This window comes from Lacrimispora sp. (genome assembly GCF_036758025.1).
GTDB lineage: Bacteria > Bacillota > Clostridia > Lachnospirales > Lachnospiraceae > Lacrimispora.
In genome coordinates this window covers 1-49031 of the sequence record NZ_DAIOXM010000032.1, presented here as the reverse complement: position 1 = coordinate 49031, position 49031 = coordinate 1, and the positions used below count along the sequence as shown (strand labels likewise).

Below are 49031 nucleotides of genomic sequence, written 5' to 3'. Positions count from 1 at the left end.
ACCGAAAGGAGTGATTGTATGAAAACAGAGCCGGTTATTGAGAACTTTATAGAGATTGATGGCAGGGATGTTTTGATAGACACTCTACCGGCTGAGGAACGCAAAAGAATTGGGATTCTGATTCAGGACAAAATGATGGAGTTGGCTGGATACAAGAGAAAGAACGCCTCCGGCTAAGGCCGGAACCAGCGGACAAGCTTGTGAAGTAAGGAGCACCCTATGAAGAAGTATAAAAAACTCAGATGATTTTGACGATGGCAGCCGTCCCCCGCTTGACAATAAATCGGTACAAGCTATATATGTATAAATACATTACATATGTTTGCTTAAACTTCTCATTTACCCAGGGCGGTCAATTCCGCCTCTTTTCTTTTTTAGATAATATTTTTTCTATAAACCGTCCATACTATTATCGAGGTGATAAGCATGGAAAAGAACAAGCAAAATCAGGAATCTGAAAAAGATATGGCTAAGGAAGTTAATACTTTCAACAACCACTGGGCAACGGGACAGTTCTTGGGGCCAAACACGCTTAGACATGAAAAGAGCAGAGAGATTTACGAGGAGAAGGACAGCGAGTAGCTGTCTTTTCTTTTACCAAAACGAAAGGAAGTGAGCCTGATGGCAGTCCTTCTTGCGAATAAAACATTCCATTCCGGACTACACTATGGGTGAGGTGATAATATGGATAAACATGATCTGGAGAGGCAGGAACAGAAGAAGTCAAACAAGTCATTCAACAGCATAACGGAAAAAATGAAACCAGAGAACCAGAACCAAACCCACAATTCTATTCGGGAAGGTATGGGGCCAAACACAAAGAGAAAGCCAAGTTAAGCATCCGATGGGTGCTTTTCTTTTATCTAAAAACAAACACGATCGAGGTTGGTGATTGGTGGCTGAAATAAGGGCTTGAACTTAGAATTGGCTCTTGTCTCCTATGATGAGTAGTATAAGAAAAATGCTAAAGGCAGGCCAGAAGCAGAACTGAAAGAACAGATGATTAAGATCCGGTCAGCGGACAGGCGCAGCTTAGACGATACAAGGAAATTCTCGGGTAGGACGTTCCCAAAACACTGGATTCTTTCCCGAAAATGACGTATAATAATGATAATAAGAAATGGAAGAGCGTGCAGGCATTGTACCGAAAGACCAATTCTTACAACGAGATAATCCTTAAAGAACCGGGCATTACCGCTGATCTAACAAAGATATCTAAGGACACAGGGGTAGCTATGGTGGGACTGGATCGCCGGTTAAAAGAAAAAGATTCTTTCCTGCGAAAGGTATACACAGACAGTGATCATAGCTTGGATTCGCAAATTATTAAAGATACCATTAATTCAACCAATGATGTCATCCGATATACTTATCAAAGCAGCCCTTTAACCCTGTCACAATCTTATAAGAGTGTATACAAGCAGATGAATGACAAGGGGTATAAGATAGTAAAAGTAAAAAACACCTGGCTTGACAAGCGGTCTACATATAAGGGTGTTAATTGCGTCTTTGAATCACCTGAAGGTCAGAGATTTGAAGTACAATTTCATACGCCTGAAAGTTTTAATTTGAAAAACGGAGAAATGCATAATCTGTATGAGGAAGCCAGGAAGGACACCACAAGCCCGGCAAGAAGGGCCGAGCTTAATATAAAAATGTTTGAATTGTCATCCCAGTTGGAGATACCCGCATATATAGATCAAGTGAAGTAGGAGGACTCATGGAAGACTTTTATTTTGTATACGGCTATGATAAGAGCAAGAAGAAGGCAAGAAGGCTATACCGGTTTATTGGTGGAGAGTTTGAGCGCTATGATAGGGATTCGGAAAAGTGGAAACCATCTCCGGAACAGTGCTGTATATTTATAGGCGAAGATTGGGAATATGATGAGGTGACGGCAGCGGAGGCAGAAGAAATAAAAAATATGTTAACTATTTAATGCCACTGGCTGATTTGCCGGTGGTATTTTTATACCCATTTTAGCTTGTCAATCCAGATATAAATTGTAGAAAGTATGGAGAAGTTATATAATGAGTGTATAGATAGGATTTAAAACCCGAATTGATTGAAACAATCCTTGAAGCCTTACAAAAATTCGACAGGTTTTATAATGATAGTATGCAAAGCCTTATTTACCAAGACAGACAAAAAGCCATACGACAAATTAGACAACTTATATAGTAAATTAAAAATGTGAAAGAAGGTTTAATTATGCTTGAAAGAATACCAACTACGGAAGAAATGACCGCTTTAATCGGAGAACCTTTGTATGAAGTGTGGACAAAATTGTGTGCCATCATTGATGAAAAATATGATATGGATAAATTATGGAGTAGTGGCGGAAAAGCATGGACGTATGAATATAAATATCGCAGAGGCGGTAAAACTCTTTGTGCATTATATGCGAGAGAAAACATTGTCGGTTTTATGATTATTCTTGGAAAAGATGAGAGGAATAAATTTGAAGAAAACAGGGGGAATTATTCCAAAGAAGTACAGAAAATTTATGATGACGCAAAAACTTATCATGATGGAAAATGGATAATGTTTGAACCAACTGACGATTCCCTGTTTAATGACTTCATTGAACTTTTGAGCATTAAGAGAAAACCTAACAGAAAGTAGCAATTTCAGAATAATAATTAAATACTTTGCAGCAATCATTCTGTTAACAAAAGAGACTAGATAGAAGGTGAAGAGGTAAGAAAAATGGAAGATCTTCTTGGTGTTCCAGAGTCTTAATTTGTATACTGAGTTTTAGGAGTCCGGAGGACCTGATGGAGAAATGGGAGCCTCCATGCGCTATCTTTCCCAGAGATACGCAATGCCTTATAAGGAGTGTAAGGGGCTATTGACAGATATTGGAACGGAAGAACTTGCACATCTGGAGATCGTTGCTACTATTGTCCATCAGCTCACCAGGAACTTAACACCGGAGCAGGTGGTGGAATCTGGTTTTGGTCCATATTATATTGACCATACCACCGGTATCTGGCCTCAATCAGCAGGGGGAATTCCTTTCAATGCCTGCGAATTCCAGTCAAAGGGAGATCCCATTACTGATTTAGTGGAGGATATGGCGGCAGAACAGAAGGCTAGGAGTACTTATGACAATATCCTGCGTGTCGTAACAGACCCTGACGTCTGCGATCCCATCCGCTATCTGAGAGAACGGGAAATTGTTCACTTCCAGCGGTTTGGTGAAGCATTGAGAATTACCCAGGATAATCTGGACAGCAGGAATTTTTATGCCTTTAATCCAAGTTTTGATATTAAAACAAAATGCTGAAAATGATCAACACAATTTATGGGTCATATATACGCTGAGAAAGGGTAAACTATACTCTTTGTCAAGGAAAATAAAAAAGGGGGCGGATTTAGATATTGATATCTAAATCGGCCTCCTTTTCAGTAAGGTTTATGGTCTATTGTCTTATATGTATAGAATTCATCCGGTGTCAAATGATATAATTTGAGAGCCTGTGTTGATTATATCTTTTTGGACACTTTTTGCATTATTATCTTAATTTATCGCACGATCACACATCTGCTTATCTGCAGGTACTGACCGTTTTCAACAGTCATATAAGTTATTCCTAAGAAGTTATCATTGGCTATGATATTATTAAGCCCTCCGCTGGAACTTCCGAGCACTGCACAATAACCGCTGTATTCTGAACCGCTTTGCAGCTTATACTCTCCGGCAGGAATGTGATATCCAACTTTGAACATATTTCCTTTGGTGTAGTCGATTTGTGAAACTTCACTGATGGGTGATAATGTTCCGTTGGTTAATTTCAAATACTGTCCGTTTGTTACAGTCACAATGGCATTATAGGAAAAGTTATCGTTGTCAATAATACTTTCGAAATTTCCACTGCTGTCAGAAGCGATTTCATAATATGCACCAAGATCACTAGTGGAGAATAATACATATTCGCCGGCAGCGATATCCGTACCGACTTTATATGTGCCTGAGCCAATGACCGTTGAAGGAGAAGATGTAACGGTGCTCAACTGAACAGATGTACTTGCGCCGGAGTTATTAACCCATGCCCCGTCTGCGCCAACGTAGTATCCGTCAGGCGTTGTGGTATTGGCAAGCAAATATCCAGATTCATTGAAGTAATAGGATTTGCCGTCAATTGTCTGCCAGCCTGATTTTGTATAGCCTCCATCGTCGTTCTGGTACCACCAACCGGTGGTGTCTTGCTTCCATTCTCCGGCAAGGACCGCGGTGCTCATAGCTGCAGATAGGATAGCGGTTGCAATTAATAATTTTGTCTTTCTCATTTCATTGCCTCTTTTCTTTTGTTTTTATTAAAAAGCCAATGGCTGTTTAATTTTAATTCCGATAACCCTTTGGAATGTTTTGTGTAATTTCAGAAGCATTCTTTGATGGAACCGCTTGGCATGCCAATACCGGGCAGTTTTAGAATTTTGTTAAGATGGATCTTAGTGCTGCCATAGTTTTTATAACTGACGGACGGCTGCCACGGCTGATCATTTATTCAATTCTTTTATAATAATATCAGAACTAGAAGCTGGTAAAGACAATATATATTTTCATATAAATTAATTTGCAAACTCTGTATGTTTTGCTTTCCATTTTTTCAAGGCAATACTCAACCAGAAACCATAAATACCTAAGGTTACAATGCACAGCAAAAGCCACTTAATCCAGTTTCCAAATAATTGAGAAGCTGTTCCGGTAAAGCGTAAACGGCGTCCTTCAATGACGGTGTGTTTTATCTCCCAGTTATAAATCATACAGCATGCCCAGGGAAAGCAAATTCCAAAGGTGCACATCGTAATGAGTGCCCCCAATAGGTTCCAGCCGATTAATTGGAGAAGACCTCCGTCAAAATAAGATTCTTGTGCTCCCATACTCTTTTTTCCTCTTTTCTTTTGTCTTAATTAAAAAGCCATAGGCAATTTAATCTCTTTCAATAATCCCTTCCATAAAGCCATTGTGCTTCAGCCCGCTGAAACATATAATCATTTCCACGTTCCCGTCTCAATTCTTCAAAAAAAGACATGCGTTCTTCGGTTTTGGAAGAAAGATTCGTTTGGCTTTTTTGTGATATCTCCTTTGCCTGAATTTTAGGAAAGAAGATATTTTCCAGCTCTATTTCCGGCTTTGACGGTTTTCTGGTTGTTTGGCAAATATACTGAAACCATATTTTATAATCTGCAAAGGCGTTGTTGGAAGCCCTGGCGGATAGATTGAAAGCGCTGCGGATTTGCTCGGCACTTTCGTATCCATATTTATGTATTAAGATTCTGGGAGCCAGCAGATAACTGGTGAAGTAATCTACGATATTTTCGAATTCCTGGCTCGTGGATGGGATACCCAATATATGGTGGCCTAACTCATGCATTAAAGAAAACCGAATCCGGCTTGAAAGAATTTTTTCATTATAAGCAACGATTCTGTTCCATGAAAAGGCGTCATTGGTGCATAGCTTACACATCTCATATAATTCCTGATTCTTCCCCCTTAAATCGGTATAACTATACAGCTTGAAATTGTAGTGTTCCAAAACTTTTGAACAATCGATAGGGAAGGTCTGGATGCTGCAATCTTTGTAAACTTTAAAAATACCTCTTAGTATTTTCTCCCTTATTTCAGGAGACAGATCAGTGTAACATAAAATATTGCGCAAATAAATCAGTCCTTAATTGTCGATTTCGGACAGAAGCTGTATTAAGCGCATTTTTTGTTCTACGGATAAGGCCTTTCCATTCCTGGCAACCAGTTTTTCAAAATCAGCATAAGAATGAGAGCTGCTTTTCGTAGTATCCTGGGCAGACAATTCTTCTAACTCATCCACTGTAATACCCAGTTCCCTGCACATTCTGATTACGACATCGACGCTGGCCTTACCAATACCTGTTCTATTTAATATTGTGTATAAGCTGGTATATGGTATATCGCATTTTTCTGCAAAAGCCCTCAGACTATATCCCTGTTCTTTTATAAGTTGTTGTATAATTTGCTCTCTTTCCATGTTTTCACCTCTTTCCAAGTGACTTTATTATATATGATTTTGCAAATATTGTAAATAGAAAAAGACGCAAATGCAAATAAAATCAGCGTGAAATGGTGAAATATATTCTCAAATGAAAATATTGTGCTTGACAATGGTTGCATATAAGAATATAATACAGGAAAGATATTCGCCAGTGCGAACATGAAAACAGGAGGTGATGAGGTGTATCCCAATTTACTGACAACTATGAAGGTGAAGGGAGTAACTTTTACTCAAATTGCGGATTTACTTGAATGCAGGTATCAGACGATAAGTGAAAATTTTCAGGGTATTACTGAAAAAGGCATTTACTTTGATGATGCTAAAAAAATATGGAAAGTATTTTTCCCTGAGTATGATTTCATCTGGTTGTTTAGAAGAACAAAAAGTGAACCTCAATAACAAACGTATGTTCGATAGTATTAATATACCATTATCAAATATGTGTGTCAATCAAAAAATCTATGAGGGATGTAAGGGACTGCCAGAAGAAGGAGAGTCAAAAGATTTTGCAAGAAAGGAATGGTGGTACATATAAAATCAGCAGTAAAAGAAAGGCGTGACATAGTTACAGGCCGGTCATGTAAATCCTGCCGGCACCAACCCCATTGCCCGGAACGGAGCCGAAGGTATGTCTGCAAGGATTATAAAAAGAGAGGATAATGTACTCAGAAACAAAAAAACGACTGGGATAGGGACTGGCGGACAAGTTGGGAACCGAAGCATAAAGGAGGAAATCAAGATGGAAAAGAGCCGAACTCTTGCAGTGGCAAGAGCATACTGGTCTTTTTAGATAGATATTTGAGGATTACAAAAAAATTCTTCATACATTAATGTTACGTTAAAATTCGAAAAGATTAAGGCAGGTGGTACTACCTGGGAGCTGACGGAGCCATGGTCAAGGGCCTGCAAGCAGTTGATAGCAAATGGTATTATCTGGACCAGGACGGTAAGATGGTTATGCAGCCAATAACACTCACCCCGGATCAGAATGGGGTATTGCAACATAAAGATCCTACGGAGTAAATTATGAAAACCTTCCCTAATCACGTATAATGATCCTGTAAAACATCTTATAGGAGGAAAATTAAATGATAACTTACAACAAGCTATGGGACACGATGAAAGAGAAAGGTGTAAGCCAATATCGCTTGATAAAAGACTACGGCGTCAGTGCAGGTCAGATTGGCCGGTTAAAGAAAAATGGATATGTATCCACCCACACATTGGAACGGTTATGTGAGATATTAAAATGCAATATAGAGGATATTGTACAATACATATCTGAGCAATAAAAAAGGCGGCACACATTCCGGTCCCGCCCATTACAGATATCTTCTAAGAACAGAAGAATTAGTCCGTCTGGAAATCATGGCCACTATCGTCCATCAGCTCATCAGGAACTTAATACCGGAGCAGGTGGTAGAATGCCCAGGAGTCATTTTTTATAAAACTCCTGGGCTTTTTATAATTTATAAGGAATTTCTGAAATAGTAAAATAATGCTGTTTTTTAATGCACTTCCAGAATTAGTACAGAAACAAAATAATGCTCATACCTAAAAGATAAAAAATATAACCTCGAAGTCCTAATGCCAGAGGGGAAAGCGCTGTTTAATGAAATTCATGCGAGAATACATTCAAATGCTATTTTATTATCCTCATGACGAAAGATGAAAGAAGCAAATCTGGTAATATGATTAAAAAATAAATTATTTTCGACAAATTTTGATATAAATATTATAATGCATGGTCGAAAAAAGATAAAATATATATACAAAATAAATAACAATAAACTTGAAAAATATGGAAAAATATGATAAAATATACAATGGTACAATGGGAAGAATTTTTATTTTCAAGAAAATAGGAGGTTAATGGTGTTATGGGTAATTTGAACTTATTTCTAATCATTTCCATTCTGGTTTCTGTTCTTGCGTTTGCGTTTGCGGTGTGGTTGTACCGCTGGGTATCTGCGCAGCCATCTTCGAATCAACGGGTGAAAGAGGTTGGAAGCTACATCAGACGGGGGGCAAACACATTTTTAAAGAAAGAATACATTGTTTTATCAAAGTTTTGTGCGGGAGCTTCGCTTCTGATTTTTCTGTTTCTTCCTGCGCCCCTATGGAGCGGAGGTTCGGTTTTAGGTAACCTTACCATTGTTCTGGCGTACATATGCGGAACTGTTTTTTCTGCTATTGCAGGTAAAATAGGAATACAGGTAGCTACCATAGCCAATATGAAAACTGCAGAAGCTGCGCAGTTCGGCGGCTTAAAACCTTCTTTTCTGTCAGCCTTCCGTGGCGGAGCAGTTATGGGAATGGCCGTAGTGGGGAGCTCGCTTTTAGGCGTGACTCTTGTTATGATGGTCACCGGAGACTCCGTAGCCCTGTTGGGCTTCAGTTTTGGTGCCAGCTCCCTGGCTTTATTTGCTAAAGCAGGCGGCGGTATTTTTACAAAGACTGCGGATATCAGTGCAGACCTTGTTGGAAAAGTTGAGCTTGGAATCCCTGAGGATGACCCCAGAAATCCGGCTGTAATTGCCGATAATGTAGGAGATAACGTAGGCGATGTTGCCGGAATGGGCGCGGACTTGTTTGATTCTAACGTGGCTTCCACAGTATCTGCACTGGTTATGGCGATTGCTCTGGGCAGAAAAATGGGAGTAGATTATGCAGCTATGGTATTCTGCTATGCTTCTCTGGGACTCTTATCTTCCATCATAGGAGTTATGGCCGCCCGAATGGGAAAGAATGGCGATCCTACCAGGGCTCTTAACATGAGTACCTATATTACCACGGGTATATTTGCTGTACTTACTGCTGGAGCAACAATTGTGTTTCAGTTTGACTGGCGTATTTGGGGAGCGGCAGCGATAGGCTTGTTTGTTGGTGTCATTATAGGAATTACCAGTGATTACTTTACAAACGATAATAAGAAGCCTGTACAGAATGTAGCAAAGGCTTCTGAGTCAGGGCCTGCATTCACCATTCTTTCCGGTGTTTCCTATGGTTTCTTAAGCGTGCTGCCTGCCATGGTGGGAATCGGTATTTCTGCCTTGGTTTCCTATAACCTTTGCGCTTCCATCGCTCCTGGTGACCCTACTGCAGGAATGTTTGGAATTTCTATGGCCGCAGTTGGAATGCTTTCCATCGTCGGCATGATCATTTCTAATGATGCTTATGGACCAATTGCCGATAATGCCAGAGGACTTGTTGAGATGGGAGATCTGGGAGAAGAGGCACTTGAAATCACAGATTCACTTGACAGTGCGGGAAATACGGTAAAGGCAGTGACAAAGGGATTTGCCATTGCGGCAGCAGGCTTGACCATTATCTCTCTGCTTGGTGCATTTATGAGTGAGGTAAACGACGCAGCCGGCACTACAGTGCTGACTGGGTTCGATATCATCAATCCTACGGTATTTTTCGGGATGCTGGTGGGCGCTTCTGTTCCGGCTATTTTCTCTTCTATGCTGATGCTCGGTGTAGACCGCAATGCGCAGAGAATGGTAGCGGAAATCCACCGTCAGTTCAGGGAAATTAAAGGACTTAAAGAGGGCAAGCCGGGAGTGGTTCCGGAATATGACAAATGCATTGATATTGCTACCGATGGTGCCTTAAAAGAATTGATTCCTGCCGGACTGGTCAGCATTTTTGTGACCATGGCAGTCGGGTTTATAGGCGGCGTTGAATCCGTGGGAGGATACCTTGCAGGCAACATTATCAGCGGTCTTCTGCTTGCATTGTTTATGAGCAATTCAGGAGGACTGTGGGATAATGCAAAGAAATACATTGAGGCCGGAGGAAATGGAGGAAAAGGAAGTGAAGCCCATAAGGCGGCAGTAGTAGGAGATACGGTTGGCGATCCTTTTAAGGATACGGCAGGTCCATCCATCAACACACAGATAACGGTAGTTTCTTTGGTGGCTTCTTTGATGTCTTCCTTGTTTTTGGCATTTTCCCTGTTTTGATCGATAAAGACAGGATTCAATAAGATTATGGCAGCTGTAGTACACAGGCTATAAAAACCGGTATCAGGACATAAATCCTGGCACCGGTTTTTTTATGTTATTCTTCCTTTTTATTCAATATATTCTTATATAGTATTCGTCATTTAAGGTCAAATGCAAAGGTTACCGGGAGAATAATGTTTTGTCCCCGCACTGGCAATGGCAGCCGGCGCTACGCCCTGCTCTTTATGAAGCTTTTTTATCACACTAACCAATGAAACAGCGCAAAGCTATATCATCAGCAAAAATCGCTTTTAAAAGGAAAGAGAAACTCCGGAAGACCGCTGACGTAGGGGGCAATATCATACTGCTGATAATAGATGACGATGCCTTCCGGCTTTAAATAAAATCCTTTAATATTGAAGTTTCCTCTTAAAAGAGCGGCATAATCGTCAAAATACATGGAAGGAGAAGTTTTCAGCTGCTCCTGTATCTGCTGCTCCATGCTTGTGAAAAGCATATCAATAAAATTGGGATTATCAGGAAAGAAACTGCTCAGTTCCTTCTGCTCCCCAGTATCAAAGTCCCAGGTCTGGGAATCCCGGACAGTATTGCCGTGAGCTCCTCCTAAATAACTGTACTGGTCTGTAAAAAGGCTGACAATGCAGCAATCATTGTAGGTGATTTCATAGACGGACATAAATTCATAGCCGTGAAATGGAAACTGGTTACTCTGGACATACTGTGCCTGTTCCAAAGCCTGGGGGTAAAGGACGGTGCGGCAGTATGTTTCTTTATTTTTAGCCTGAAATGCATAAAACCGGTTGATGCTCTGCACCGCAGACTGGCTGCAGGTTGAGGTGAATTCAGGATAGTGGATGGTATAGGTCAGAACAGGAATGTCCCGGTAAACCATGACATCTGACCGGGTCTTTTGGGAGATTGTCTGCATGGAAGCCTCATCAATGGAACTGTTTCCATAACATATGCAAGATGTCAGGTAAATATGAGCCGAGGGGATGCGGACAGTCATATTTGGACTATAGACAATCCGCAGAGGAGATAGACGTAAAAATTAATGAAGTAATATCATAATAAATTACAACAGAGGTTGAACTGTGATTATGTTTCCGGTATGATGAATTTATATACTGTTTCTGCTTATGAAAACTATTCTTTGCCTTGGTTTAAGGGCCGAATGAGGAGAGCATGAATGAATAAATTAATGGGTTTTTATGAGTTAAAAGCTATGGGATTGCCTGCGGTAGACTGGAAGGAGTATTCTGGTCAGGAAAGTCTGGATTCAAGTATGCTGTGGACAATCAGATGTGCCGTATATAAGGGAAATGATTTGAATTTACCCAGATTAGTTGGAGCAGAATCCCATAAGGCAATAGAGTTTGCGGACAGCCTTAAAAAGAAAATAGGTGATAATGGCATCGTTATTTTTTATCCGTATTTTATTGCTGTAAAAAGTGGGACTTTAAATGTTTTTTTGGATAAAATTGTAATAGAGGCAGTGAAAGAAGATTTGTGGAACCTTGTTACTTTTTCAAAACGGGATGTTACGATCATAATCAGAGATAAAGACAAGGAGTATTACGGCAATGCAGAATTCCTTTCTGAAGAAGAATTGCAGAAAATATTAAAACATGTTTCGGAAATAAGGAGGTGCTTTAAAGATGAATTGACCTGCGGTTCAAGTATCATGCTTGAATGGAGTTTTGCCTATAATTGTGATATTCATAGGAATAAAGCAGGAGAACAGTATCTCGTATTTTATGAGGCGAGAACAGTATAATTCGGGAAGGAGGCCGTCTATATGCCTTTTTATTCAGAAAAGTTTCCTTTACCCGATTGACGCAGGTTGACGATACTAGTAAAATAATAAGCAAATACACAAGAGAATGGGGCATTATTTATGGAGCATAGAAATAGCATTTTGATAGATACACTTCCGGAACAGGCTATTTTTGCCCTGGATATCGGAACCCGCAGCATCATTGGCATGGTGGGAATGCCGGATGGGGAAAGAATTCATATCGTTGCCATAGAAAGAGCCGAGCATACAAAACGGGCCATGATTGACGGACAGATCGAAGACATTGAGCAGGTGGCAAAGATCGCAGGGCAGGTAAAGGAAAAGCTGGAGAAAAAGCTGGGCTGCAGGCTGGACAAGGTTTGCGTGGCGGCAGCAGGAAGAGCTTTGCGCACGGAGAGTGTCACCTATGAAATGGAGCTTCCCAGGGCGCAGAAGATTGACGCGGAATCTGTAAGCCGCCTGGAAGCAGGGGCTATCAGTGAGGCAGAAAAATCATTTATGGACAGGGAAGGCAGGGAGTCGGACCGCCAGTTCTATCTGGTTGGCTATACTGTGAGCCGGTATTATCTGGATAATTATATGATTTCTAACTTGATTGACCATCACGGCAGGGTATTAAAAGCGGACATTATCGCAACCTTCCTGCCTACAGAAGTGGTGGAAAGCCTGTATGCTGCCATGAATAAGGTGGGACTTGAGGTAGCCAGCCTCACATTGGAGCCTATTGCAGCAATCAATGCGGCGATTCCCCAGAATATCCGTCTGCTGAACCTGGCTATGGTGGACATTGGGGCCGGAACCTCAGATATTGCGGTCTGCCGGGATGGAAGCGTGACCGGCTATACCATGGCAATTCTCGCGGGTGATGAGATCACGGAAACCATCATGAAGGAATATCTGGTTGATTTTGACACGGCAGAGAAAATCAAGTCAGAGATTGATGAAGGGGAAGAGCTTCATTTTACCGACATCCTTGGATTTGAGCAGGTGATTACCAGAGATGCGATTTTTGAAAGCATTCAGGATGCTTCCTCCAGGCTTTGCGAAGAGATTTCTGCAAAGATTATAGAAGTGAACGGAGGTGCGCCCTCAGCAGTATTCCTGGCGGGAGGGGGCAGCAGGCTTTCCGGCTTAAGGGAAGGGATTGTAAAGCATTTAAACATGGATCCTAAGCGGGTGGCTATTGCAGGCAATAATTTTAAGATCAATGCCTTTTCTGAGGAGTACGATCTTGAAAATCCGGAGTATGCAACTCCTCTTGGAATCGTTATTTCAGCGGGATTCAATATTGTAAATGACAGCTTCCGGGTCATTTTAAATGACAAGCCGGCCAAGCTGTTCCGCAGGGGAAGCTTTACGGTTATGGATGTACTGATGATGAACGGTTACAATTATCAGGATATGATCGGACGTTCCGGACAGAATCTGGTGGTGACTGTAAATGGGAAAAGAGTGGTGTTTTACGGAGAAAAGGCGGAGCCTTCTGTTTTGAAGAGAAACGGGGAGGATTCCCAGCTTTCTGATGCAGTAAATGGAGAGGACAGGCTGTTGTTCATTCCTGCAAAAAGCGGAAAGAATGCTTCTGCCACGGTTTCACAGGTGGTGGATTTCGGAGAGAATATCAAGGTTTTTGTAAATGATGAGGAAATTTCAGCGGATAGGATTTTAAAGACAGGGGATGTGATTGTTACAGAAGAGATCGAGGATGAGGCAGAGGAATACTCCTGGCAGTTGGAAGAAGACTTGCCGGAGGAATATTCCTGGCAGATGACGGAGGAAGCGGCAGGGCAGTTTTCCTGGCAGATGGGAGAGGAAGCACCAGAGAAAGCATCAGAGAAAGCTTCCCGGCATATGAGAGAGGAAGCACGAGAGAAAACTCCTCGCAAGACGACAGAGGGTATGCGGGGAAAAGCTTCCCGCCAAACAACAGGGGATATATGGGAAAGAACCTCCCGTCAGATAAGAGGAGAAGTGCCAGAAAACACTTCCCAATATCCGACAGGAAAATCCCCGGAGCAATCCATCACACAAACAGATTCATCTCTTCCTCCAAAAAAGGAAGAAACAAAAAAGGGCCCTGGAAGCGGAAAAATCACATTTTTTCTCAACGACAGACCATTAACCCTGCCCTTAAAATCCGATGGACAGCCCTACTACCTGATGGACATGCTGGAGTATTCCGGTCTGGATTTTAAGAATTTAACAAGCCAGGTTATGCTGGAGGTCAACGGGGAAGACGGATATTTTCAGCAGGAATTACAAGATAGGGATAGAATCATGATTTATGAAACAAAATAATGACTAAATGAAAGGCACATTGTTTGGCGAATATGCTTATTGTAAAAATGGCCCGAATGTGCTAGCCTATATATAAGCATTTAATTTGTATACAGATTTTATAGTTTGCATACAAACTTCAATGCGAACCATAAAATAGCTGACCACTAAAAATCAAGCAAAGGAGAATGAATCATGAATCAGGACTACTTATTAAACCAGTTTTCCCTGGAAGGAAAAGTTGCATTGGTTACAGGCGCTTCCTACGGCATTGGCTTTTCTATTGCAAAAGGCCTTGCAGCAGCAGGTGCGGTCATTGTTTTTAATGATATCAAACAGGAATTGGTAGACAAGGGAGTTGCCGCCTACAAGGAAGAGGGAATCGATGCCCACGGCTATGTATGCGACGTTACCGATGAAGAAGGCGTAAATGCCATGGTTGCTCAGATCGAAAAAGAAGTAGGTGTTATCGACATTCTGGTGAATAATGCAGGAATTATCAAGCGTATTCCAATGTGTGAAATGACTGCTGCTGAGTTCAGACAGGTGATTGATGTTGACTTAAATGCTCCCTTTATTGTGGCAAAGGCAGTGATTCCTTCCATGATTAAAAAAGGCCACGGAAAGATCATTAACATCTGCTCCATGATGTCTGAGCTTGGCCGTGAAACCGTTTCCGCATATGCGGCAGCAAAGGGCGGCTTAAAGATGCTGACCAAGAACATTGCTTCCGAGTACGGCGAATTCAACATCCAGTGCAACGGCATTGGACCTGGATACATTGCAACACCTCAGACAGCACCTTTAAGAGAGACTCAGCCTGACGGCTCCAAGCATCCTTTTGACCAGTTCATCCTTGCAAAGACTCCTGCAGGACGCTGGGGAGAAGCAGAAGATCTGGCAGGTCCGGCAGTGTTCCTCTCTTCTGATGCTTCTAACTTTGTCAATGGTCATATTCTGTATGTTGACGGCGGTATTTTAGCTTATATCGGCAAACAGCCTAAATAACGATTTATAGCCCGGCCTTGATGAAAAATGGTGCCATGATGTCTGCTTTCAAGGTAGAGGTCATGGCATTATTTAATTTTCACCCGGGCATATCTGGCAGGGAGAACAGTGAGGGTACGATGGAAGGAAAGAACAAGATTTATAAAAACCGCGGCGAGCTGGTATTTGAAACATTAAAACAGGAAATCCTGGACTTGGAATTAAAGCCCGGCCAGATCATAAGCGAAAATGAAATCTGTGAGAAATTTGGCGTATCCCGGACTCCGGTCAGAGAAGCGGTCAGAAGACTCCAGGAACAGGGATTCGTCAATTCTGTGCCCTATTCCGGCACACAGGTAACGCTTTTGAATCTGGATAATATTAAGCAGATGATTTATATGAGAGTTGCGGTGGAAACCATGGTCATGCGGGACTTTATGGAAATTGCAACACCCCTCTGGCTGGAGGAGGTCCACCACATGATTCGCAGCCAGGAGGCCCTGATCCAGGAAAAAGGATTTGAGCCGGAGCAGTTTTACCGCATGGATGCGGATATGCACGCAGTCTGGTTTCGGGCTACGGGAAAGAGAAAGCTATGGGACATGATCCAGGCCCAGCAGCTTCACTACACCAGGTTCCGGATGCTGGATTTTGTTACGGAAACAGATTTTACAAGAATTATAAAAGAGCATACAGAGCTCTTTGAACTGATGGAGAAAAAGGATATTAAGGGCCTGGAACAGGCATTGAAAGAACATCTCTATTACAGCACCAAGAGGATGAAATACCAGATAGAGGTGGAATATAAGGATTATTTTGAACAGGAAGAAGAGGAGAACTGAACATGGCTAACGTATCGATTACTGTAAAAAACCAGGCCGGAGAAATTAAGGCATCTGTCCGGGAAGAAAATCAGGCAATCCTGGTGATAGAAGGAGAGTACCAGGAGGGAGATTCCATTGTCTTTGGAACGGATCAGACAGAAGCTTATTACGTGGTAAGAGTGGATGACTGCATGGATGAGTCATTTGTCTATATTACAAAACCCGAGGTGGTTTATGATATTCCCTTCGGAGAGAAAAAGATTTCTTATAATCCCAAAGCATTTACCGGGGAAAGGCATTATCTGACCATCCGAAAGGCACATGACTATGAAACGGAAGTCTACCGGAATCTTGCTGGAAACGTCATGGATCAGCACGGAGACAGGGGCTGTTTCCCCCACGCCTTTGCTAATGTGGAAACAAGAGGGGAAGCTGTTTTTGCAGCCCGTAATGCCATTGACGGGGTTCTGGCAAATGAATCCCATGGAGCATGGCCCTATGAATCCTGGGGAATCAACCGTCAGGATGATGCGGAAATGACCCTGGACTTTGGACGCCCAGTGGACTTTGACAAGATCGTTCTTTATACACGTGCAGACTTTCCTCACGACAACTGGTGGGTAAAGGCTGTTTTCACCTTTTCTGACGGAACCTGTCAGGAGGTGGAAATGGAAAAAAGCGTAAAGCCCCATACCTTTACCATTGAAAAGAAAAACATCACCTGGGTGAAGCTGAGCAGATTAATAAAAGCCGATGATCCTTCTCCATTCCCTGCTCTTACCCAGATCGAAGTATACGGAAAAAATTCCTGATATAAATATGGAAATTCCTCTTTTCCTTTTTGCTATATTCAGGTAGAATATAGGAAACAAGCATAAATGCCATTATGCCCAAAACCATGGGCAAAAAGGAGGAAATCGGATGGAACTTTTGTTTTTGGAGCCGGTTTTTAAAGAAGCCATTTGGGGAGGCACCAGGCTGAAGGAGGCATTTGGATATGACATACCAAGTGACACTACCGGAGAATGCTGGGCCATCAGCGCCCATGAAAACGGAGAATGCCGGGTTGCAGGAGGCCCGTATGACGGACGCTCCCTCAGCAGCCTGTGGAAGGAAAATAAATCCCTGTTTGGCGGTTATCCGGGAGATAAGTTTCCTCTTCTGGTAAAAATTATTGACGCAAAAGAGGATTTAAGCATTCAGGTTCATCCCGACGATGCCTATGCCGGTCTCCATGAAAACGGTTCCTTTGGAAAAACAGAGTGCTGGTACATTTTAGACTGCGCTCCGGCTGCGGAAATCGTGATCGGACACCATGCAAAGGACCGGGAAGAAATGGAAGCCATGGTAAGAGATGGGCGGTGGAAGGAATTTGTCCGCACCCAGTCTATTAAAAAGGGAGACTTTTTCCAGATTGAGCCCGGATGCGTCCATGCAATTAAGGGCGGTACCCTTATTTTAGAAACTCAGCAGAGCAGCGATATCACCTATCGTCTTTATGATTATGACCGCCTGTCAGATGGAAAACCCAGACAGCTTCATACAGAGCAGAGCATTGCAGTCATAAAAGCTCCTTTTGAAGAGGATAAAACCACACCGGAGAGGACAGAGGAGGAGGGAGCGGTCCGCACTCATCTGGTAACCTGTCAGTTTTATTCGGTGGATAAATATGAGATAGAGGGCTTATTTGCGAAGAAATTTCAAAAATATTTTACCAACGTAAGCGTTATAAGCGGAAGCGGTTTGGTAAACGGCATTCCGTTAAAAGCAGGACAGCATTTTATTATACCGGCAGACAGCGGGGAGTGCAGATTTGAAGGGACGATGACGATCATCTGTTCCAATCCGGAATGAGGCAGGAGGAGAAGGATATGAGACTTGGAGCATTAGAAGCAGGCGGTACAAAAATGGTTTGCGCCATAGGAAATGAAAAAGGTGAGATTTTCGAGCGCACTTCCATACCGACGGAAACACCGGAAATCACCGTTCCAAAGCTGATTGAATATTTTGCGGACAAGAAGATCGAGGCCCTTGGAATAGGCTGTTTCGGTCCCATTGACTTAAACAGGAATTCTGATACATACGGCTATATTACCACCACGCCTAAGCTTATCTGGGCCAATTATAACATTGTAGGGGCATTCCGGGAGGCCCTTAATATTCCCGTAGGCTTTGATACAGATGTAAATGGGTCAGCGTTGGGAGAAGCCACCTGGGGCATTACAAAGGGCCTTGAAAACAGCATGTATATTACCATTGGAACCGGCGTGGGAGCGGGAATCATCACAAACGGAAAACTGCTTCACGGCATGCTCCATCCGGAGGGCGGACATCTGCTTCTGGCAAAGCATCCTTTGGATTCCTACGAGGGCCGCTGCCCTTACCATAAGACCTGTCTGGAAGGACTTGCTTCAGGTCCTGCCATAGAAGCCCGCTGGGGTAAAAAAGGCGTGGAGCTGGCTGATAAAAAGGAAGTCTGGGAGCTGGAAGCATATTATATCGGACAGGCTTTGGCAGATTATATTGTGACCCTTTCTCCTCAGCGCATTGTACTGGGCGGAGGTGTGATGCATCAGGAGCATATGATGCCTATGGTGCGGGAAGAAGTAAAGCGTCAGCTTAACGGATATTTGCAGACAAAAGAGCTGGAAGACATAGAAAATTATATCGTTCTTCCCAGCTTAAATGACAACCAGGGGATTATGGGAGCCTTAAAGCTTGCTGTGGATGAATACCAACTGGAAAACAAAGGATAGTTTCCATTTTTCTCCTAATGAAATTCCATTTCCTGTATGTTATGATATGTTTTGTAACAGAAACGTAATAATTATGTAACAATACAGGAGGATATTACCATGAAGAAGTTACCAGTATTTGTATTAGCAGCAGCAACCGCAGTAATCGCATCCGGTGTTCCCATGACCGCTCAGGCAGCAACCTGCCCGGTAAATGTAAGCAATTGCTTTTCATCCAGCTTCTGCGGACAATCCGGAAATATAAATGATATTTTAAATCGTCTTGGGTGTACGCAGGGGGCTGCATCCCAGAACAAGAACAGCAATTGTTCTAATCTTAAGGGGGCTTTCACAAACAACGGATTCCAGTGCAGAACCATTTCTAACTGCAGGAGATAAGAACCATAAAAAACAGCCATAAAGCAATATTTGCTTATGGCTGTTTTTGTGTCAGAGGAGATTAATTTCCCTTGTTTACGATTTCCTCCAGTACATTGATTAAGTCGTAAATGGTATTAATCTGAACGTTCTTTTCCAGGATCTCATTTTTTAAGTCAATGGAAAGTGTTTCAAATTTAGCCTGGACTGCAGGAGCTATATAGGACATGGTCATCACCTCAAAATTATGGTGTGCAGTCTTAAGGCTGTTTATGCGTGCAAATTTTGTTTTTTATGTAAATAATATTTTTTTAGGGCGGAAACCAGAAGGATATGGTTTCCGCCCTTTTGAGGTATTATACTTGTGATCAGGCAGTTTACAGAAGTTTTCATGAAAGCGGACGGACGAAAACGGCAGCGCAGAATGAGTTGTTTATCATTGGCAATAAAGCAAAGCGGCGGCTATGCGCTGCCTGCCCTTTATGAAGCTGCTTTTATGATCTGTTCTGTAATAGTAGTATATGTAATATTAAAATAAGTGTGAACAAGCAGGCGGTGTGTCACATTTGTCTGAATCCTCGTCCTTTAGGCTGCGCCGAACCGCAATGGCACCCAAGGCATCGCTTAATAAAACCATGTCTGCCGCCAGCAGGCCCAATTCATCGTCATTAAGGCAGCTTGCAATCTGGCAGGCCGCTGTAGCAATAAATAATATATCACAGCAATCATTCATCATATCACCCATGATAAGTATATGGTATGGCTGTGATTTTATGCCGGAGAGAGGGGGAAATGAGGAGATTTTTAAGGACTTGTGAAAAGGAGGGCGCCGGCAGAATGGGGGAACCCTGCCGGCTGGAGTATGAAAAAGTTTAGTTAAAAGGATATTACCTATAACACTTATTAATATACTAAGGGCGTGTGTAGAAAAGTTGTAGAAATTATAAACATTTTGTAAAAAGGGGAGAGAAATAGAAAAGACACCGGAAATTCCGGTGCCTTTTTCTGTTCGTGGAGACAACAGGGCTCGAACCTGCGACCCTTTACACGTCAAGCAAATGCTCTCCCAGCTGAGCTATGTCTCCATAAAGGAATTGTACCTGAAAATGGAAAAAAAGGCAAGGGGATTTTTGTTTTCGGATATAATTATTTCTTGGCTTGTGATGGAAATCTGCCAAAAAATAAAACAGATTATATGCCAGTTCAAAATATGATGGAAACACATAATAAAATCTTTGAAATAAAGAAATAAATCTTTGTCAATAACTTTTTTATGAAAAAATAAACAAAAACCAAAGATAAAAACCTTTAAAACAGAATTTAAACTTGTGAAATAGTAATGAAAATCTTTGAAAACAAAAAATAGAATTGACTAATGATGATAATTTGATTAGTATGTAGGTATAAACAAATGGTTCTGAAAGGAAAGTGAGAACCAGATGTTTTTCGGCCGAAACAATACAAAGAAATGTAACGTAGTGGAAGAAATGGAGGAAAAGCAATGAAAGCATTAGCAAGGTATGGAAAAGAATTTGGTGGCTACAGACTGATTGATGTTCCGGAACCGGAATGCGGAGAAGAAGATCTGATTGTTGAGATTAAAGCTGCAGCAATCTGCGGAGCAGACATGAAACACTTTCAAGTGGAGAATGGCTCAGATGAATTTAACTCAATCCGCGGACATGAATTTGCCGGAGACATTGTGAAAGTTGGCTCAAAGGTAAAAGACTGGAAGGTTGGACAGAGGGTTGTGTCTGATAATACAGGTCATGTATGCGGAGTCTGCCCGGCCTGTGAATCAGGTGATTTCCTTTGCTGTGAGTCAAAAGTAAATCTTGGATTAGACAATAACCGGTGGGGCGGCGGATTTACAAAATATTGTGTCATTCCAGGCGAAATTCTGAGAATCCACAGACATGCAATCTGGGAAATCCCGGAAGGCATAAAATATGAAGAAGCAGCAGTTCTTGATCCAATCTGTAACTCCTATAACGCAATGGCTCAGCAGACACATTTTCTTCCAGGACAGGACGTTGTAGTATTTGGTACAGGCCCCATCGGATTGTTTGCAGTACAGATTGCCCGGATCATGGGAGCTGTTAACATTGTTATGGTAGGTCTGGAAGAAGACACAAAGGTACGTTTTGGTGTTGCAAAAGAACTGGGCGCTACCCATTGTATCAATGGATCAAAAGAAGATGTGGTTGCCCGCTGTACGGAAATCTGCGGAAGAGACAATCTTGGACTGGTGCTTGAGTGCTCCGGTGCTAATATTGCATTAAAGCAGGCTCTTGAAATGACAAGACCAAACGCAGAGATCGTTCGTATTGGTATGGGATTCAAACCATTGGAATTTTCCATCAACGATATTACCTCATGGAATAAGAGCATTATCGGACATATGGCTTATGATTCCACTACCTGGAGAAATGCGATCCGCCTTTTAGAGTCCGGAGCCATCAAGGTACAGCCTATGATCACACACAGACTGGGACTTTCTGAGTGGGAAGAGGGATTCCAGGCTATGGCTGATAAATCTGCGATCAAAGTAATCATGACCTATGATTTTGAGGATTGAGATATGGAAAGAAAATTGATGATCGCACCGTCGGTAGGGTGCTGCGACCTGTTTCATGTAGAAGAGCAGATGAAGATTATCAATGAGAGATCCGACTATCTGCATATGGATATTAAAGATGGAGTATATGTGCCAAGCTATGGCATCGGGCCGGATTATCTGGATTATTTAAATAAGCATATGGAAAATTTAAAACCCATGGATGCCCACCTTATGGTAGCCCATCCTCAGCAATATCTGGAGACATTTGCCAAAGCTGGTGCTGCATATATTACACCTCATACCGATTGTATTGAAGGGGATGCCTTTGTGACGATCCACAAAATCAAAGATTTGGGCTGCCAAGCCGGCGTTGCTTTAAGCCCATCCGTTCCCCTTTCTACAATCGAATACTACCTTCCTTTACTGGACAAGGTAACCATCATGATCGTAGATCCAGGCATTGCAGGACAGCCGGTAGATCCCCAGATGTATGTTAAGATCAGACAACTGGCACAGATTCGAAAAGAGAGAGGATTGAACTTCCTGATCGAAGCAGACGGCTCCATGAACAAAGACCTGTATCGCCCTCTTTATGAGGCAGGGGCAGATATTGTGATCATGGGACCTCCCGCTCTTTGGAATAAAGACCCGGATTTTGAAAAAGCCTGGGCAATCATGGAAGAAGACCTTGAAACCGAATTAAAAGGTGCCGCACGAAACATTTAAAATTAGATCAAATAACATAACACTTATGGAATTGAGAGGATAAAAATGAATAAATCATCAGTAAATATTGGAGCAAGACTTGACCGGCTTCCAAATTCATCATGGCATGTTAAAATGTGGCTGGTAACAGCATTTGCACTTCTCGTCTGCTGGTCAAACGGTATCGGCGGTGCAGTACAGAATATTCTGTTAAATGAGATTCACTGGTTAGAGAAAGGAACCAAGCTTCTTGCAATGTGGGGGATTACATATACAGCCGGACAGTTATTCGGCGCATTGCTGGGAGGGCCCATCGGAGATAAGATCGGCCGTAAGAAATCTATTTTGTTATATGAAGTATTTCATATTATCGCCATGATCGGCGGAGCAGCTTCACCAAACGTAAATGTACTGTATATATTCCGATTCCTGCAGGGTCTTGGACTTGGAGCACTGTTAGTCGTACTGTTTGCAGGATTCACCGAGTATGTTCCGGGAAGAAACCGCGGTACATGGTCAAGCCGTACTTCATTTATCGGTAACTGGGCACATCCGATCTGTAACGGTATTGCACTTTTAGTAGGATCTATGGTTGCCAGCTATGCATTAAACTGGAGAATTCAGTACATGATTCCTTCTGCCCTTTCCATTATTGCAAGCATATGGGTATACATAAAGTTCCCGGAGTCACCAAGATGGCTGGAATCACAGGGAAGATTAGAAGAAGCAGACAAGATCATGACAGCGATCGAAAAAGAAATCGAACAATCCATGGGAAAACCCCTTCCTGAAGTAACAGAAGAGCCAAAGCCAGTCAAGCAGCTTCCTTACTCTGCACTGTTCAAAGGAAAACTTCTCCGCAGAACTATCGTAGGATCTTTGGTACTGATCGGTATGAATACCATTCAGTATACCTTGATGAACTGGATGCCTTCCATGCTTTCCTCTTTGGGATACAGCACAAAGGATTCACAGTTTATGACAATGTTCGGTCTCTTTGGAGCTCCCTTTGGAATCTTTATTGCCTCTCTGATCATGGATAAGATTCCGCGTAAGGTAATGGGGGTAGGACTTCTTGTCCTGATGGCAATCCTGGGAATTATCACAGGACAGCAGACAGCCATGGGCGCGCTGATTTTATGGACCTTCCTTCTTAATACGGTTATTTACATGTATGTATGCTATGCATCAGCAGTGTATGTGCCGGAGATGTGGCCCACATCAGCAAAACTTTCCGGTTCCGGATTCAGTAACGCAATGGGACGTGTAAGCAATGTATTCTTCCCATTCCTTGTAACATACGTAGCAGCAAGCAGCTTTGGAGCAGGCGGAGTGTTTGTACTGATCTCCATCGTGGCAGTTATCATTGCAGTAGGAATCTTGTTCCTTGGTATTGAAACAAGAGGAGAATCTGTAGAAGATATCGGTAATGTAGACTAATTAAAATAGGGGCCGGCATGATGGCTGAAAGGATTCAGCCGTCAGCAGCCCCTGCAATATAAGGAGGATCTGAAATGAAAAATTCAGAAGCAATATTGGTGACACCGAAGAAGTTTGAAATTCAGGAATGCCCGGTTCCGGAACCAAAGGACAATGAAATTTTAATGAAGGTTGAATATGTAGGTATGTGCGGCTCAGATATTCATGGATTTGAGTTTGGCCCCTTTATTCCGCCGAAAGATCCAAACCAGAAAATCGGACTGGGACATGAAGTTGCAGGGGAAGTAGTAAAAGTTGGTTCTAAGGTGACAAGATTCAAAGCCGGAGATAAAGTGCTGATCGAGCCAAGTGTACCGGACGGAAAAAGCGATTACTGCCGCAGCGGTCATTACAATATCTGCCCCAGCGTTGACATGCTGGCAACGCAGCCTCACTACAAAGGTGCCCTGTGTGAATACATGACCCATCCGGAAGAATGGACTTATCATATTCCGGAAGGAATGACAACCATGGAAGGTGCACTGGTAGAACCGGCAGCAGTTGGTATGCATGCAGCAATGCTGGGCGGAGCAACAGTCGGAAAGAGCATTGTAATCCTTGGTGCCGGAGCCATCGGTCTTATGGTATTACAGGCTTGCTTAAGCCTTGGCGCTACAGATATTACTGTGGTTGATGTGATGCAGAAACGTCTGGACCTTGCTTTAAAATTTGGTGCCAAGAGAGTCATCAATGGAAAAGAAGAAGATACGGTAGCTGTTCTTCGTTCACCGGAACTTTACGGCGATCATGGAGTGGAACTGGTATTTGAAGCAGCAGGTTCTCCCTTTACCGTAAATCAGGCAGTACGAATGGTAGCCCGCGGCGGAAAAATCATCATGGTTGGTACACAGTCAAAACCGGTAGAAATTGATTTCTTAAAGATTAACCGTGAAGTGACAATTCAGACTGCATTCAGATACTGCAACAATTTCCCCCAGACAATTGAAGCAGTTGCAACGGGAAAAATCAATGTAAAAGACATGGTAACAGATATTTATGATTATAAAGATGTTCAGAAAGCCTTTACAGAAGCAATTGATCCCGTGAAAAAGGCGGATATGGTCAAAGGCGTTGTCAAAGTAGCTGAATAAAAAACGTTTTTTAAGAAGAGGAGAAAATTATGATTTCAGATATCAGATATTGGGAAAAGAAAGCAAAAGACGGACATTATGCAATTCCTCATTTTAATGTATGGAATGCAGAAATGTTAATGGGAGTTATTGATGCGGCAGAAGAGCTTCGGGCTCCGATCATCATCTCCTTTGGTACAGGATTTACGGGAAATACTTCCTTTGAAGATTTCTGCTACATGATGGAATCCATGGCGAAAAAAGCGACTGTTCCGGTTATTCTTCACTGGGATCACGGACGCAACATGACAATTCTTCAAAATGCAGTAGATCATTGCATGAATTCTGTTATGCGTGATGCTTCCGCTCTCCCTTATGAAGAAAATATAGCGGAGATCAAGCGATGCGTAGATTATTTCCATGCATACAACATTCCGGTGGAAGCGGAACTGGGGCATGTGGGAAATGAAACTGTTTATGAAGAAGCACTGTCAGACTACCATTATACAGATCCAAAACAGGCAAGAGATTTTGTGGAAAGAACAGGCTGTGATTCTTTGGCAGTAGCCATCGGAAATGTACACGGAGTCTATACTTCTGAGCCAAAACTTGCCTTTGATATTTTAGAGGAAGTGGCAAATACCGTAGATGTACCTATCGTACTTCACGGAGCTTCCGGTATTGGTGATGAAGATATTAAGAAAGCGATTTCTCTTGGTATTTCCAAGATCAACATTCATACAGAGCTTTGCCAGGCTGCTATGGAAGCAATCAATGAGCATAAAGATGAACCGTTTCTGGCTGTAGAGCGTGCCGTACGTGCAGCAGTGAAAGAACGTGCCATGTGTAAGATTAAATTATTCGGAGATGATGGAAGGGCTGATGAATAAAGTGAGTAAAGAAATAGATGTAATCATTATTGGAGCGGCAATCGTAGATTTGCCACTGAGACCGGTCAGCAAAGACGTCTTTGATGTTGCATCTTATCCGGTAGACGGTATAGCCATGACCATTGGTGGAGACGCATTAAACGAGTCCACCATTATCACCAGATTAGGGCATAAAGTTGCATTGATGAGCTGTATCGGTGTTGATGTGCCGGGAGCCTTTGTTCTTGATCACTGTAAAAGAAATCATATTGATACCACTTACATAAAGCAGGATCCCAGCCTTGATACTTCTATCAACGTTGCTCTGGTGGCTGCAGACGGAGAGCGTACGTTCATAACGAACCGTCAGGGAAGTCTGTGGAAATTCAAATATGATGATCTGGATATGTCCGCATTAAAGGATGCAAAGATTCTTTCTTTTGCCAGCATTTTCAACAATCCCTTATTTGACAATAAGGCAATGGTCTCTGTTTTCAAAAAGGCAAAAGAGGAAGGCATGATGATCTGTGCAGATATGATCAATCCCCGGCTGAATGAGAAGATCGATGACATTGCAGAGGCCTTAAGTTATGTGGATTTCTTCTTCCCCAACTTTGAAGAAGCCAGTGCGCTGACAGGGGAAAACGAAGAGGCAAAGGTTGCCGACAAGCTGTATGCCTACGGCATAAAAAATGTCATTATGAAAATCGGCAGGAGAGGTTGTTATATCCGAAATTCTGAGGGTTCTATGATCGTTCCTGCCTGCAAAGGCGTGACGGCAATGGATACCATCGGAGCCGGCGATAATTTTGCTTCCGGTTTCATTACCGGTTTGCTGGAAGGTAAAGATATCCGGGAATGCGCAATCTATGCAAACTGTACAGCGGCAGTTTCGGTTCAATATGTAGGTGCAACCGGCGGCGTAACAGACAAAAAGATCGTAGATGAAATGCTGGCAAAATACCGTGAAGACTATCAATAACTTCCTTTAATTGAATGGATTAAGAAAGGAATATGGCAATATGAAAACAATGAAACTTGGTAAGACGGGAATCAATATCTCAAGAATCGGCCTGGGCACATGGTCCATCGGCGGCGGCTCTGCCTGGGGCGGGGATCACGATCTTCAGGAAGTGGTAAACACCATCCGGGAAGCCCCCAAAGCAGGTGTAAACTTAATTGACACCGCACCGGGGTATAATTTTGGCAACAGTGAAAAAATCCTTGGAAAAGCGTTGGAAGGTATGAAACGTGAGGATGTTGTCATCATCACCAAATGCGGAGTTACCTGGGATCAGGAAATGAAGGGCGATCTGTTTAATGTTGTAAATGGGATTCAGTTATACAAAAACTTAAATACAGCATCTGTGAAAAAAGAAATCCAAGAATCTTTGGAGCGCCTGGGAACCGATTATGTAGATGTATATATGACACATTGGCAGGCAATCGAAGGAACCGAGTACTTTGTGCCCATCCAAAGGACTATGGACTTATTAAATGAGTTAAAAGCACAGGGTAAGATCAAGGCAATCGGTGCTGCAAACGTAGATATTCATCATATTGAGGAGTACTTAAAATGGGGTCAGCTTGACATTGTACAGGCTAAATACTCTATTTTGGACCGGGACATTGAAAAAGAGATTATTCCCTGCTGCCGTGAAAATGGAGTTACCATTCAGGCGTATTCACCACTGGAAATGGGTCTGTTATCAGGAACTATGCCAAGAGATTATAAGCCGGTAGGTGCTCAGATTCCAAAGAAATGGTTCCAGCCGGAGAATATGCAAAAAGCTATGGATATGATGGATCAATGGAAACCTCTTTGTAAAAAGTATAACTGTACTGTTGCAAACCTGGCTCTTGGATGGATTCTCGCACAGGGAGATTTCTTAAATCTTTTAAGCGGAGCTACTACTGTAGCACAGATTGAAGAAAATGTAAAATCAGCAGAGATTGAATTGGATCCGGCTGATGTACAGTATATGCGTGAACTTGCAGAAGGGCTGGAAAAGTAAAAACCGGGATGAAAAGCTCCTCAGAATATTGGAAACATGTAAAAAATGTTGAAAAAAAAGAAAAAACTATTTAAAACAACATTTTTATGTGGTATTATAGAGGCATGTTTACAAATAAAAATGAGGAGCGAGTATGTAAATGGCAGCAAAAGATAGATTAATAGCAATAAAAGAAAAATTAAGAGCAGAGAATAAAGTTGTAGTTTCTGAATTAAGTAATCAATTTCAAGTAACGGAAGAGACCATTCGACGGGATTTGGATAAGCTGGAGAGCGAAGGTGTTCTTACAAGAACCTTTGGAGGAGCAGTCTTGAATCATGGGACTCAGGGGGAAGGGATACATTTCTATCGGCGTGCAGCAATTCATCTTGCGGAGAAAAGGAAGATGGCAAAAGCATTTGCTGATATTCTTGCCACCAAATTTACCATTGCTGCTGATGCCAGCAGTACGGTTATGGAGGCCTTGAAGTTACTTCCGGACAGCAGTGACGTTACCGTCCTGACAACATCCACAGAGATCTTTCGTGGGTTGGCCCATTCAAATATCAACGTGATTTCCACAGGAGGAATCTATAATAAGAATTCACTTTCCCTGAGAGGACAGATTGCAATGGATAATATCAGAAAATACCACGTGGATATTCTTCTGATCAGCTGCAAGGGTGTTGACCTGGAGATGGGAGTGACGGATTCCAATGAGGGAGAAGCGATTATTAAGAAGGTTATGGTAGAGAAGGCATCAGAAGTTGCATTATTTGCGGATCACTTTAAGATGAATAAGACTGCCTTTACTCATTTCCTTGATTTGAGCCAGATTGATTATTTGATTACAGACCAGAAACCGGATGAAGAATGGATTCGTTTCTGTGAGGAAAACCATATACAGCTTGTTTATTAATTCGTGTCACTGGATGAGAGCTCTTACAGGTGTTGCAAGAGCTCTTTTCTTTTTTCAATATCATAATGGGGTGACAAAAATGAAGCAAAAGTCAGGATCTTTTTTAAAGTATTTTGGGGTGGTTCTCTTTCTGGCGGTATTGATCGGCGGATGTGCAGGAAATCAAAAACCGGAGCAGGAAGGGGAAAATGGAAATGGCGGGCAGGTAACAGATGCTCCTGGGAAAAACAATCAAGACACAGTAAAAATCGGGGTATTACTTCCTATGAGCGGAGCCCAGTCGAAAGCGGGAGCAGAAGTAAGGGCGGCTATGACTATGTTTGCGGATATTATCAATGAAAGCAGAAGTGATATTGATATACCGCTGGCTGAGTCAGAAGGCCTTCCCAATCTGGGCGGAAAAAAGGTGGAGCTGGTGTTTGGCGATTTGAAAACAGTTGATACTGCATTGTCGGAAGCGGAACGTCTGATTACATCAGAAGGTGCAGTGGGAATTGTAGGATTGTTCAGCAGCGCCAATACAAAGACGGCAGCAGTGGCCACAGAAAAATATGGTGTTCCTTTGATTTCAGAAGGGACCTCTCCTACATTGACACAAAAAGGATACGAATATTTTTTCCGTCTGTTCCCTGACGATACCATATACGTGGAGGATACCTATCAGTACCTGATGGAATTAAATGAAACACAGAATGCCAATATCAAGACCGTGGCCTTTGTTTCAGAGGACACAGAATTTGGAAAAAACATAGCAAACGTGCAAAAAGAGTGTGCTGAGAAATATGGGTTTGAGATTGTGGAAAATATCACTTACAGTTCCAATGCCACCAATTTGATCAGTGAATCTTTGAAGTTAAAGAAATCAAATCCAGATGTGGTAATGATGTCCTCCTATATTTCGGATGTTATTTTATATATAAAAACTTTCAAACAGCTTAATTATATGCCGAAGATGATCATGGGACAGCGGGGAGGTTTCATGCAGAGTGAACTTTTTACTGCCTTGGGGGAAGATGCAGAAGGATTATGTTCCACCAGTGCATGGGCTTTGGATTTACAGATTCCGTTGGTGGGGCAGATCGGTGATCTGTATCGGGAAGAGTATTCCAATGGAGTGGATTTAATTCCGGATGTGTTAAAATGCGGAACTGACCTTTATATCCTGTGTCTAGCCATCAATCAGGCAGGCTCTACAGAAGCAGATGCCATTAAAGAGGCTATGTACAATCTGGATTATCCTATGGATAAGCTGTTTATTGCGGGAACGGGTTTTGAATTTAATGAGGCTGGGCAGAACATGGCATCCACTTCTTTGATCTGCCAGATTAAGGACGGGAAGTACCAGACCGTTTATCCTAGTGAAGCCAGGGCTTATGAGGGATTGTATCCGTTGCCGCCATGGGATGAAAGATAAGGAGGAAAAGGTATTATGGTAATTCAATGTATTTTTGAGGGGTTGGTCATTGGTTCTATACTGGCGCTGATCGCAATGGGGATTGCGCTGATCTGGGGTGTCATGAATGTACTTAGCTTTTCCCAGGGGGAATTTTTGATGATAGGTATGTATATTACCTTCTTTTTAAATCAAAAGTTTGGTCTGGATCCTATTTTTTCCATTCCCCTTGCAGCCATTGCCATGTTTATTGTTGGAGTGCTCATTTACAAGAGTTTGATACAAAGGGCATTAAAGGGACCTGTTCTGTCCCAGCGTCTCGTTACCTTTGCCTTAAGTATGGTGCTGGTAAACGGTATGCTTATGCTGGCTACCAGTGAATTTCGAACCATTCCAAAAGTTCTGTTTACAGGAACCATTGATTTTGGATTTTTAGTAATCAGCAAGGAAAAGCTGGTTCCCCTGATTGTTTCTGTGACTGTTACCCTGCTGCTTTTCTTTTTTATGAACTGGACGAAAACGGGAAAAGGAATCCGTGCTACTTCCATGGATAAAAATGCCGCAGAACTGGTGGGAATCAATATCGAATTTTCCTATACATTGGCCTTTGGAATTGCAAGTGCCATTGCAGGTGTAGCCGGATGCGTTCTTTCCTATTATTATTACATTACCCCTACTTCCGGTTCTTCTTTCCTGCTGTTTGGATTAATTGCGGTTGCCCTTGGGGGATTTGGCAGTATTTTTGGGGCTTACGTAGGCGGAATCCTCATGGGACTTGTGGATGTGTTTGCAGGAGTTTATTTCAACACAGCTTTTAAATATGTGGCAGTCTGTATTTTATTCATGCTGGTAGTTTCTTTCAGACCGAAAGGATTGTTTGGTAAATAGCAAAGGAGAAGGAGGAAAAATGAAGAATTTTATACATTCAAATAGTCAGTTTATGATAAGATTTTTAATCGGCTTATTGGCAGCCGCCCTGCTCCCGCTCTTTATAAAGACACCTTTTGCAGTTCATGTTATGATCCTGATTTGTATCTGGGCCATTTTGGGAATGGGCTGGAATTTTATCGGCGGATATGCAGGACAGGTTTCCAATGGACATGCCCTGTTTTATGGAATCGGAGCATACTCCTGTGCCATTGGAATGAAATCTTTTGGTGCAACTCCCTGGGTTACCATGTGGATTGGAGTTGCAATTTCCGTAGGTCTGGCATTTATTCTGGGAGCATCCCTGCTCCGGTTAAAGGGACATTACTTTGCGGTGGCTACCATGGCAATCGGAGAAAGCGGACGTATTATATTTTTGAACTGGAGTGCTGTAGGAGGCGCTACAGGCGTTGACTTCCTGGAAAAAACAAAACCTGCCTGGTACACCATGCAGTTTACCTCAAAATATCCCTATTACTACATATATTTAATCTTTGTAGCTATCATTTTGATGCTTACAAAAGTATTGGATAAGTCCAAATTCGGTTATTATTTAAGAGCCATCAAAGCAAATGAAGAGTCTGCTCAAAGTGTGGGAATCAACACCTCCCGCTATAAAATGCTGGCATTTGTGCTCAGTGCAGGAGTCGTGAGCCTGGCGGGCAGCCTGTATGCCAACTATCTGCAATATATTGATCCTCTGGTGGTGATGCCTTTGAATGTATCTCTCATGATCTGTCTGGTTGCTGTTATGGGCGGCATCGGAACGGTGATCGGGCCTATGATAGGAGCCATTGTGCTGACTGTGATTTCAGAATATACCAGGGCAGCCTTTTCTTCCATCAGAGGATTTGACCTGTTCTTGTACGGTACTTTAGTTATTTTGATCGTTATATTTTTACCAAACGGGTTGGTTTCCCTGTTTAAACGCAAAAAGCCAAAAGTTTTGACACCTCTGGAAATGGAGGGGAAAATATAATGAAAACCATATTGGAAATAAAAAAAGCCACAAAGAAATTTGGCGGTCTGGTTGCCAATGAAGATGTAAGTTTCTCTGTACAAAAGGGAGAAATTGTTGGTGTGGTAGGTCCCAATGGGGCTGGAAAGACTACTTTATTTAATTCCATCAGCGGAGCCCACTCCTTAACCTCAGGAAATATTATTTTTAACGGCACTGATATTACAAAGAAAAAGTCCTATAAAATATGCAAATTGGGAGTGGGAAGAACCTTTCAGATTCCTCAGTCCTTAAATGATATGACGGTTTTGGACAATGTACTGGTGGCCTCTCTTAACAGGTTCAAAACGGTGGAAGAAGCCAAAACCCACACGGAAAAAGTGATCGCCATGTGCGGACTGGCTGCCTTTATTTATATGAATGCGGGCGACTTAAATGTCATGCAGAAAAAAAGACTGGAGATTGCAAGGGCACTGGCCACTCAGCCCACCCTTTTGTTATTGGATGAAACCATGGCCGGCTTAAGCGGCGTGGAGCGGAAAGAAGCCATCAACCTGATTCGGCGGATTCGGACTTCAGGAATTTCTATTTTAATGATTGAGCATGTCATGGAAGTGGTTATGAGTGTTTCAGACCGGGTGATAGTTCTGACCTCAGGTAAATTGCTGGCAGAAGGAACACCGGAAGAAGTAACTGGAAATCCGGAAGTGATACGTGCCTATTTGGGCGGAAAAACCATTTAAACTATTTGCAAAGGAGGCAAACGTATGCTATCAGTGAAGAATCTGTGCGCAGGATATGATGGAACTCCCATTATCAGCAACTTGTCTTTTCAAGTAGAAGAAGGGAAGATTGTCGCCTTATTAGGCTCAAACGGAGCAGGAAAAACAACGGCTTTACGCAGTGTTGTGGGAAAATTGAAACCTTCCTCCGGAGAGATCTTGTATCAGGGGAAATCTATTTTGAATGTTCCTGCCCACAAGATGGTGGAACTGGGGATTGCCATGGTACCGGAAGGCAGACTTTTATTCGGCAAGATGTCTGTGGCAGATAATCTGCGTATGGGCGCCTACCGTATCAAAGACAAGAAAAAGATTCAGACACGGCTGGAAGAAATCTATGAGATTTTTCCCAGAGTAAAAGAACGAGAACATCAGCTTGCAGAAACTTTGTCAGGAGGAGAACAGCAGATGGTAGCCATCGCCAGAGGGCTGATGAGCCAGCCTAAGCTGCTGATTTTAGACGAACCCTCGCTGGGCCTTGCTCCTAAGCTGGTGGGAGAGATGTTTGAATTTATAAAGAAGATTAATCAAATGGGACTCACCATTATTATTGTAGAGCAAAATGCTACAGATACCCTGCAGTTTTCGGATTATGCATATCTCATTAACCACGGTGAAAATGTGCTGGAGGGAACTGGAATGGAACTGCTCCATAATGAAAAGGTGAAGGAAATTTATTTGGGAATTAATTAAAAAGATGCCGTTTCTGTCTGACACTTATGTAATGTGGGGCGGGAACGGCTTGTTTAATGGAATATCCGCAATATCTAAAGTTATATTCGGATATAAGGGACAAAAATAGATATACTTATTTTATACTATAAAGTAAGGAGCTGGTTGATATTATGATAGAGACAGATACTGTAAAGCTATTACGTGAGTGCGACGCAGGGATAAAAATGGGGATTAAATCCATTGATGAGGTGTTGGAATATGTTTCTGATAACAATTTAAAAACGTATCTGATTGATTGCAAAAATAACCATGAAGAATTAGATGAGGAAATTCATTCCCTTTTAAATGAATTTCACGACGATGGGAAGGCACCCAACCCAATGGCTAAAAGCATGGCGTGGATAAAAACAAATGTTAAGTTAGTTATGAATGACTCAGATCAAACCATTGCTGATTTGATGACGGATGGTTGTAATATGGGTATAAAATCGCTTAACAAATATTTAAACCAGTATAAAGCGGCCGACGAAAAATCTAAAGATATTACAAAGCAGCTTATTGGATTTGAGAAAAAGCTGGTTGAGAACATGTGTCAATTTTTATGAGTAAGAATTTAAACGTGTATCATCCAGAGATGCATGTTTAATTACATATTGTGCATGAAAATAAGATAAGTTGAAGGAAGATGGTGTGATTAAGCGGTGCGATTATTTTCCTGAATGGTTGAAGAACTGTTTTATATGAGAGACGGCCCAATAGCCTTCAGCTTGCTGAATAATCATTAATGATAGTAAACGTTTATATATGGTATAAATTTGAGAATAAGTTAAATACTATATAAAAAGTGTATTTGGAGCAATGATGAGAGTAAATAAAAGATTGACTAGGGCATTTAAAAATGCTGCAAACATATCAATTGATGAAAATTCTAAATTTATATTTTTCAGTGATTGCCACAGAGGAGATGATAGTGTATCTGATATGTTTATCAGAAACCAGTCCGTATTTCTGCATGCTCTGAATTATTATAATAAAGAAGGTTATGTCTATGTTGAGGTAGGCGATGGCGATGAACTATGGGAATATAAGAATTTCAGTGTTATTCGTCTTGCGCACACCGATGTATTTACTGTAATGAAAAAGTTTTATGATTCCGGAAGGTTTATTATGCTATATGGGAATCATAACATTTATCTGCGGTCAAAACATTTTGTTAAAGCCAATTATTATCAATATTACGATGAATACAATCAAAAAACTGTAGATTTGTTCAAAGGATTAGAACCAAAGGAGGCTTTGGTCCTTCATTATAAAAACAGCGGACAGAAGATATTTGTTCTTCATGGACATCAGGGAGATATTATGAATGATCAGCTATGGTTCCTGTCCATGGCGCTGCTTCGCTACTTATGGAGATATCTTCATCTTGTGGGTTTTGATAATCCCACAAGTCCTGCCCGTAATTTATATAAAAGGCATAAAATAGAACGGATATATAGTGAATGGTTAAAAAAGAAAAAGACTATGATGATTTGCGGGCATACTCACAGACCCAAATTTCCAAAAGCAAACGAACTTCCATATTTTAATACAGGGTGTTGTATTCGAACACGAGGGGTATCAGGAATTGAGATAATAAATGGTGAAATTTTAATGGTTGACTGGAGAGTGGCCGCCGATGAAAATGGAGGACTCCAGATCCTTCGTACTGTGACCAGGGGGCCAGAACCAATTGAAAAGTATGATAGATCTTGTAAAAAGTAAATATCGGATACCAGAGCAATTAATATAAAGATGATAGGTTATTTACTATCGTCTTTTTCTTTACCATATGTTCGTCACGTTGTATTTTGTCAATATAGATGATTAAACGACTAACCGTAGGATCATCAGATAGGATGATGTCATTGGGGGTGTATTCAAACGCACGACAGACTTTTTCAAGAGTGTCGAAAAGTTCTGGACCATTAGTTGACTATGTGAAGTCTGATGCTGAAACTGATTATAGGGAATTAAATCTGAGTGATGGATAGATTTTTAATGTGGTAAATAGAATGCTGATTTGTTTGGATAATTATTAAGATATATTATAAGATCACAAGAGATTTATTATTGATCATCATCAATTCAGAAACGGTGTTGAATATTAGACTTCTTTTTATTATTTAAAACCTTAAGAATTTATCAGTAAGGTCGATAATAAATATATAGTATTAAAAAAAGAAATATGGGGGTAATAAAATGAATGAAGAAAGTTTAGAATTAGGTAGTGGTATTAAAATCTGGAGTATCCTTTGTATCGTTTTTAGCGCTTTTACTCTTATTGTCAATTTTGCAATAGGATTTTATGATTTGGCAGTAATAGGAGTTGCTATCTGTGCAGCTTATATACTCTTGCTAATTAAGAAAAGAAAGATTGCGTATTATGCCATTGTAATTTGTACAATAATTATAATGGTTCTAAATGTGACAATACATGATATTAATATAATAATTTCACTTACCGGTTTATTAAATCCCATTATTACATTTGGTTTTCTAAGAAAGTACTGGAACCAGATGGAATAGGTTGACGCTCATAGACGTACTACTAGATCTGTTTAGCAGAAGTCACAATATACATGTCTAACCTGTATACAGAGTAGAGAATATTGAAGTTATTTTTTCAGAAGCAACTATCTTAAATGGTGGTTGCTTTTTTGTTACGTATTAAACAGTCTTTTATGCAAAACTATTTGAACGAGATATTTCAAGGAAGAAGGGAGAAAAAGAAGATAGTTCTGGCGAAGTGGTTGAGTATGTAAAATCTGACTCAGAGGCTGGCTACAGAGAACTGATTTTAAGTAATGAAATAATTGACATATTCAAGAAGATTAAAAAAGATAGTAAAATGTTTTCTGAATATATATTTGTAAAAGAGGATGGGAGTAGAGCAGAGAAAATGGTTTTTATACATCGGCTCGAAAAGGCAGAGTTAGCATTAGGCTGGGACATACAACAACAGTTACAACACTAAAATATATCTTCAACCTATTCAGGGAAAGTGAAACAACCAAAAAGGTCAAAAATCTTTCTATTTTGCACACGAATAAGAGTTGCCTTCAGAATAAGAGTTGCCTTCAAGTATCTTCAAATGACGATGTAATCTTGAAATTAAAAAAGGGCTAAAACCCTTATTTTATAAGGATTCTTGCCCTAATGCAGAATCGGAGTAACAGGATTTGAACCTGCGACCTCTCGGCCCCCAGCCGAGCGCGCTACCAAGCTACGCCATACTCCGTTTGTCTCACACGAATGATATTATAGCAGAAAGTTTCGGATTGGTAAAGTATATTTGTTGAAAAATTTTAAAATATAGGATATTATGGTAAAGACAAGTTCATTTTGAGCAGAAAATAGGTGAAAATAGATGAAACCAATTGTGAGCTTTGATGTGGATATGACTCTGCTGGATCATAAAGACTGGAGAATACCTGCCAGCGCTTTGGAGACAATAGAAAAGCTGCGGGAGAATCATATTATCGTTATAGCGACAGGGCGGGATATGGATTCTGTATATAGCACAGAAATCCGGGATGCGGTAAGGCCTGATGCCATCATTCATCTCAATGGAACCAAGGTAACAGTGGGAAATAAACTCATTTATGAACACATGTTTGATAAACAGCTTTTAAAGGAAATACTGGCTTATACCAAACATACCCCCTACAGCGTTGGGGCCACCATTGAGGACAGGGATTATTACGTTAATCCGGAAGTTATTGTAAGGCATGAAACAAGGCTCTGGGGAGAATGCGGAAGAATATTTGATGATCCGGGGAAACTGATGGAATTGAACGTCAGAACCATGGCCTACATCGGGAATGAGCATGGAGCAAGGGCAATGGAGGAGCAATTCCCTGAAATCCAGGTACATATGTTTGCAGATAAAAAAGGAGCCGATGTGGTGGAACGGAAAGCTTCCAAGGCCATGGGACTTGTAAGGCTCTGCGAATATTTCCAGGTGCCTCTTTCTGAAACAGCGGCATTTGGAGACAGCATGAATGATTATGACATTGTGAAAATGGCTGGAAAAGGAATTGCCATGGGAAATGCCATGGAAGAATTAAAACGGGCGGCAGATTATGTGACGGATGCCATTGACCGGGATGGAATTAAAAAGGCCTGTCTGCATTTGGGTATGATCCGTTAGGAAAAGGCCAAAGCCCAGGGGAAACGGGGAGGAGTCAAATGGCAAAGCATTATGATTTAATTGTGATCGGCGGAGGGCCGGGCGGATATACTGCGGCTTTAAGGGCAGCAGGACTTGGTCTTAAGACTGCCATTGTGGAAAAGGAGAAGCTGGGGGGAACCTGTGTCAATAAGGGCTGCATTCCTGCAAAGGCGCTGCTTCATGCTTCCAGCATTTTTGATACGCTTCAAAACAGTGATGAATTCGGGGTGTCTACAGATTTTATTTCTTTTGATTTTAAAAAGATGCAGCATTACAAAAAACGGTCTGTCAAGGCATACCGGAATGAGATAAAAGAGCTTATATCGGCTGCCGGGGTACAGGTTATTTGCGGAACAGCCACCATACGCCGGGGGCATACTGTTGAGGTGAACGGTCCTGAGGGAAAGGATTATTACAAAGCGGATAATATTATCATTGCCACAGGTGCAAAGCCGGTGGTTCCCAATATACCGGGAGCAGACCTTCCGGGAGTGCTGACCAGTGACCGGCTTTTGACCTCAGAGGTCTGGAATTATGACCGCCTTACCATCATCGGCGGAGGGGTGATCGGGGTGGAGTTTGCCACTATTTTTAATGCTCTCTGTTCCAATGTAACCATATTGGAAAGGGGGCGGCATTTGCTGGGCCCCATGGATGGCGAGGTTTCCCAGGCTTTGGAAGGCGAGATGCGTAGAAAGGGAATTTCCGTATGCTGCAATACGGTGATTAAGGAAATACGGGAGGACTCGAGTCAGGGGCTGGTATGTGTGTTTACAATGAACGGAGAGGAACAGACTCTTCGCTCCGGACAGATCGTCATAGCTGCGGGACGGGCTCCTTACATGGAAGACCTTATTGGCCCTGATGTGGATTTTCAAATGGAAAACGAATATTTAAAGGTAGATTCTAATTTCTGCACCAGTGAGCCGGGGATTTATGCCATAGGTGATGTGGTGGATCATAAAAAGCTGGCCCATGTGGCTGCCGCCCAGGGCACTTATGTCGTGGAAAAAATAGCGGGGGTAAAGCATACTATCCGCCTTTCCGTGGTGCCAAACGGCATGTTTGTAGAGCTTCCGGTGATTCCGGGCTGTATTTACACAGAACCGGAAGTGGCTTCTGTGGGGCTTACAAAAGAAGCCGCCAGCGCCTGCAACATGAAAGTGGGCTGCGGACGTTATTTAATGAGCGGAAATGGGAAGTCTATTATTACCAGGGAGCAGAGCGGTTTCATTCATCTGGTCTTTGAGGAATATTCCGGGACTCTTGTAGGTGCTCAGATCATGTGCCCAAGAGCCACCGATATGATCAGCGAAATGGCCACTGCCATTGCAAACGGGCTGACTGCAGAGCAGCTCATGCTTGCTATGCGGGCTCATCCCACATACAGCGAGGGAATTGCGGAAGCTATACAAAATTATTTAGAAACCAAAGGAGAAATCAGGGAATGATTCAGGACAGATTGGAGCAGCTCAGAAGTTTGATGGAAGAGCGCCGTATAGATGCTTATATGATTCCTACTTCAGATTTTCATGAATCTGAGTATGTGGGAGCTTATTTTAAATGCAGGGAGTTTGTGACAGGCTTTACCGGCTCCGCAGGAACGGCTGTTATTACGAAAGAAGAAGCAGGATTGTGGACCGATGGACGGTACTTTGTTCAGGCGGGAAAACAACTTGACGGTTCCAGTGTTACTCTACAGAAAATAGGGCAGCCAGGGGTTCCCACTGTTGAGGAATATTTAGAACAGGTTCTGCCTGAAGGCGGGTGTCTGGGCTTTGACGGACGGGTGGTTAACTGTCAGATGGGACAGGCTTTGGAAGCGCTATTGGAGGAGAAGAATGTAACTTTGGCTTGCCAGGAGGATTTGGTGGATGTTATATGGAAGGACCGTCCTTCTTTATCAGCCCAGCCGGCATGGATTCTGGAAGAAAAGTATGCAGGAAAATCGTCTGCACAGAAGATAGAAGATTTGAGAACCCAGATGAAGAAGGAAAAGACTGGGGTTCATATTCTTACTACGCTTGATGACATTGCATGGCTGTTAAATATCCGGGGAAATGATGTGGAGTGCAATCCGGTGGTATTGTCTTATGCTATGGTAACCTTGGAGCGCTTTTATTTATTTATCAATGACCAGGTGTTAAATGAGGAAGTAAAGACTTATCTTAAGGGATTAGGAGTTACGGTTTGCCCTTATAATGATATTTATACGGCAGCAGGGCAGTTGAGAGGGCAGAAGGTTCTTTTGGAAACTGGTAAGATCAATTATGCTATTTATAAGAGCATTGATGATTCCAACAAGATTATTGACAAAATGAATCCCACTGTTATGGCAAAGGCTATGAAGAATCCGGTGGAAATTGAAAATATGAGAAATGCCCATAAAAAAGATGGAGCAGCTGTGGTGAAATTTATTTACTGGCTGAAAAACAATGTGGGTAAGGAAGTCATCACTGAGGTCAGCGCACAGGAGTATTTAGACAGGCTGCGTTCAGAACAGGAAGGGAATTTGGGAATCAGCTTTGATACTATATCCGCCTATGGAGCCAATGCGGCGATGTGTCATTATAAGGCGGGTAAAGAAAATGATACAAAGCTGGAGCCAAGAGGACTTTATCTAGTGGATTCCGGCGGGCAGTATTATGAAGGAACGACTGATGTGACAAGAACTGTTGCATTGGGGCCGCTGACAGAGGAAGAACGGGAGCATTTTACACTGACGGTGATCAGCATGCTGCGTTTGGGAGCGGTGAAGTTTCTGTATGGCTGCAGGGGGCTTACTTTGGATTATGTGGCTAGAGAACCATTTTGGAGCAGAGGAATTAACTTTGACCATGGAACAGGCCATGGAGTAGGATATCTGCTGAATGTTCATGAGAGGCCCAATGGAATACGCTGGCGCATGGTTCCGGAGCGGCAGGATAACTGTGTTCTGGAGGAAGGAATGGTTACATCTGACGAGCCGGGAGTGTATATTGAAGGCAGTCATGGGGTCCGTACTGAAAATCTGATTGTGTGCAAGAAAGCGGAAGCAAATGAATATGGGCAGTTTATGGAATTTGAGTTTTTGACTATGGCTCCCATTGATCTGGAGGCCCTTGATCGGTCTATTATGACGGATAGGGATGTGGAGTTATTAAATGATTATCATAAGGCAGTTTATGAAAACCTTTCTCCTTATCTTTCTCAGGAAGAGGAGTTATGGCTGAAGGAAAATACTAGGGCAATTTAGGGGATGGAAACAGGCAGAACCGGAGTGTGGCGGTTCTGCCTGTTTTTGAGATTTCGGTGTTTTGAATGTAAATTGATTTGGAGATGTATTGTCTGTGTATTTATGAAAGATCCACCAGGGTGTATTCATAACCAATAGCAGGAAGGATCTTGTCCATAAGATCTTTAGTTTTGAACTTTATGCTGGAGGTATTGATACAGGGATGGCAGCCAAAATATTCATGAGAAAGAATGTCTTTATCAATCAGCAGCCTGACCTGATGGTCTTTATCATTCATAAGTCCTAGTACGGAAACTGATCCGGGAGTAATATCTAAATATTTCTCCATAAATTCCGGTTCTGCAAAGGAAAGTCTGGCAGAGCCGATTTGTTTTGAAAGTACGGCTGTGCGGAATTTTTTCTGTCCGGGCATTAGGAGAAGGTAAAAGTCTGTTTTTTGGGTGTTTCGGAGAAATAAATTCTTGCAGATGTCAATTTCCAGAAGCTCATCAACTTCCCGGCATGCTTCCATGGAAGGGAGGGCATCGTGGTCTAGTCTTACATAGGGGATGTTAAGTTGATCCATTAGGTCGTAGGATTTAATTTCCTTGGGAAGCCGCCCGGAGATATCCAAAGGGCGTCCGGAGTATATGGTTTTGTCTAGATAGAAGGTGTTTTGTTCGGTATTCATGATGTTAAACTTCCTTTTGATCTTTTTAGGACTTATTATAGCTGAGTTGTGGGAGATTGCAAGGGTTTTTGGAGAAAAGAGTGGAATTATGGGATTTTTATGGGATTATGGGAGATGGTGTGGTGTTTGAGAAGGAAGAAGAAATTTTGTGGTTTTCTGGGGAATAATGTATTATAATAGGAGTGAATATGGAATTAATGGATAAGCGGCGGATTAGTTTTGCTGGAAAATGATTTTGGTGAAATGCTGCTTATTTTTATGTGATAAGATAAAATTTATAGTGGAAAAGAATGGAGAGAGTTGATGATAGATAATAGGATAAAAAAAGAGAGATTTCGTGATGATTGGAAGGGGAAGAAGAGTAGTGGGGAGAAGGAAGGGAAAGTGAAAGAGAATTACAGTGCGAATGACAGGGCGAAAAAAGGTGTGAAAAGCGGTACGAAAGATGGTATGAGAGATGGTGTGAAAGGTGGTCCGAAAGACGGCACGAGATATAGCGTAAAAGGTAATGCAAAAGACGGTTTAAAAAGCAACACGAAAAACAGTATGAAAGATAGTATGAAAAGTGGTCCGAAAGACGGCACGAGATATAGTGTAAAAGACAATGCAAAAGACGGTTTGAAAAGCAGCACGAAAAACAGTATGAAAGATAGTGTGAAAGGCGGCACGAAAAACAGTACAAGGTATGGGGCGAAGGATAGCGTAAAAAGCAGTCCAAGGGCGGGATCAAAAGACAGTACCCCAAATAGTCCGAAAGATGGTATGAGAAGTAATTCAACCGGTCAAAAAAGGCATGAGGAAGAGAATGGCGGGAAAAGGTTTCAGAAACGTTCTTCAAAATGTCCAGTATTTCATAAGTGCGGTGGATGTCAGATTTTGGATATGCCTTATGGAAAACAGTTGGAGCAGAAACAGAAGCAGCTGGAGAAATTGCTGAAGCCTTATTGCAAGGTAGAACCTATTATTGGGATGGAGAATCCTTATCATTACAGGAATAAGGTTCATGCAGTTTTTGATCATGACAAAAAGGGCAATCCTATTTCCGGTGTTTATGAGGCTAATTCCCACCGAGTTGTTCCTGTGGAGTCTTGTTTAATTGAGGACCAGAAAGCGGATGAGATCATTGGAAGCATTCGCGGAATGTTAAAATCTTTTAAAATCCGTACTTATGATGAGGATTCAGGGTATGGTCTGCTTCGTCATGTGCTGATACGGAGGGGATTTTCTACTGGAGAAATTATGGTGGTTTTAGTGACGGCTTCTCCTATATTTCCTTCTAAAAATAATTTTGTAAAGGAACTGAGAAGGCAGCATCCGGAAATCACCACAATCATACAGAATGTCAATGGACGGGATACCAGTATGGTGCTGGGTGATAAGGAAAATATTTTGTATGGAAAGGGATATATTGAGGATATTTTATGCGGCTGCCGTTTTAGAATTTCCTCCAAATCCTTCTATCAGGTGAATCCAGTACAGACGGAGGTATTGTATGATCTGGCTATTAAGGCTGCTGGGCTGACGGGAAATGAGCGGGTGATCGATGCTTATTGTGGAATCGGAACCATTGGGCTTGTTGCAAGTAAATATGCAAAAGAGGTTATTGGGGTGGAATTAAACCGTGATGCAGTCCGCGACGCAGTTGAAAATGCCAAGCTTAATGGAATTAAGAATGTTAGGTTCTTTTGTAATGATGCTGGCAAATTTATGGTGAATATGGCGGAGAATGAGGAGCATGTGGATGTGGTGTTCATGGATCCGCCCAGAAGTGGGAGCACAGAGGAGTTTATTGAGTCGGTGGCAAAGATAAAGCCGGAAAAGGTGGTATATGTGTCTTGCGGGCCAGAGACGTTGGCCCGGGATTTGGGGTATTTTAGGAAGAAAGGGTATGAGGCGAAGAAGGTGTGGGGAGTGGATATGTTTCCGGGAACGGAGCATGTGGAAACTGTCGTACTGCTGGGGAGGAAAGCCTAGTAAATCAAAGGGTTTCGAGGCTTTGGGGAGGATATGTAGATGTGCTTTTGTGATTGGTTGAGGAGCAATATGTTTCCGGTTACCGTGGTGGGGTAACCGGAAAATTAACGTTTTGGCAAAAGGTTTAAAGTCTGCGAAATAAGCACTTGATTTTTAGTACTGAGAAATAAATCAGGATTTGCGGATTTTTATACGAAATATAATTTGTCAGGGTATAGAAAAGGTGAAGATAATAAAGAATGCGCATTATTATTAGCTTTGAAGAAAGTGGGATAAATGAAGGAAAAGTTAGTGAAAATCTAAATAATGCAAAAATGTACTTAGTGACAAGAGGTGAAATTGATGATGATTAAAAGTTCAGTTTGTAAAATCGAACTGTTTGATTTGCTGCGAACCGAAAGTTTTAGCAGATGAATTAAGTATTTTCTATGAGCAGTCATTCACACTGTCAAATAAAGAAAATTTTACAATAAAAATGGAGGTTCGGATTATGAGCTTAAGTAGTAATGTAAACGAAAAAGCTGCCCTTATATGGGCGATTGCAGATAAATTGACAGGAGTTTATAAGCCACATGAATATGGCGAAGTTATTCTTCCTATGACAGTAATCAAGCGTTTTGACAGTATTCTTGCTAACACCAAAAGTGCAGTGCTTGATAAATATGAAAGTGTAAAAGCATTACCTATGCGAGATGTGCTTTTGCGTAAAGCATCCGACCACGCATTTTATAATACAAGCAAATATGATTTTGATAAATTGCTTGATGACCCGGATAATATCGAGGCAAATTTCCGTGACTACCTGAATGGGTTCTCAGAGAATGTACAGGATATTATCCAGAAGTTTAAATTTGATGGTCATATTACAACTATGGCGAACAAAGGAATCCTTTATATTGTCATAAAAGAATTCACATCACCAAAAGCTAATCTTCACCCAAGTGTTATTTCTAATCTTGAGATGGGATATATTTTTGAGGAAATTATCAGAAGATTCTCTGAGGCACATAACGAGGATGCAGGACAGCATTATACTCCTCGCGAAGTAATTGAACTGATGGTAAATATCCTGTTTTATGATGATAATGATGTACTTTCAGGAAATAATGTAGCAAAAACAGTATACGACCCTGCCTGCGGAACTGGCGGTATGCTTTCTGTGGCTGAGGAATACATGCACAAAATGAATGCCTCCACAGAAATAATGGCATTTGGGCAAGAATTAAATGACCAGACTTATGCTATTTGTAAAGCTGATATGCTCATCAAAGGAAATAACGCGGAGTTCATCAAAGATGGCAACACACTCTCAGATGATCAGTTTGAAGGGCAAACTTTTGACTATATTCTTTCTAATCCTCCATTTGGTCGTGAGTGGAAAAATGAAAAAGCTAAAGTAGAAAAAGAGGCAAAGCTTGGTTTCGCAGGAAGATTTGGAGCAGGGCTTCCTGCCGCAAGTGATGGACAGATGTTATTTCTCATGACTGCTATATCTAAAATGAAAGATACAGTACAAGGTGGAAGCCGTATTGCAATTATACATAATGGGTCTCCGTTATTTACAGGAGATGCAGGAAGCGGTCCCTCTGATATTCGTAAATATATTTTAGAAAATGACTTGCTTGAGGCTATTATTGCTCTGCCAAATGACATTTTCTATAACACAGGTATTGCCACTTATATTTGGGTACTTTCTAATAAAAAAACTGGTACGAAGCGTGAGGGCAAGGTTCAACTTATCAATGGTAATGGATTATATGAAAAACGTAGAAAGGCACTTGGTAACAAACGTAACGATATACCACCTTCTGCAATCAATGACATTACGCAGATTTATGGCGATTTCAAAGAAAGCGAGATTAGTCAGATTTATGATACCGAAGATTTTGGCTATACCAAGATTACTGTTGAACGTCCATTAAAAGATGAAAACGGAGAAATCCTGTTAAAGAAAGGCAAGAAACAGCCAGACACCTCTCTTCGTGATACTGAGAATGTACCTCTAAAAGAGGATATTGAAGCATACTTCAAGCGTGAGGTTCTTCCTTTTGCACCGGAGGCATGGATTGATAAGAACAAATCAAAGGTTGGATACGAAATACCTTTCACACGCTATTTCTATAAGTATGAAGCACCACGCAGTTCTGCTGAAATCATGGCAGAGATTATGGACATTGAAACCGAGTTGGACGGAGCCTTGGCAGAGGTGTTTGATATATGAGAGAGATGAAAGACAGTGGTGTTTCTTTCATAGGACAAATTCCTGTTGAATGGGATATCACAAGAAATAAGAATGTATTTGGTTGTTCAAAACGGCTTGTTGGAGAAGCATCTAGTAATATTCAATTGCTGTCTCTGACTACAAGAGGTGTTAAAGAGAAAGATATAAATAACCCCGAAGGAAAATTGCCTGCAAGCTTTGATACATATCAGTATGTATATAAAAATAATATTGTAATGTGTTTGTTTGACTTAGATGTTTCTGCGGTATTCTCAGGCATTAGTCCTTTTGAGGGAATGATTTCTCCAGCATATCGTGTGCTGACTTGCAAAGAAAATATGGTTCCTAAATTTGCTGATTATTGGTTCAGATATGTTTCTGATGGAAGAAAATTTAATCATTACGCAAAAAATATTAGGTATACATTGAGTTATGAAGACTTTTCGGTTCTTCCGATTGTTTTCCCGCCATATCAAATTCAAGAGAACATTTGTGACTACCTCGACTGTAAGTGTGCAAAAATCGATACTATCATTGAGCATGAGCAAATTGAGATTGAAAAATTGAAAGAATATAAGCTGTCTGTTATTAACGAGACAATTGTAGATGTTGATGGAGATAAATGTCATTTAGGATACATTGCAACGATGAAGAACGGATTGAACTTCTCGAGTAACACTAGTAATCAAAAAATCAAATTTCTTGGTGTCGCAGATTTTAAAGATAACTTTGTTCTCAATAGTGAAGATATGTTCTCTGATGTAATTATTGATAATGATATTGCAGATGATTATTTATTGAAAAGTGGAGATATTATTTTTGTGCGTTCTAATGGTAGCAAAGCCCTTGTTGGACGTAGTATTATGGTTAAAAATATTGATTTCCCGCTTACCTATAGTGGTTTTTGCATTAGATTTCGAAATACTCGAACGGATATTTTTAACGATATGTATTTGTTGTTTTTTTTTAGAAGTCCATATTTCAGAAAACAACTTGAAAAATACAGTCAAGGTTCTAATATCAGCAATATAAATCAGGATTTATTGTCACAAATATCAATTAATATTCCTTCAATGGAAGTTCAACTACATGCTGTCGATAGAATCACAAAGCTTTGTGACAAAATAGATTCTGCCATTAACCACAAGCAGGCAGTTATAGATAAAATAAGCGAATATAAGAAATCTCTTATTTATGAGGTTATTACGGGAAAGATGGAGGTGTAATTATGAATTTTCCTATATCTGAGAATGAGCAGATAAAAGACAAATAGAAAAAGCATTTGGGACAAACAAAGGAAGTAAAATAGATACCAATACTTATCTTTGGATTCAAGACACATTGGATTTCAGACCAAGAGAAAAAAGCAAAATACTATCAAGGCGAGGATGTAAATTGCGATAGTCAGTGATGTTCTAGGTGTATTGGGTGGCTTGATTTCAACCATAATTTCTGTGATAGGAGGAAAGTGATATGTCGGATTTTGATGTAAAAGAAAAACGATTTGAGGAAGATATCGAAAGCTATCTCAGTACAGAGGGGGGCTACACTATAGGCAATCCCAAGAACTTCGACCGCAAGCTGGCTCTAGACAAGGATACATTTATTTACTTTATTAAAACAAGTCAGCCAAAGCAATGGGAACGCTATGTGAAAATCTATGCAGCTGACAGCGAAAAACAAATTATAGACCGTTTCTGCCGAGAGGTAAAAATGGTCGGTCTGCTAAGGGTTATGCGTCAAGGCTTTATTGATCGTGGTATTAAATTCCGTGCAGTGTTCTGGAAACCAGAAACAAGTATCAATGAAACAATTGCGAAGCAGTATGATTCTAATATCCTACATTGTACAAGACAGCTACACTATTCTTTACAGAATGAAAACAGCATAGATATTGTGCTTTTCATCAATGGTATCCCTATTGTATCAATGGAATTGAAATGCCAGTTCACAGGGCAAGATGCAGCAAATGCCATTTCACAATATAAATTTGACCGTACAGGTAATGATGCGATTTTCGAATTTAAAAATCGTATACTTGTACATTTTGCTGTTGACCTTACAAACGTGTATATGACCACTCGCTTACAAGGTGGTAAAACATATTTCCTGCCGTTTAATCAAGGTAGTAACGGAGCGGGCAAAGTTGGGGGCAAAGGTAACCCAATAAACCCGGATGGCTATGATACAGACTACTTATGGAAGTCAGTTCTATGTAAAGACCGTTTGCTTGAAATCTTGCATAAATACTTACACTTGCAGGTTATCAAAGATGAGAAAACAGGTGATATCAAAGAAGAACGCATGATATTCCCGCGTTATCATCAGCTTGATGTTGTTACAAAGCTGCTTGCAGATGTAAAAGAAAATGGTGCGGGCAAAAATCATCTGATTCAGCACAGTGCGGGATCAGGCAAGTCTAATTCAATTGCATGGCTTGCACATCGTTTGAGTGGCCTACATGATGATAATGATGTTAAAATATTCCAGTCAGTAATTATTGTTACTGACAGGCGGGTTCTTGACAGCCAACTACAGAATACGGTATATCAGTTTGATCATGTGGAAGGTGTTGTGCAAAAGATTGATAAGAATGCCCAGCAATTAAAGGAGGCCATCGAAGCAGGTACTGGTATTATCATTACCACATTGCAGAAATTTCCTGTTATTTATAAAGAAGTGAAATCCGGCAATAAACGTTTTGCGATTATTATTGATGAGGCACATTCTTCACAGACAGGAGACGCAGCAAAAAAACTGAAACGTGCATTGTCGGATACGGAAAAGATATTTGAAGAATATGCTGAAATGGAATATGAAGAAGAAGCGAAACGTAAGGATGATGAAGATAAACTTCTTGATGAACTCGCATCTCAAGGTATTCATGATAATCTATCTTTCTTTGCATTCACAGCTACACCAAAGGATAAAACCTTACAGCTGTTTGGCTGGTGTGATAAAGAGGGAGAATATCATCCATCTCATATCTACTCTATGCGACAAGCTATTGAGGAACGTTTTATTCTTGATGTATTACAAAATTATATGACCTACAAGATGTATTATAAAATTACCAAGAGTATCGCAGATAATCCGAAATTGGATACTACTGCAGGTGTTAAAGCGATACTGAATTATGAATCTCTGCATCCGCATAATATTTCTCAAAAGACTTCCGTTATATTGGAACAATTCAGAAATGTGACAATGAATAAAATTGGTGGCAAGGCAAAAGCAATGATTGTCACACCATCTCGTTTACATGCAGTTAGGTATCTTCATGAATTTAAGCGTCAGATACAGGAAAAAGGATATATCGACCTAGATGTGTTGGTTGCATTCTCAGGAGAAGTTGATGACGATGGAGAGAAATACACAGAAG

At 41.4% G+C, this 49031-nt stretch carries 47 protein-coding genes, 2 tRNA genes and 2 pseudogenes; 41 read left to right on the top strand and 10 right to left on the bottom strand.

The features are described from left to right. Window positions 1-426 precede the first annotated feature (426 nt). From V7M78_RS19990 to V7M78_RS19965, 6 genes and pseudogenes are all read left to right on the top strand, one after another. The gene (locus V7M78_RS19990; RefSeq protein ID WP_333652344.1) at window positions 427-582 is read left to right on the top strand and encodes a hypothetical protein; all 156 of its coding nucleotides are present in this window, start codon (window positions 427-429) and stop codon (window positions 580-582) included. Window positions 583-684: 102 nt separating this feature from the next. Further along, the gene (locus tag V7M78_RS19985; RefSeq protein ID WP_333652342.1) at window positions 685-837 is read left to right on the top strand and encodes a hypothetical protein; all 153 of its coding nucleotides are present in this window, start codon (window positions 685-687) and stop codon (window positions 835-837) included. 302 nt (window positions 838-1139) lie between these two features. Then, complete coding sequence (locus V7M78_RS19980; protein WP_333652340.1) at window positions 1140-1712, top strand: hypothetical protein; 573 nt, start codon at window positions 1140-1142, stop codon at window positions 1710-1712. 8 nt (window positions 1713-1720) lie between these two features. Next, the gene (locus V7M78_RS19975; protein ID WP_333652337.1) at window positions 1721-1939 is read left to right on the top strand and encodes a hypothetical protein; all 219 of its coding nucleotides are present in this window, start codon (window positions 1721-1723) and stop codon (window positions 1937-1939) included. A 272-nt stretch (window positions 1940-2211) separates the two neighbouring features. Beyond that, entirely contained in the window at window positions 2212-2625 is a 414-nt protein-coding gene (locus tag V7M78_RS19970; protein WP_333652335.1) for a DUF3788 domain-containing protein, read from the top strand. A gap of 142 nt (window positions 2626-2767) precedes the next feature. Continuing rightward, a pseudogene (locus V7M78_RS19965) lies at window positions 2768-3289 on the top strand (manganese catalase family protein); the annotation flags it as partial. A 239-nt stretch (window positions 3290-3528) separates the two neighbouring features. Here the strand turns inward: V7M78_RS19965 and V7M78_RS19960 are convergent. The 4 genes from V7M78_RS19960 to V7M78_RS19945 form a co-directional block, all read right to left on the bottom strand. After that, entirely contained in the window at window positions 3529-4293 is a 765-nt protein-coding gene (locus tag V7M78_RS19960; RefSeq protein WP_333652332.1) for a hypothetical protein, read from the bottom strand. A gap of 282 nt (window positions 4294-4575) precedes the next feature. Further along, complete coding sequence (locus tag V7M78_RS19955; RefSeq protein ID WP_333652329.1) at window positions 4576-4887, bottom strand: DUF898 family protein; 312 nt, start codon at window positions 4885-4887, stop codon at window positions 4576-4578. 59 nt (window positions 4888-4946) lie between these two features. Continuing rightward, the gene (locus V7M78_RS19950) at window positions 4947-5474 is read right to left on the bottom strand and encodes an ImmA/IrrE family metallo-endopeptidase (RefSeq protein WP_333652326.1); all 528 of its coding nucleotides are present in this window, start codon (window positions 5472-5474) and stop codon (window positions 4947-4949) included. 204 nt (window positions 5475-5678) lie between these two features. Further along, complete coding sequence (locus V7M78_RS19945; protein WP_333652323.1) at window positions 5679-6011, bottom strand: helix-turn-helix domain-containing protein; 333 nt, start codon at window positions 6009-6011, stop codon at window positions 5679-5681. 204 nt (window positions 6012-6215) lie between these two features. Between V7M78_RS19945 and V7M78_RS19940 the strand changes: the two genes are divergently transcribed. The 4 genes and pseudogenes from V7M78_RS19940 to V7M78_RS19925 all read left to right on the top strand — a co-directional run bounded on the left by V7M78_RS19940 (window position 6216) and on the right by V7M78_RS19925 (window position 10003). After that, window positions 6216-6434: a DNA-binding protein gene (locus V7M78_RS19940; RefSeq protein WP_333652321.1), complete on the top strand. Its 219-nt coding sequence runs from the start codon at window positions 6216-6218 to the stop codon at window positions 6432-6434. Window positions 6435-6893: 459 nt separating this feature from the next. Further along, window positions 6894-7058 (top strand): annotated as a pseudogene (locus tag V7M78_RS19935) (hypothetical protein); the annotation flags it as partial. Window positions 7059-7123: 65 nt separating this feature from the next. Then, on the top strand, window positions 7124-7327 hold the full coding sequence (locus V7M78_RS19930) for a helix-turn-helix domain-containing protein (RefSeq protein WP_333652319.1): 204 nt from the start codon (window positions 7124-7126) through the stop codon (window positions 7325-7327). 588 nt (window positions 7328-7915) lie between these two features. After that, a complete protein-coding gene (locus tag V7M78_RS19925; protein ID WP_333652317.1) occupies window positions 7916-10003 on the top strand; it encodes a sodium-translocating pyrophosphatase in 2088 nt (695 codons plus the stop codon). 277 nt (window positions 10004-10280) lie between these two features. On the opposite strand, the gene V7M78_RS19920 is transcribed toward V7M78_RS19925, so the two are convergent. After that, window positions 10281-10934, bottom strand: coding sequence for a DUF3298 and DUF4163 domain-containing protein (locus V7M78_RS19920; protein ID WP_333652315.1), 654 nt, complete (start codon window positions 10932-10934; stop codon window positions 10281-10283). A gap of 261 nt (window positions 10935-11195) precedes the next feature. Here V7M78_RS19920 and V7M78_RS19915 point away from each other — a divergent pair, with 261 nt between their 5' ends. From V7M78_RS19915 to V7M78_RS19880, 8 genes are all read left to right on the top strand, one after another. Continuing rightward, on the top strand, window positions 11196-11783 hold the full coding sequence (locus V7M78_RS19915) for a hypothetical protein (RefSeq protein WP_333652314.1): 588 nt from the start codon (window positions 11196-11198) through the stop codon (window positions 11781-11783). 120 nt (window positions 11784-11903) lie between these two features. Next, complete coding sequence (locus tag V7M78_RS19910) at window positions 11904-14102, top strand: cell division protein FtsA (RefSeq protein WP_333652312.1); 2199 nt, start codon at window positions 11904-11906, stop codon at window positions 14100-14102. Between the two features lie 174 nt (window positions 14103-14276). Beyond that, window positions 14277-15089 (top strand): gluconate 5-dehydrogenase, encoded by an 813-nt coding sequence (locus V7M78_RS19905; RefSeq protein ID WP_333652309.1) that lies wholly within the window; start codon window positions 14277-14279, stop codon window positions 15087-15089. Window positions 15090-15208: 119 nt separating this feature from the next. Next, window positions 15209-15910: a GntR family transcriptional regulator gene (locus V7M78_RS19900; RefSeq protein WP_333652350.1), complete on the top strand. Its 702-nt coding sequence runs from the start codon at window positions 15209-15211 to the stop codon at window positions 15908-15910. 2 nt (window positions 15911-15912) lie between these two features. Then, window positions 15913-16704 carry a DUF7402 domain-containing protein gene (locus tag V7M78_RS19895; protein ID WP_333652306.1) on the top strand — a complete coding sequence of 264 codons (792 nt, stop codon included), beginning with the start codon at window positions 15913-15915 and terminating at the stop codon, window positions 16702-16704. A gap of 109 nt (window positions 16705-16813) precedes the next feature. After that, window positions 16814-17746 (top strand): type I phosphomannose isomerase catalytic subunit, encoded by a 933-nt coding sequence (locus V7M78_RS19890; protein WP_333652304.1) that lies wholly within the window; start codon window positions 16814-16816, stop codon window positions 17744-17746. Window positions 17747-17763: 17 nt separating this feature from the next. Then, window positions 17764-18648, top strand: a complete 885-nt coding sequence (locus V7M78_RS19885; RefSeq protein WP_333652301.1) for an ROK family protein — start codon at window positions 17764-17766, stop codon at window positions 18646-18648. A gap of 99 nt (window positions 18649-18747) precedes the next feature. Next, window positions 18748-19026 (top strand): hypothetical protein, encoded by a 279-nt coding sequence (locus V7M78_RS19880; RefSeq protein WP_333652299.1) that lies wholly within the window; start codon window positions 18748-18750, stop codon window positions 19024-19026. Window positions 19027-19087: 61 nt separating this feature from the next. Here the strand turns inward: V7M78_RS19880 and V7M78_RS19875 are convergent, their stop codons facing one another. From V7M78_RS19875 to V7M78_RS19865, 3 genes are all read right to left on the bottom strand, one after another. After that, on the bottom strand, window positions 19088-19234 hold the full coding sequence (locus tag V7M78_RS19875) for a hypothetical protein (RefSeq protein WP_333652297.1): 147 nt from the start codon (window positions 19232-19234) through the stop codon (window positions 19088-19090). Between the two features lie 300 nt (window positions 19235-19534). Then, the gene (locus V7M78_RS19870) at window positions 19535-19741 is read right to left on the bottom strand and encodes a DUF6774 domain-containing protein (protein WP_333652295.1); all 207 of its coding nucleotides are present in this window, start codon (window positions 19739-19741) and stop codon (window positions 19535-19537) included. A gap of 276 nt (window positions 19742-20017) precedes the next feature. Then, window positions 20018-20090 (bottom strand) — tRNA-Val (locus V7M78_RS19865). Window positions 20091-20506: 416 nt separating this feature from the next. Between V7M78_RS19865 and V7M78_RS19860 the strand changes: the two genes are divergently transcribed. The 16 genes from V7M78_RS19860 to V7M78_RS19785 all read left to right on the top strand — a co-directional run bounded on the left by V7M78_RS19860 (window position 20507) and on the right by V7M78_RS19785 (window position 35904). Continuing rightward, a complete protein-coding gene (locus tag V7M78_RS19860) occupies window positions 20507-21583 on the top strand; it encodes a zinc-binding dehydrogenase (protein ID WP_333652292.1) in 1077 nt (358 codons plus the stop codon). A 3-nt stretch (window positions 21584-21586) separates the two neighbouring features. Next, window positions 21587-22291, top strand: coding sequence for a ribulose phosphate epimerase (locus V7M78_RS19855; RefSeq protein ID WP_333652289.1), 705 nt, complete (start codon window positions 21587-21589; stop codon window positions 22289-22291). A 45-nt stretch (window positions 22292-22336) separates the two neighbouring features. Continuing rightward, window positions 22337-23710, top strand: coding sequence for an MFS transporter (locus V7M78_RS19850; protein ID WP_333652287.1), 1374 nt, complete (start codon window positions 22337-22339; stop codon window positions 23708-23710). Between the two features lie 74 nt (window positions 23711-23784). Beyond that, window positions 23785-24840, top strand: coding sequence for an NAD(P)-dependent alcohol dehydrogenase (locus tag V7M78_RS19845; protein WP_333652285.1), 1056 nt, complete (start codon window positions 23785-23787; stop codon window positions 24838-24840). A 29-nt stretch (window positions 24841-24869) separates the two neighbouring features. Further along, window positions 24870-25709, top strand: coding sequence for a class II fructose-bisphosphate aldolase (locus tag V7M78_RS19840; protein WP_333652282.1), 840 nt, complete (start codon window positions 24870-24872; stop codon window positions 25707-25709). Next, window positions 25702-26670 carry a carbohydrate kinase family protein gene (locus V7M78_RS19835; RefSeq protein WP_333652280.1) on the top strand — a complete coding sequence of 323 codons (969 nt, stop codon included), beginning with the start codon at window positions 25702-25704 and terminating at the stop codon, window positions 26668-26670. Before V7M78_RS19840 ends, V7M78_RS19835 begins: the two co-directional genes overlap by 8 nt. A gap of 40 nt (window positions 26671-26710) precedes the next feature. Continuing rightward, window positions 26711-27703, top strand: coding sequence for an NADH-dependent methylglyoxal reductase (gene ydjG / locus V7M78_RS19830; RefSeq protein ID WP_333652277.1), 993 nt, complete (start codon window positions 26711-26713; stop codon window positions 27701-27703). 139 nt (window positions 27704-27842) lie between these two features. Further along, window positions 27843-28601 carry a DeoR/GlpR family DNA-binding transcription regulator gene (locus tag V7M78_RS19825; RefSeq protein WP_333652274.1) on the top strand — a complete coding sequence of 253 codons (759 nt, stop codon included), beginning with the start codon at window positions 27843-27845 and terminating at the stop codon, window positions 28599-28601. Between the two features lie 79 nt (window positions 28602-28680). Beyond that, a complete protein-coding gene (locus V7M78_RS19820) occupies window positions 28681-30015 on the top strand; it encodes an ABC transporter substrate-binding protein (protein ID WP_333652271.1) in 1335 nt (444 codons plus the stop codon). 15 nt (window positions 30016-30030) lie between these two features. Continuing rightward, on the top strand, window positions 30031-30882 hold the full coding sequence (locus tag V7M78_RS19815; protein ID WP_333652268.1) for a branched-chain amino acid ABC transporter permease: 852 nt from the start codon (window positions 30031-30033) through the stop codon (window positions 30880-30882). A gap of 19 nt (window positions 30883-30901) precedes the next feature. Continuing rightward, window positions 30902-31900, top strand: coding sequence for a branched-chain amino acid ABC transporter permease (locus V7M78_RS19810; protein WP_333652266.1), 999 nt, complete (start codon window positions 30902-30904; stop codon window positions 31898-31900). Continuing rightward, complete coding sequence (locus V7M78_RS19805) at window positions 31900-32622, top strand: ABC transporter ATP-binding protein (RefSeq protein WP_333652264.1); 723 nt, start codon at window positions 31900-31902, stop codon at window positions 32620-32622. The genes V7M78_RS19810 and V7M78_RS19805 overlap by 1 nt, the downstream gene beginning before the upstream one ends. Before the next feature lie 24 nt (window positions 32623-32646). Beyond that, window positions 32647-33354, top strand: a complete 708-nt coding sequence (locus V7M78_RS19800; RefSeq protein ID WP_333652262.1) for an ABC transporter ATP-binding protein — start codon at window positions 32647-32649, stop codon at window positions 33352-33354. A 152-nt stretch (window positions 33355-33506) separates the two neighbouring features. Next, window positions 33507-33941: a hypothetical protein gene (locus V7M78_RS19795; protein ID WP_333652260.1), complete on the top strand. Its 435-nt coding sequence runs from the start codon at window positions 33507-33509 to the stop codon at window positions 33939-33941. Between the two features lie 253 nt (window positions 33942-34194). Then, window positions 34195-35100 (top strand): metallophosphoesterase, encoded by a 906-nt coding sequence (locus V7M78_RS19790; RefSeq protein ID WP_333652258.1) that lies wholly within the window; start codon window positions 34195-34197, stop codon window positions 35098-35100. Between the two features lie 477 nt (window positions 35101-35577). Further along, window positions 35578-35904 carry a hypothetical protein gene (locus V7M78_RS19785; RefSeq protein WP_333652256.1) on the top strand — a complete coding sequence of 109 codons (327 nt, stop codon included), beginning with the start codon at window positions 35578-35580 and terminating at the stop codon, window positions 35902-35904. A 638-nt stretch (window positions 35905-36542) separates the two neighbouring features. Here V7M78_RS19785 and V7M78_RS19780 read toward each other — a convergent pair. Then, window positions 36543-36616: transfer RNA gene (locus V7M78_RS19780), tRNA-Pro, on the bottom strand. A gap of 129 nt (window positions 36617-36745) precedes the next feature. Between V7M78_RS19780 and V7M78_RS19775 the strand changes: the two genes are divergently transcribed. Genes V7M78_RS19775 through V7M78_RS19765 form a run of 3 tightly spaced genes read left to right on the top strand, consistent with a single transcriptional unit; the run spans window position 36746 to window position 40784 of the window. Beyond that, entirely contained in the window at window positions 36746-37528 is a 783-nt protein-coding gene (locus tag V7M78_RS19775; protein ID WP_333652254.1) for an HAD family hydrolase, read from the top strand. A gap of 38 nt (window positions 37529-37566) precedes the next feature. Beyond that, complete coding sequence (lpdA, locus tag V7M78_RS19770; protein WP_333652251.1) at window positions 37567-39000, top strand: dihydrolipoyl dehydrogenase; 1434 nt, start codon at window positions 37567-37569, stop codon at window positions 38998-39000. Then, entirely contained in the window at window positions 38997-40784 is a 1788-nt protein-coding gene (locus V7M78_RS19765) for an aminopeptidase P family protein (RefSeq protein ID WP_333652248.1), read from the top strand. Before lpdA ends, V7M78_RS19765 begins: the two co-directional genes overlap by 4 nt. A 100-nt stretch (window positions 40785-40884) precedes the next feature. Here the strand turns inward: V7M78_RS19765 and V7M78_RS19760 are convergent, their stop codons facing one another. Next, window positions 40885-41454: a prolyl-tRNA synthetase associated domain-containing protein gene (locus V7M78_RS19760; protein ID WP_333652246.1), complete on the bottom strand. Its 570-nt coding sequence runs from the start codon at window positions 41452-41454 to the stop codon at window positions 40885-40887. Window positions 41455-41757: 303 nt separating this feature from the next. On the opposite strand from V7M78_RS19760, the gene rlmD reads away from it, so the two are divergent. From rlmD to V7M78_RS19740, 4 genes are all read left to right on the top strand, one after another. After that, window positions 41758-43428 carry a 23S rRNA (uracil(1939)-C(5))-methyltransferase RlmD gene (gene rlmD / locus V7M78_RS19755; RefSeq protein WP_442914683.1) on the top strand — a complete coding sequence of 557 codons (1671 nt, stop codon included), beginning with the start codon at window positions 41758-41760 and terminating at the stop codon, window positions 43426-43428. Between the two features lie 490 nt (window positions 43429-43918). Beyond that, on the top strand, window positions 43919-45649 hold the full coding sequence (locus tag V7M78_RS19750) for a type I restriction-modification system subunit M (RefSeq protein ID WP_333652243.1): 1731 nt from the start codon (window positions 43919-43921) through the stop codon (window positions 45647-45649). Then, window positions 45646-46875, top strand: coding sequence for a restriction endonuclease subunit S (locus tag V7M78_RS19745; protein WP_333652241.1), 1230 nt, complete (start codon window positions 45646-45648; stop codon window positions 46873-46875). The genes V7M78_RS19750 and V7M78_RS19745 overlap by 4 nt, the downstream gene beginning before the upstream one ends. A gap of 247 nt (window positions 46876-47122) precedes the next feature. Next, window positions 47123-49031, top strand: a 1909-nt coding sequence (locus V7M78_RS19740; RefSeq protein WP_333652239.1) for a type I restriction endonuclease subunit R, incomplete at its 3' end; no start/stop codon positions are given.

What these genes read in the sequence shown, in the direction of transcription:
- V7M78_RS19990 (WP_333652344.1), top strand. Translation starts at nt 427, where the DNA reads ATGGAAAAGAACAAGCAAAATCAGGAATCTGAAAAAGATATGGCTAAG.
- V7M78_RS19985 (WP_333652342.1), top strand. Translation starts at nt 685, where the DNA reads ATGGATAAACATGATCTGGAGAGGCAGGAACAGAAGAAGTCAAACAAG.
- V7M78_RS19975 (WP_333652337.1), top strand. Translation starts at nt 1,721, where the DNA reads ATGGAAGACTTTTATTTTGTATACGGCTATGATAAGAGCAAGAAGAAG.
- V7M78_RS19970 (WP_333652335.1), top strand. Translation starts at nt 2,212, where the DNA reads ATGCTTGAAAGAATACCAACTACGGAAGAAATGACCGCTTTAATCGGA.
- V7M78_RS19960 (WP_333652332.1), bottom strand. Translation starts at nt 4,293, where the DNA reads ATGAGAAAGACAAAATTATTAATTGCAACCGCTATCCTATCTGCAGCT.
- V7M78_RS19955 (WP_333652329.1), bottom strand. Translation starts at nt 4,887, where the DNA reads ATGGGAGCACAAGAATCTTATTTTGACGGAGGTCTTCTCCAATTAATC.
- V7M78_RS19950 (WP_333652326.1), bottom strand. Translation starts at nt 5,474, where the DNA reads ATGTGTAAGCTATGCACCAATGACGCCTTTTCATGGAACAGAATCGTT.
- V7M78_RS19945 (WP_333652323.1), bottom strand. Translation starts at nt 6,011, where the DNA reads ATGGAAAGAGAGCAAATTATACAACAACTTATAAAAGAACAGGGATAT.
- V7M78_RS19930 (WP_333652319.1), top strand. Translation starts at nt 7,124, where the DNA reads ATGATAACTTACAACAAGCTATGGGACACGATGAAAGAGAAAGGTGTA.
- V7M78_RS19925 (WP_333652317.1), top strand. Translation starts at nt 7,916, where the DNA reads ATGGGTAATTTGAACTTATTTCTAATCATTTCCATTCTGGTTTCTGTT.
- V7M78_RS19920 (WP_333652315.1), bottom strand. Translation starts at nt 10,934, where the DNA reads ATGCAGACAATCTCCCAAAAGACCCGGTCAGATGTCATGGTTTACCGG.
- V7M78_RS19915 (WP_333652314.1), top strand. Translation starts at nt 11,196, where the DNA reads ATGAATAAATTAATGGGTTTTTATGAGTTAAAAGCTATGGGATTGCCT.
- V7M78_RS19910 (WP_333652312.1), top strand. Translation starts at nt 11,904, where the DNA reads ATGGAGCATAGAAATAGCATTTTGATAGATACACTTCCGGAACAGGCT.
- V7M78_RS19905 (WP_333652309.1), top strand. Translation starts at nt 14,277, where the DNA reads ATGAATCAGGACTACTTATTAAACCAGTTTTCCCTGGAAGGAAAAGTT.
- V7M78_RS19900 (WP_333652350.1), top strand. Translation starts at nt 15,209, where the DNA reads ATGGAAGGAAAGAACAAGATTTATAAAAACCGCGGCGAGCTGGTATTT.
- V7M78_RS19895 (WP_333652306.1), top strand. Translation starts at nt 15,913, where the DNA reads ATGGCTAACGTATCGATTACTGTAAAAAACCAGGCCGGAGAAATTAAG.
- V7M78_RS19890 (WP_333652304.1), top strand. Translation starts at nt 16,814, where the DNA reads ATGGAACTTTTGTTTTTGGAGCCGGTTTTTAAAGAAGCCATTTGGGGA.
- V7M78_RS19885 (WP_333652301.1), top strand. Translation starts at nt 17,764, where the DNA reads ATGAGACTTGGAGCATTAGAAGCAGGCGGTACAAAAATGGTTTGCGCC.
- V7M78_RS19880 (WP_333652299.1), top strand. Translation starts at nt 18,748, where the DNA reads ATGAAGAAGTTACCAGTATTTGTATTAGCAGCAGCAACCGCAGTAATC.
- V7M78_RS19875 (WP_333652297.1), bottom strand. Translation starts at nt 19,234, where the DNA reads ATGTCCTATATAGCTCCTGCAGTCCAGGCTAAATTTGAAACACTTTCC.
- V7M78_RS19870 (WP_333652295.1), bottom strand. Translation starts at nt 19,741, where the DNA reads ATGATGAATGATTGCTGTGATATATTATTTATTGCTACAGCGGCCTGC.
- V7M78_RS19860 (WP_333652292.1), top strand. Translation starts at nt 20,507, where the DNA reads ATGAAAGCATTAGCAAGGTATGGAAAAGAATTTGGTGGCTACAGACTG.
- V7M78_RS19855 (WP_333652289.1), top strand. Translation starts at nt 21,587, where the DNA reads ATGGAAAGAAAATTGATGATCGCACCGTCGGTAGGGTGCTGCGACCTG.
- V7M78_RS19850 (WP_333652287.1), top strand. Translation starts at nt 22,337, where the DNA reads ATGAATAAATCATCAGTAAATATTGGAGCAAGACTTGACCGGCTTCCA.
- V7M78_RS19845 (WP_333652285.1), top strand. Translation starts at nt 23,785, where the DNA reads ATGAAAAATTCAGAAGCAATATTGGTGACACCGAAGAAGTTTGAAATT.
- V7M78_RS19840 (WP_333652282.1), top strand. Translation starts at nt 24,870, where the DNA reads ATGATTTCAGATATCAGATATTGGGAAAAGAAAGCAAAAGACGGACAT.
- V7M78_RS19835 (WP_333652280.1), top strand. Translation starts at nt 25,702, where the DNA reads ATGAATAAAGTGAGTAAAGAAATAGATGTAATCATTATTGGAGCGGCA.
- ydjG (WP_333652277.1), top strand. Translation starts at nt 26,711, where the DNA reads ATGAAAACAATGAAACTTGGTAAGACGGGAATCAATATCTCAAGAATC.
- V7M78_RS19825 (WP_333652274.1), top strand. Translation starts at nt 27,843, where the DNA reads ATGGCAGCAAAAGATAGATTAATAGCAATAAAAGAAAAATTAAGAGCA.
- V7M78_RS19820 (WP_333652271.1), top strand. Translation starts at nt 28,681, where the DNA reads ATGAAGCAAAAGTCAGGATCTTTTTTAAAGTATTTTGGGGTGGTTCTC.
- V7M78_RS19815 (WP_333652268.1), top strand. Translation starts at nt 30,031, where the DNA reads ATGGTAATTCAATGTATTTTTGAGGGGTTGGTCATTGGTTCTATACTG.
- V7M78_RS19810 (WP_333652266.1), top strand. Translation starts at nt 30,902, where the DNA reads ATGAAGAATTTTATACATTCAAATAGTCAGTTTATGATAAGATTTTTA.
- V7M78_RS19805 (WP_333652264.1), top strand. Translation starts at nt 31,900, where the DNA reads ATGAAAACCATATTGGAAATAAAAAAAGCCACAAAGAAATTTGGCGGT.
- V7M78_RS19800 (WP_333652262.1), top strand. Translation starts at nt 32,647, where the DNA reads ATGCTATCAGTGAAGAATCTGTGCGCAGGATATGATGGAACTCCCATT.
- V7M78_RS19795 (WP_333652260.1), top strand. Translation starts at nt 33,507, where the DNA reads ATGATAGAGACAGATACTGTAAAGCTATTACGTGAGTGCGACGCAGGG.
- V7M78_RS19790 (WP_333652258.1), top strand. Translation starts at nt 34,195, where the DNA reads ATGATGAGAGTAAATAAAAGATTGACTAGGGCATTTAAAAATGCTGCA.
- V7M78_RS19785 (WP_333652256.1), top strand. Translation starts at nt 35,578, where the DNA reads ATGAATGAAGAAAGTTTAGAATTAGGTAGTGGTATTAAAATCTGGAGT.
- V7M78_RS19775 (WP_333652254.1), top strand. Translation starts at nt 36,746, where the DNA reads ATGAAACCAATTGTGAGCTTTGATGTGGATATGACTCTGCTGGATCAT.
- lpdA (WP_333652251.1), top strand. Translation starts at nt 37,567, where the DNA reads ATGGCAAAGCATTATGATTTAATTGTGATCGGCGGAGGGCCGGGCGGA.
- V7M78_RS19765 (WP_333652248.1), top strand. Translation starts at nt 38,997, where the DNA reads ATGATTCAGGACAGATTGGAGCAGCTCAGAAGTTTGATGGAAGAGCGC.
- V7M78_RS19760 (WP_333652246.1), bottom strand. Translation starts at nt 41,454, where the DNA reads ATGAATACCGAACAAAACACCTTCTATCTAGACAAAACCATATACTCC.
- rlmD (WP_442914683.1), top strand. Translation starts at nt 41,758, where the DNA reads ATGATAGATAATAGGATAAAAAAAGAGAGATTTCGTGATGATTGGAAG.
- V7M78_RS19750 (WP_333652243.1), top strand. Translation starts at nt 43,919, where the DNA reads ATGAGCTTAAGTAGTAATGTAAACGAAAAAGCTGCCCTTATATGGGCG.
- V7M78_RS19745 (WP_333652241.1), top strand. Translation starts at nt 45,646, where the DNA reads ATGAGAGAGATGAAAGACAGTGGTGTTTCTTTCATAGGACAAATTCCT.